The sequence below is a fragment of the Sinosporangium album genome, from assembly GCF_900100605.1.
Classification (GTDB): Bacteria; Actinomycetota; Actinomycetes; order Streptosporangiales; family Streptosporangiaceae; genus Sinosporangium; species Sinosporangium album.
Genome location: NZ_FNCN01000002.1, coordinates 68,909 through 126,579, shown reverse-complemented (window position 1 = coordinate 126,579; position 57,671 = coordinate 68,909). Strand labels below are relative to the sequence as shown.

Sequence of the window (57,671 nt, the reverse complement as noted above, 5' to 3'; positions counted from 1 at the left end):
GGTGTCGGGGTGGTTCTTCAGGAAGTTGCGCGCGTTCTCCTTGCCCTGGCCGAGCTGCTCGCCCTCGTAGGTGTACCAAGCGCCGGACTTGCGCACGAAGCCGTGCTCGACACCCATGTCGATGAGGCCGCCCTCACGGGAGATGCCGAAGCCGTAGAGGATGTCGAAGTCTGCCTGGCGGAAGGGCGGAGCGCACTTGTTCTTCACGACCTTGACCCGTGTGCGGTTGCCGACGGGCTCGGTGCCGTCCTTCAAGGTCTCGATGCGCCGCACGTCGAGGCGGACGGACGCGTAGAACTTGAGCGCCTTGCCACCCGTCGTCGTCTCCGGGCTGCCGAACATGACGCCGACCTTCTCACGGAGCTGGTTGATGAAGATGGCCGTGGTGCGGGTCGAGCTGATGGCACCGGTCAGCTTGCGCAGCGCCTGGGACATCAGGCGGGCCTGAAGGCCGACGTGGCTGTCACCCATGTCGCCCTCGATCTCGGCCTTGGGCACCAGCGCCGCCACCGAGTCGATCACGACGATGTCGATGGCGCCCGAGCGGATCAGCATGTCGGTGATCTCAAGCGCCTGCTCACCGGTGTCGGGCTGCGAGACCAGCAGGGCGTCGGTGTCGACGCCGAGCCTCCTCGCGTATTCGGGGTCGAGCGCGTGCTCGGCGTCGACGAACGCGGCGATGCCGCCGGCCCGCTGAGCGTTGGCCACCGCGTGGAGGGCGACCGTGGTCTTACCGCTCGACTCCGGGCCGTAGATCTCGACGACGCGCCCCCTCGGCAGACCACCGATGCCCAGGGCGACATCGAGCGCGATCGCCCCCGTCGGGATCACCTCGATCGGGGCCCTCGCGTCCTCGCCGAGGCGCATGACGGAGCCCTTGCCGAACTGCCGCTCGATTTGGGCGAGGGCGGTCTCAAGGGCCTTCTCTCGGTCGTTGTTAGCCATGGGAGCCCCCCCAGAGGGTTGTGGATCTGGTCAGTGGAGAGAAAGCTACGGCCTGCCACCGACAGTTTCCGGGACGGCACGCATCGACGGCGACTCATTCATAATAGCCGAACGATTGTTCGATCAACGTGCGAACACGCCGGGCGAGGCGCCCTGGCCGAGGCCCTCGGCGGGCGGGCCGCGAATAGGGCGCAGGCGAGGCACGGGCGAGGCGCAGTGGCTTCGCCGTACAAGATCAGGGGTACATCTGAGCGTGCGGGACATACGCGCATGGCGACGTGGTCGGGCATTCTCCCGCCCCTGTTGCCACGGTGCCGACCTGCGGCGATCCTGAAGGGAGACGAACCCCGAGGTGCCCAACGTGACCAGCACGTACACCCAGCAACGCCGCACCCATCTCGAAACGCTCGCCGCTCAGCTACCGGAGTACGGGCTCGTCGGCCGCCTTCTAGGGGGCGAGGATCCCATGCTCTGGGTCTGGCATCCCACGACAGGCAAACAGACGATCATCTTCGCTACCCCCACCAAGGACGGGTGGCTGTTCCTCTGGTCGCCCAACGGCCAGGCGAAAGCCGACGCGACGACCACGACCGTGGAACTCCTCCGAAAAGCCCTCGCCGACCCGCCGACCTGACGCGTGGTGGCCCGCACCGTACGGCACGGGCCACCACCACGACGCCACTCTCCGCCCCCCCTTCCAGCGCCGTCGGAAGACAGGCGCCGGAAGGCAGGTGCCGGAAGGGGGCGCCGCCTCCTACGACAGAAGCGTGTCGCCGATCCACCCGGACGGTGAACAGCCGGGCGGTATGGCGAAGACCGCCGAACCGATCGGTGTCGTCCACTCATTGAGCAGATCGACCTCGGCGAGTCTCCTCTGGATGGGCACGAACTGCCGGTCTATGTCCGCCTGGTATGACGCGAAGAGCAGGCCGACGTCCGAACGGCCCCCGGCGGTGAGCCCCTCGTCGTAGTTGTACGCACGACGGAAGATCCGCATCCCGGCATCCGCGACATGCGCTCTCCGCACATGGGAGAACTCGGAGATCACCGGAAACCCCAGGGAGTTGAGCCGCGTGAAGTCCGGCGGGTCGAGCTCGGCACGGCCGGTGAGCGGTGCGCCCGTGTCGAGCCTGCGCCCTACGGAGAACTCCTTGGCCACCCGGTCGACGGCGTCCCAGGTTTCGAGTTCCATGCGTATACGCCGGAGCACCAGGGTGGTGCCGCCCCGCAGCCACTCCGGCCCCTCGGACACCCATATCGCTCTTGCGAAGTCAGGTGTGCCGGGTTTGGGATTGACCGTGCCGTCGAGCTGGCCCATGAGGTTGCGTTGTGTCAATCCGGGCGCCTCGACCTGCGGACTGCGCCGGAATCCGCGCTGGGTCCAGCGGACCGAGGCGAACGACCGCACATCCTTCACGATCATGCGCAGGGCGTGGGAGAGCGTGACCCCGTCGTCGCAGCAGATCTGGACGAGCAGGTCGCCGCCGCTCCACCGCTTCTCCAGCTTGTCGATCTTGAAGGGCGGCAGAGCCCGCAGGGACTCCGGACGCTGGTGGTCGAGTTTCGCCGCCGCGAAGAATCCCGGGCCGAAGCCGTACGTGATGGTCAGCTTCGCCGGCAGCACCGCCAGCTCGGGCTCGGTGTCCGCCAGCGCGGGCCGTCCTTCGACCAGCCGCCGTGCGTCGTCGGTGAGTAACCGCATCAGACGGACAAGCGCCTCGCGGTCGGTCCCTTCGCGCAGGTCCAAGCCGAGGAAGACGGCATAGGTCTGGGGTGTTGTGGCGATGCCCGCCTGGTGGGGGCCGTGGAAGGGTTCGACGGCCTTGCCGTACGGCACAGCGCCCGCCTCGGCCTCGGCCCGGCCTCCGGAGGCGGTGGCCACGAGGGAGGCCGCAGCCGCCGTGCCGCCGGCGAGCAGACCTCTACGGCTCACTCCCCGCCGGTACGGCTCAGGCCGGTCGTCGTGTGAATTCTGCATGGGTCTGATTCACCGTCAGCCGTGTCCGCCGGAGTTTCCGGACTCACCGTGGCCGCTATGGTCGCTGTGGTCGCCGGACTTCCCGGGGTCGTAGCTCTCGTTGCCGCCGGCGAAGTCCTTGCCCACGGCCTTGATCTCGACCTTGTTCCCGTTGCTCAGGGTGAGGGTGAAGGCGACCTCGTCGCCGGGCTTGATGGGGTCCTTCACGTCCATGACCATGATGTGGTCGGCGCCGGGTTCGAGAAGATGTGTGCCCTTGGCGGGCACGGCGAAGCCTCCCTCTTTCGGGCGCATGACCGACTTGCCGCCGTCGTCGACCACTTCATGAAGCTCCACCCGTGGCGAGACGGGGGTCGACGCCGAGACCACGGTCACCGCGGCGTCGGTGTTGTTGACAATGGTCCCGAACATGGCGGTCATACCGGACTTCATGGTTTTCACCCAGGGGTCGGTCATGGTGACCGTACCGGCTGCCGCAGGAGAGGCCGCTGCGGGAGAGGCCGCGGCGGGCGTGTTCGAGGAGGACGCGTCGCCGGTCGCGGTGTTGGTGCCCTGGGAACCGCATCCCGCCACCGCGATCACGGCGGCGAAGAGGAGAGCGCATGTCGCATTACGACGAAGGTGCATGTGCATGCCTTTCACTGGCGCGTCACGGCATACCTGCGGGACTCCTTACGTCGAAGGAGTCGCACGCGGTACGGCGGACGCCGGAGTCGTCAACTGGCTCGTTCACCGAGCACCCGTAGGGTGGTCGGCACACCCGCCTCAAGGTGAGGGGCGGGTTGGAAAGCGCGGTGACACCTCGGCTTCGGACGTCGCCGGGTCCGTGGAGAAGACCGGCGGCCGGGCACGGCGACCCGGCACGGCGACCGGACGCACGACCAAGCACGTGACCGACAAATGATCAGGCGCTGATCAGTCGCTGATCGAGCACGTGATCCGGCACGTGCTCGCGCGCGTGTCCCGGACGTGCTCGGGCGCGTGATCCGGCACCTGATCCGGCGCGGCGATCAGGCCGAGGCGGCGGTGAGGCTCCTCGGCGGCCCGCGCTGAGGAGCGGTGTAACGCAGCAGCGCCGACGTGAGGACCCGCGGTTCGTGCGCGTGAGGCCCCGGCAGCCACGGGGAGGTCGGCTGGACCACTTCGATCACGGGCACGCGCAGACGGGCTCCGACCCTCCTCAGCAGCGCCCAGAGAACGGCTTCGCCTCGGGCAAGCCACAAGCCGGTCAGCCCGATCGCCCACCCGTGCATGACGAGCATGCCGACCTCGGGCATCAAACCCGCATGCATGTGGCCGACCGCCATGCCCTCGGCCATGCCGTGCGTCATCGTGAGCATCAAGTGCGACACGATCTGCAGCAGGGTGAGCAATGGAAGGATCACTCGCAGCGTGCGCTCACGCCCGGACAGCGGCAACGCGCTCGCGAAGGCCAGCGCGAGCGCAACGACCACGCCCGACCCGGACAGCGCCCCACCGGCGAACACGTGCGCGGCCACGCTCAGCCCCGCACAGACCACGGCGAAAGCGGCGGCCCTGGTGAGTCGGAACGGCAAAGTCGCGGGCATGATGCCGCCATCATTCCACGCGCGGGGCACGGTCCGGCGACGCGCCGCCCGCGAAGGCGGAGCCTCAGCGCCTCAACTCAGCTTGGGATCGACGTCGGTGACGAGGCACACCGCCCGCCACACGCGCTTGGCCGATTCGCCGTCGGCCAACGCCTGGACCACGGTGCGCCCGCCGAGCTCGGCGATCACGTAGTCACGCGCCCACGACTCGGAATACGCCTCACCGAAATGGGCGTGCATTCGGTTCCAGAACTCCGTCAAGCGCATCCCCTCAGTCTGGCACCGATTCCCTCCGCACGGTTCCGCCGCTACTTGTGCCGCCCGCCCGGTCGGGGGCGCGAGCCGTACGGCAGCGCACGGCGGAACACGGCGGTGGCCGGGCGACGCGTTCGGCCTAAGCACATGGCCGGAGCACATGGCCGGAGCATGGTGACTTTTGGGGTCCATGCGGCATGCGGGGCGACCGGGGTTCGGGGGCGGCCGGTTCTGTCGGTGGGGGAAGGCAGACTGGGCCTGTGAGCTCGCTCGACCACTTCAGCCATCTGGCCAGGCACTGGTTCCAGAGTGCCTTCGCCTCGCCCACCCCCGCGCAGGAAGGGGCGTGGGAGTCGATCGCGCGCGGAGACAACACGCTGGTGGTTGCTCCGACCGGTTCCGGCAAGACGCTGGCGGCCTTTCTCTGGTCGCTCGACCGGCTGGCGTCCAGCCGGTCGGAGGCGGGGGCCGCGGGTGAGGGGAGGACCGGCCCGTCCGCCGACCCCGCCCATGCCGCGCGCTCGGGCAGGTGGGGCGCGAAGGGCGACGCCTCGGCCGCCGCGCGCGTGTGCCGGGTCGTCTACGTGTCGCCTCTCAAAGCGCTCGCGGTCGACGTCGAGCGCAACCTGCGCGCGCCGCTGGCGGGGTTGCGCCAGGCGGCCGGGAGCCTCGGTGTGCCGGCGCCCGACATCTCGGTGGCGATCCGGTCGGGTGACACTCCCGCCGAAGACCGCAGGCGCTTCGCCACGAAGCCTCCCGACATCCTGATCACCACGCCGGAGTCCCTGTTCCTGCTGCTGACCTCGCAGGCCAGAGACGCGCTGCGCGGCGTCGAGACGGTGATCGTCGACGAGGTGCACGCGGTGGCGTCCACCAAGCGCGGCGCGCACCTCGCCCTGAGCCTGGAGCGGCTTGACGCCCTGCTTCCCCGGCCGGCTCAGCGCATCGGCCTGTCGGCGACCGTGCGCCCGGTGGGCGAGGTGGCGGCGTTCCTCGGCGGCCCAAGGCCGGCCACCGTGGTGCAACCCCCCTCGGACAAGCGACTTGAGGTCGACGTCGTCGTGCCGGTGGAGGACATGACCGAGGTGGACCGGCCGCCGCGCCCCGCGTCGCAAGACGGCGATCCGTGGACTCCCGACACGCGGCGTTCCATATGGCCGCACGTCGAGGAGCATCTGCTCGACCTCATCGAGGCCCACAGGTCGACGATCGTGTTCGCCAACTCCAGGCGGCTGGCCGAGCGGCTGTGCACGAGGCTCAACGAGTTGTCCTACGAGCGAGACCTCGGCCGCCGCGCGCCGGATCCGGCCGGCGGTGCCGGGAGCGCGCAGGGGGGTGCCGTCCAGGTCGGTTTCCCCCTGGCGGACGGCGCGGGAGGTGCCCCTGCCGCGGAGCCCGACGGGACGCGCCGTGTCGCGGAGTCCCCCGGCGCCGCGGGGTGGAATGGGCCGGCCGGGGGCATGCCGGCGGAGATGATGGCCCAGGCGGGGGCCTCGCGCGGGGCGCTTCCCGAGGTGGTGCGGGCGCACCACGGCTCTGTGTCCAAGGAGGAGCGGGCCCAGATCGAGGAGGCGCTCAAGTCGGGGCGGCTGCCCGCCGTGGTGGCGACGTCCAGCCTGGAGCTCGGCATCGACATGGGGTCGGTCGATCTGGTGGCGTGTGTGGAGGCGCCCCCGAGCGTGGCCAGCGGTCTGCAGCGCGTGGGCAGGGCGGGCCACCAGGTGGGGGCGGTGTCACGGGGGGTGATCTTCCCGAAATACCGTGGCGACCTCATCCAGACGGCCGTGGTCGCGGAGCGCATGCGGGCGGGGGCGATCGAGGAGCTGCGTTATCCGCGCAATCCGCTCGACGTGCTCGCGCAGCAGATCGTGGCGATGACGGCCCTCGACGAGTGGACCGTCGACGACCTTGAGACGGTGGTGCGCGGAGCCGCTCCTTACGCGACGCTGCCGAGATCGGCCCTGGAGGCGACGCTCGACATGCTCGCCGGGCGCTATCCGAGCGAGGAGTTCGCCGAGCTGCGCCCGCGGCTGGTGTGGGATCGGGTGACCGGCACGCTGCGGGGGCGGCCTGGAGCGCAGCGGCTCGCGGTGACCAGCGGGGGCACGATCCCGGACCGGGGGCTGTTCGGGGTGTTCCTGGTGGGCGAGCGGGGTTCGCGCGTCGGCGAGCTGGACGAGGAGATGGTCTACGAGTCGAGGGTCGGCGACGTCTTCGTGCTCGGTGCGACATCGTGGCGGATCGAGGACATCACCGCGGATCGCGTCCTGGTCTCCCCCGCGCCCGGACAGCCGGGGAAGCTGCCGTTCTGGATCGGTGACACGCCGGGCCGCCCGGCTGAGCTCGGGCGTGCCATCGGCGCGTTCATACGCGAGGTGTCGCAGTCGGCCGCGCCCGAGGAGAGGGTGCGCGCCGCCGGGCTCGACGAGTTCGCCGCGGGCAACCTTCTCGCCTACGTGTCCGAGCAGCGCCAGGCGACCGGGCACGTCCCCGACGATCGCACGCTGGTGGTGGAGCGGTTCCACGACGAGCTCGGGGACTGGCGGGTGGCGGTGCATTCGCCGTACGGCGCGCGGGTGCACGCGCCGTGGGCGCTCGCGATCGACCGGCGGCTGCGCGAACGCTACGGGGTGGACGTGCAGGCGGTCCACTCCGACGACGGGATCATCCTTCGCATTCCGGACACGCTGTCGGATCCGCCGTCCGACGTGGCCGCGTTCGACCCCGAGGAGATCGAACAGATCGTCACGGAGGAGCTGGGCGGGTCGGCGCTGTTCGCCGCGCGGTTCCGGGAATGCGCGGGCCGGTCGCTGCTCCTTCCGCGCCGCGTCCCGGGGAAACGGTCCCCCTTGTGGCAGCAGCGTCAGCGGTCGGCGCACCTGTTGAAGGTGGCGAGCGGTTACGGCTCGTTCCCGGTGGTGCTGGAGACGATGCGCGAATGTCTGCAAGACGTGTTCGACGTGCCCGGCCTGGTGCGGCTCATGCGTGACATCGCGGCGCGCCGGGTCCGGGTGGTGGAGGTCGAGACCGCGCAGGCTTCGCCGTTCGCGGTATCGCTGCTGTTCCACTATGTCGGCGCGTTCATGTATGAGGGGGATGCACCGCTCGCCGAACGCAGGGCGCAGGCGCTCGCTCTGGACACCTCGCTTCTCGCCGAGCTCCTCGGGCAGGCCGACCTTCGCGAGCTGCTCGACCCGGAGGTGATCGCCGACGCCGAGCGTGAGCTGGCCAAGCTGGAGCGCCCGTTGCGCGATGTGGAGGATCTCGCTGATCTGCTCCGGTCGCACGGCCCTCTACTCGACGCGGATGTGAGCGTGCGCGGCGGGGATCCGGCGTGGCTGGGCGAGCTGGAGAGAACGAGGCGGGCCCTGCGGGTGCGCGTCGCCGGCGAGGAGCAGTGGGCGGCGGTCGAGGACGCGTCGCGTCTGCGCGACGCGCTCGGGACGCCGCTGCCCGTCGGGGTGCCCCACGCCTTCCTCGAACCGGTGAACGACCCGCTGGGAGACCTGATCGCCCGCCATGCCCGCACCCGGGGGCCGTTCACCGCGGCCACGGCCGCCGCGCGGTTCGGGCTCGGCGTCGCGATCGTGGCCGACACGCTCACCCGTCTCGCCGGGGCGGGCCGGGTGGTCGGCGGGGAGTTCCGTCCGGGCGGCCGAGGCGAGGAGTGGTGCGATTCGGGTGTGCTGCGCATGCTGCGGCGGCGTTCGCTCGCGCGGTTGCGCCGCGAGGTCGAGCCTGTCCCTCCGGAGACGCTGGCGGTGTTCGCCCCGGTGTGGCAGGGGGTCGCCTCGGGTCTGGGCGACGCGGCAGCGCAGGGGGAGTCCCGGGCGCCGGCGGGGCGCGCCTGGTCGGCGGGTAGGGCGATGGACGCCCTGGTCAACGCCGTCGAGCAGCTTCAGGGCGCCGCGGTGCCCGCGTCCGCCTTGGAGACGCTGGTCCTCCCGAGCCGGGTGCCTGGCTACTCCCCCGCCATGCTCGACGAGTTGACCGCTTCCGGTGAGGTGATCTGGGCCGGGCAGGGCGGGCTTCCGGGCGGTGACGGCTGGGTCGCGCTCTATTTCGCCGACACCGCTCCCCTGCTGCTGCCCGACCCCGTCGAGATCACGTCGACGCCGCTCCACGAGAGGCTGGTCGAGGTGCTCGCGGGCGGAGGGGCGCTCTTCTTCCGCGGTCTGTCCGACCGCCTCGGCTCGCTGGACGACCAGGCGCTGGTCACCGCGCTGTGGGATCTCGTGTGGTCGGGGCGGGTGTCGGGCGACACCCTCGCCCCGCTGCGCTCGGCCCTCGGAGCCGGACGCCCCGCGCACAGGCCGGCGGGCGGGCGCCGCAGACGCGTCGTGCTGCCCACGCGCACCGGTCCGCCGACTGCAGCGGGCCGCTGGTGGCTGCTGCCCGAGCCTTCGCGCAATGCGACGGGCCGGGCTCACGCCCAAGCCGAGGTGCTGCTGGAACGGCACGGCGTGGTGACGCGCGGCGCGGTCGCCGCAGAGCGCCTCTCCGGGGGCTTCGCAGGGGTCTATCCGGTCTTGCGGGCATTCGAAGAGAGCGGGCGGTGCAGGCGAGGCTACTTCGTCGAAGGGCTCGGCGGCGCGCAGTTCGCCCTGTCCGGAGCCGTCGACCGCATGCGCGCGCTGGCCCCCTCGGGGGTTTCCGTCTCGGAAGCCGCCCCCGGCCGGGAGGCCCCGCGCGCCGTGGTCCTGGCCGCCGCCGACCCCGCCAACCCCTACGGCGCGGCGCTCCCCTGGCCCGACCGGCTCACCGACATCACCCACCGGCCGGGCCGCAAGGCGGGCGCGCTCGTGGTGATCGTGGACGGCCGGCTCGCGCTCTACGTGGAACGCGGCGGAAAGACCCTGCTGTCGTTCATCGAAGACGACCGGCTGCAACCGGCCGTGGACGCCTTGGCCCTCGCCGTTCACGGCGGAGCCCTGGGCAAGCTCACCGTCGAACGCGCCGACGGCGTGGCCATCCACGAGTCGCCGCTGGCGGCCGCCCTCGAAGCCGCGGGGTTCCACCCCACCCCCCGCGGGCTGCGCCTCCGCGCCTGAGGTCCGGCCCGAGGAGAAGCGCGCCATAGGTCACGAGACCCGTCGACGACCTCCGGGGGACGGGCCATACACCACACCCGCAGACCCCACACCAAGGGGACAAGGGGGGCGATAGGCGGCAGAGTGCGGATGGCTGGGAGCGTGGGCGGGTATCCACGCGGGGTTGGCCACCCTCAAGTGAAGGATTCCCCCTGTGGTCGTGGAGCATCGTTATGTCGTGCTCGGCGCAGGTCCTGCGGGACTGCAGCTGGCGTATTTCCTGGGCCGGCGCGGAGCCGACTACCTGGTGGTGGAGCGCGAGGAGGCCCCGGGTTCGTTCTTCTCCCGCTACCCCCGCCATCGCAGGCTGATCTCCCTCAACAAAGTGCATGTGGACAGCGAGGATCCGGAGATCCGGCTCCGCTGGGACTGGAATTCGCTGCTCAACGACGACCCCGACCTGCTGTTCCCGGAATACAGCCGGGAATACTTCCCCTCTCCCGACGATCTCCGCCGCTACCTCGCCGATTTCCAGGTGAAGCACGGGCTGAACGTCGCGTTCGGCATGGACGTGGTGAAGGTCCGCCGCGTGGACTCCGGCTACGAGCTGACGACACGCCAAGGCGCCACGGTCCGGTGCGCCGTGCTGGTGGTGGCGGCGGGGTGGGGCGGGCCGCACGTTCCGGACGTGCCCGGGATCGAACACGCCACGGGTTACGAGCACATGGACGTACGGCATGAGCCGTACGCCGGCAAGCGCGTGCTCGTCGTCGGCAAGGGCAACTCGGCGTTCGAGACCGCGGCGGCGCTGCTGGGGCACGCGTCGATGGTGCACTTGGCGAGTCCCCGCCCGATCCGGCTGGCGTGGAACACCAAGCATCCGGGCGACGTGCGCGGGATGTACGGCGCTTTCCTCGACAGCTACCAGTTCAAGACGCTGCATTCGCTGCTCGACTGCGAGATCAGGCGGATCGCGAAGGACGACGACCGCTTCCTTGTGGACATCGTCTACACACACGCCGACGGCGAGACGGCGACGCTGGAATACGACGCGGTGTTGCGCTGCACGGGGTTCACCATGGACACCGGGCTGTTCGAGGAGAAACCGGAGACGGTCCGCGCCGGCCGCCTTCCCGCGGTGACGCCCGCCTGGGAGTCGGCGAATCTCCCCGACCTGTTCTTCGCGGGGACGCTGATGCAGGCGCGTGATTTCAAGCGGGCGTCGTCGGCGTTCATCGACGGGTTCCGCTACAACCTCCGCACGCTGGACAGGCTGCTGGCGGAGCGCTACGACGGTGTGCCTTTGCCGTACACCGTCGTGGAAGCCGATCCCGACGTGCTCACGGGCGCGATCCTGGACCGGGTGAATTGGAGTTCGGCGCTCTGGACGCAGTTCGAGTATCTGTGCGACGCGCTGGTCTTCGAGGGGGACCGGGTGGCCCATTACGAGGATCTGCCGGAGGACTATGCCGTGGAACGTTTCAATCACGCGGACACGCTGGTGACGGTGACGCTGCGCTGGGGGCGGGAGGACTATCCCGACGTGTTCGCCGTGGAGCGCCACCCGGTGCCCGAGCGGGCGGCCGAGAGCGCGTTCATCCACCCGGTGGTGCGCCTCCACCACCGGGGGCGGCAGGTCGGTGAGCTGCACCTGCTGGAGGACCTCCTCGCGCAGTGGCGGCGCGAGGACCGGCATGTGGCCCCGCTCCGGGCGTTCCTGAAGGAGGTCGTGGCGGGCACGCCGCCGAGCTGAACCGGGTGAGGGAGGCGGCTATTCGGCCGTCGCCTGGATGAGGTCGTCGACGACGTCGGCGAGGTGTCCGCGGCGCGCGTGGGCAAGGCGCTGGCGGGTGGCTCCGGTGCCGCGGCGGAGGATGGCGGCGACACCGTCGCGGACGGCGGCGAGGTCGCCGGCGGCCTCAAGGGCGGGGCGGATGCGGTCGAGCAGCCGCTGGGCCAGCGTGCGGGCGGGGAGGAGGGCGCCGCTCAGAGGGTCGAGCGCGTGGCCGGAGAGGCCGTCGCGGGCGGCGCGCCAGTAGGCGGCGCGCAGGATCTCGGCGGCGACAGGTGGGCCGAGGTCGCCGCGGTCGATGTCGTGAAGCGCGGTGACGACCATGGCACGTATGACACCCGCGAGGGTGATGCTGTCGCCGGCGTGGGCGGGCACGTCGGCGACGCGGACCTCGACGGTGGGCAGATGGGGCGAGGGCCGCACATCCCAGAAGACGGTGGCGGGGTCGACGAGCGCGCCCGAGGCGGTGAGGACGTCGAGGGCGCGCTCGTGGTCGGCCATGGAGGCGAAGTACGGCGGGGGCCCGGCGACGGGCCACCTTCCCCAGGTGATGGTGCGCCACGAGGAGTAGCCGGTGTCGCGTCCGGAGAAGAAGGGCGAGTTCGCGCTGAGCGCGAGCAGTGTGGGCAGCCACGGGCGCAGGTGGTTGCCCACGTAGACGCCCTGTTCGGGGGTGTCCACGTCGATGTGGGCGTGGAGCGCGCAGATGCTGATCTCGTCGTGGAGGGCGCCGTAGACGGCCATGCCGTGGGCGTAGCGCTTGCCCTCGCTGATGGGGGGAGGCACGACGTCGCCGAGGACGGGCAGGCCGCTGGCGACCACCGCGAGGCCGAGGGACCGGGCGGCCGTGGTGATCTCCTTGCGAGCGGCGCGCAGCCGGGTGTCGAGTTCGGTGAGGTGCGCGGTGGGCGGGGTGCGGATCTCGACCTGGAGGCGGGTGAACTCCGGGGCGGCCCCAGCGCCGAGGGTGCCGGCGACCGCGGCGAGCAGGTCGGGCGCGTGAGGAACGGCGTGCCTGGTCTCGGGGTGGACGACCAGGTGTTCCTCTTCGATGCCGATCACGGGGCGGGCCGTTCGCATGGTGCCACCCTAGGGGCGGCCCCGCAGGGGGACCGGGGGTTTTCGCCGGGAGAGATCCGGGAGAGATACCGCAAGCCTGTCCCCCGCGACCCCGGAGGGGGCTACGGTGTTAGGCCAAAGATGTGATCTTTGGTGCGCACCTGGACATTTTGGGGACCTTCTGGCACCTGACGCGCGCCCCACGACACGTCTTCGACCACCACGGGGACCCGGGGGCGACCGCAGTGCCTTCGGCGACCGAACATCTGCGACGGGCGGACGTCCTGGGTGCCCGTCCGATTTCCAAGGGGGTACACACATGCGGTGGACGGCAGCCGACATTCCCGATCAGACTGGAAAAACGGCCATTGTCACGGGAGCCAGCAGCGGACTCGGCATGATCACCGCAGGAGAACTCGCGCGGCGGGGTGCGTCGGTCGTGCTGGCCTGCCGGGACGTGGCCAAGGGCAACGAGGCCGCGGCGCGGATGCGGGCGGCGGCGCCGGACTCGCGCATCAAGGTGCTCCGGCTGAACCTCGCCGACCTGCACTCCGTGCGCGAATTCGCCGACACGATGCACGAGCGGTGCACGGGCGGGGTGGACCTGCTCGTGAACAACGCCGGGATCATGGCGGTGCCGTACCGCACGACCAGCGACGGGTTCGAGCTGCAGTTCGGCACCAACCACCTCGGGCACTTCGCCTTGACCGGGCTGGTCATGCCGCTGCTGCTGCAGACTTCCGCGCCCCGGGTGGTGACGGTGAGCAGCGGGACGCACCGCGCGGCACGGATCGACTTCAAGAACCTGAACGCCGAAGGCCGCTACGGCAAATACAGCGCTTACGCGCAGTCCAAGCTGGCCAACCTGCTGTTCGCCCTGGAGCTGGACCGCAGGGCGGAGGGGACGTCGCTGGTGAGCGTGGCGGCGCACCCCGGGTACGCCGCGACCAACCTGCAGGTCGCGGGGCCCCGGATGGACGGCAACAAGGTGCGCGAACTGGCCTCCAAGCTCAGCAACTTCGTCGTGGCGCAGAGCAAGGAGCGCGGCGCGCTCCCGCTGCTGCACGCCGCGACCAAGGAAGGGCTGCGCGGCGGAAGCTACGTCGGCCCCGACGGGATGTTCGAACAGCGCGGCTATCCCACGCTGGTCGAACCGGCTCCCTCCGCGCGCGACGCTAAGACCGCGCGGCGGCTGTGGGAGGTGTCGGAGGATCTGACCGGTGTGCGCTACGAGTTCTGAACGCCGGCGAGGACCTCGGGCGTCTCCAGGGATTCCTTGACGGCGCGCAGGAACTCCGCGGCGTCCCTGCCGTTGATCAAGCGGTGGTCGTAGGCCAGGCCGAGGTTCGCGACCCGCCTGGCCACCACATCCCCGTCGGCGGTGAAGACCGGTTCGCGCGCCGGTGAGGCGAGGGCGAGCGCGCAGGAGGTGCCGGGCAGGATCAGCGGGATCGCGAGGGCGACCTCGGCGTCGTGGTGGAGCGCGAGCGTGAAGTTCGCCCCCGCGAGATCGGAATCGCGGAACTCGCCGTTCAACGCCGAGATGCGGAACTCCATGAGCGTGGTCGCGACGTCCTTGAGCGGGCGGCGCGCGGCGTCGCGGACCACCGGCATGTACATCCCCTCGCCGGCGTCCACGGTCACCCCGATGTGCGGCGCGTCCGGGAGCTCCAGGGTGTCGTTCCCGGCGAGCCTCGCGAACATCAGCGGGAACCGCTCGTGCAGCCGGGCCGCGGCGCGCAGGCAGAGCTCCGGCAGGCCGATCGGCCTGCGGACCTCCCGCGTGAGGCGGGAGGCGAGATCGAGCGCCGCCTCCACATCCGCCCGCACGACGCTGTACGCCGCGGGGATGGTGCTGTGGGAGAGCTGTACGGCACGGCCCACGCCGCGTTGCACCTTCGAAAGGGGTCGCCGCTCCCCCGCGGCGGCGGGGACGGCCTCCGAGGACGCCGCGGAAGCGGGCGCGGGGGACGTCCGGGAGGCGGCGAGGTGCTCCACGTCGGAGCGGCGGATCACGGCCGCAGCGAGGGCGCGGACCTGGTCGAGGCCGATGCCGAGCTCGTCCATGAGCGCCTGGGCGGGCGCGGTGATGAGGGGACCGTCCGTGAGTGGCGTGAGGACGGGGCCGGGCGCGTCCCCCGCTCCCACCCCGGCGATGACCGCGCCGGGCGCGCACGAGGCCCCGGCTTTGACGAGGTGGCGCAGCACGCCGTCGCGGTCGCTCTCGATCTCCTCGGCCGCCTTGGAGGTCTCGATCACGGCGACCGGCTGGCCGGCCCTGACGTCGGCGCCGTCGGGGGCCAGCCACTCGACCAGCAGGTAGACGTCGTCGTTGCTGTTCAGCTTGGGTACCCGCAGTTCAGCCACCGAGCACCTCCAGAACGGCCCGGCAGATCGTGGACTCCTGCACGAGGACTTCTTTCTCCAGGTGGGGGGCGGCGGGGATGACGCTGTTGCGGGCGTGGACGATGGCCACGGGCCGGGTGAGCCTGCCCCAGAGGCGGGTGTGGAGGAGGTGGGCGACCTCGCTGCCCCATCCGGCGCCGCCGGGCCCGTCCTCGCAGACGACGACGGCCTTGGCGCGTTCGGCGTGCGGGAGCACGGGGTCGAGGTCGAGGGGGTAGAGCCGGGAAGGCACGAGGAGCAGGCAGGTGATCTCGCGTTCGAGGAGAAGTGTCCGCATCGCGGCGAGAGCGCGGTGGGCGAGGCCGCCCGGGGCGATGATCACGCAGTCGGCGCTCGTGGGGTCGTCGAGGTAGACGCGGGCGACGTCGCCGTCCATGTCCCAGGTGAAGAGGTCACCGGCGTCATACATCTGTCTGGTGTACAGGATCTTGTCCTCGAACAGGATGCAGGGCTCCTGCCGCGCGAACATCTCGCGGAGCACCGCCCGGTTGTCGTGGAAGGGGGTGACCTCGTAGAGGGACAGGCCGGGGATGCCGAGGAAATGCTTGTGCGGGCTCTGGCTGTGGGTGGGGCCGTAGCCGCGCCCGCCGCCGGAGGGGCAGCGGACGACCATGCGCAGCGGCAGCGGCCTGCCGTACATCGCCACGGACTTGCTGGCGAAGTTGAGGATCTGGTCGAAGGCCAGGGCGACGAAGTCGCCGAACATGATCTCGACGATGGCCTTGTCGCCGGTGAGGGCGAGGCCGGCGGCCACGCCGGCGATACCGCCTTCGCTGATCGGGGTGGTGAGCACCCGGCCGGGGAACTTGCTCGACAGGCCGCGTGTGATCTTGAAGGCTCCGCCGTACGGGTCGGCGACATCCTCGCCGAGGAGGTACACGTCACCCTCGTGTTCGAGCAGGTCGTGCAGGGCCGCGTTGAGATTGTCGGCTACGCGCACGGCGGCTCCCACCGGGACAGGGGCCTCGCGGCCACCTCATGGGCGATCAATGCGATGAGCTCACGCTGGGCCGCGTCCGAGGGCGCGAAGTGCTCGGGGTGCGCGGCGGCGTAGAGGTCGTACCAGTCGTTGGCCTTGACGCCGCGCAGGACGTGCGCGGGCCGGGTGTCGTCGCCCTTGCTGTGGGGTCCGACGCGGTGGGTGTGGAACTCGACGATCTGGGGGCGCTGCCGGCGGCGGACGAGGTCCACCACGGGGGCCAGGCCCGTCCGGAGCTCGTTGACGTCCACCGAGGTGAAGCTGTGGTGGCCCGCGCCGAACGCCTCGGCGCGCCCGCGTATGGTTCCCGCCATCTGCCGTTCCGTGGACGTCGACTGGGCGATGCCGTTGTTCTCGACGACGACGAGCAGCGGCAGCCGCCAGAGCACCGCGAGGTTGAGCGCTTCGTACACCGCGCCTTCGCCGAAGGTGCCGTCGCCGATGTAGACACAGGCGAGCGCTCCCGGTTCGACGCGTTTGAGGTGGAGCGCGACCCCCGCGGCGACCGGCATGCTCTCGCCCTGGACGCCCGTGGACAGGTAGCGGTCGCGGTGGAGATGCTGGCTGCCGCCGACCCCGGCGCAGATCGCCCCCTCACGCCCCATGATCTCGGCCAGCAGCCCGTGGGGGTCGCGGTGCCTGGCGAGGTAGTGGCCGTGCCCGCGGTGGTTGCTGAAGACGTAGTCGGCGGGGTCCAGCAGCGGGGACAGCGCGACCGGCACATACTCCTGCCCGAGGCAGGTGTGGGTGGTGCCGCTCAGTTCCCCCCGGTCGAACAGCTCCAGCAGCTTCAGCTCGAAGTGGCGGATCAGCAGCAGCGCGCTCAGGTCGTCGTCGCCCAGGCGGGTGAGCGCGCCGGGCGGCGCGAGGCCGCCCGGCTCGACCTCGTCGGTGAGAACCTCACCCACGGCCGGACCGCTCGATCTCGGCCACCATGCCCGCGACCGTGGGGTTGTCGAAGAAGACATCGAGCGACACCTCGACTTTGAGGCGCTTGCGCATGCGCGCGATGATCTGCGTCAGCGTGAGCGAATGGCCGCCGAGGTCGAACAGGTCGTCGTCGTCCTCGATCCCCTCGATGCCGAGGACCTCCTGCCAGATCGCCCTGATGTCGTCGGCGAGCACCGTGCCGCCCACGCCGCCCGTGCCGCCCGTGCCGCCCGTGCCGCCCGTGCCGCCGGCGCCGCCTGTGTCTTGGGCGGCTCCTCCCCTGCCGCCCACCGGCGCCCGCTGCTCGGCGGGCGCCTCGGCCGAGCCCGCGACGGGCAGGGCGGCCAGAGCGGAGTCGGGTGCGGCGGCCACGGCGGTGAGGACGGCGTGGATGTCGCCGACGATCCCGATCGCGGCCTGGCGGGTCAGCGTGCCGGCGCCGTACTGCAGGGCCGCGATGAACCCTTCGGGGCCCTCGACGACCTGCACGTGCAGGGTGCTGCGCACGGCATGGTTGAACACCGCCCACTCGACACGCGCCTCAAGGCCGATGAACTCCGGTACGGCCTTGCGCCTGCGGTAGCTGACCGACACCGGCGCCAGGGCGGCGCGCGGCCGGATGCCGGTGATGGCGCGGGCCACGGGGACCTCGCGGAAGAGGTAGGTGTCACGCAGTTCGGCACGCAGGCGCAGCGCCAGGTCGCGGAAGCCCGAGACGCTGCCCGGGGCGCTGGCGACGGGAAGCTCGTTGACGTAGAGGCCGATCTGGTCGCGGGTTTCCGCCGTGCGGGTGGACACGTCCACCCCGGTGACGACCCTCTCGTTGCCGTAGCGGTGGAGTACGGCGTGCAGTGCGGCCACGAACAGTTCGAAATGGGTGACGCCCATCCGGGCCGCCACGTCGAGCATGGACGCGTCGACGGTGAACGGCAGCACCTCGCCCGCCGCCGCGGCCCGGGACGAGCCGGTGAAGCCGGGCAGGGAGACCGGGCCGGGCTCGCGCCAGCGCCGCTCCCAGAAGGCCCGCGCCTCCGACAGCAGTCCGGCGACGCGGACGCGTTCGGCGGCGGCGTGGTCGGCGTAGGTCGAGGGCAGCCGGGGAAGCGGGGTGCCGTTGTAGAAGGCGGCGAGGTCGCGCAGGAAGATGTCCTTGGACTGCCCGTCGAAGACAAGGTGGTGGGCGACGACCACCAGAAGGTGCCGCTTCGGAGCGACCTTGAGCAGGGCGAAGCGGATCAGCGGCCCTCGGGCGAGGTCGAAGGGACGCAGCACCTCCTCCCGCACGAAAGACTCGATGTCGGCCGGGGCCACCGCCACCGCCGCGGGAGTCTCCGCGGCGGCCACCTCGACCAGCACCCCTTCGCGCTCCTCGACGGCGGTGGCGAGGACAGGGTGCCGTCTCACCACGACGCCGCACGCGTCCAGCAGGGCGCGTTCGTCGAGCTCTCCGTCGAAGGCCACCAGCAGCGGCATGTGATAGGCGGAGCCGGCCCCACCCGCTGCCTCGGTGATCCACATCCCGTACTGCGCGAACGAGACCTCGGCTCGCGCCCCCAGAGTCTGTGTCATGGTAGATCCGTTTCCGTGCGGTCGGACGCCATCGCGCACATGGCACGTAGCAGCCGTTTGTCGACCTTCCCCGCACTGTTCCTGGGAAGGGCCCGAATGGTGTGCACCCGGGTGGGAAGTTCGTGCTGTGCGAGCCGGTCGAGCAGGAAGGCCCGCAACGCCTCCGGAGCTATCGGTGTCCGCGAGACGACCGCCGCGGACACCGTGGTGCCGAGCACCGGGTGCGACGTGCCGAAGGCCGCCGCCTCCACGATGCCCGGGTGCTCGTAGAGCGCCTCCTCCACCCGCAGGGTGGAAACCTTGTACGCCCCGGACTTGATGACGTCACTGTCGCGGTCCACGAGGTACAGGTATCCCTCGTCGTCCACGTAGCCGAGATCCCCCATACGGATCCATCCCCCGTCGAACACACTGCGCGTGGCCTCAGGGTCCCCGTAGTAGGCACGCGTGGTGGCGGCTGACCTCAGCCATACCTCCCCAGTGGTGCCGATCGGCACCGAACACCCGTCCTCATCGGCGACGCGCACATTCCCCCCTGCCGAGGGCCTTCCCACCGAGCCGGGACGCTCGGGATCGAAGATCATGATGGTCTGTGCGGGCGCCGCCTCTGTCGAGGTGTAGTAGTTCGCGATGGTCGCCCTCGGCAGCGCGCGGGCCAGCCCGGCCGCGACGGCGGCGGGGAGCGGCGCGGCGGCCGAGCCGAGCAGCAGCAGGCTGGAGGTGTCGTGGCGCTCCAGCGCACCGCTCGCCAGGAGTTCGATCGCCATGGCGGGCACCACGAACACGGTGCCGGCGCGGTGTTCGGCGATGAGCCGGGCGAACCTCTCGGCGGTGAACCTCGGCTGCGCCACCACGGTCGGATGCGCGTCGAGGGCGTTGAACAGCATGACCTGGCCCGCGTTCGTCCCGATCGGGAACGCGTGGAGGAGGTGGCGCGAATGCGTGAACGCCCGCCTCCTGGCCGATGGAGCGCTGCCGTGGGTGAGGTTGGCGTGGGTGGCCACCACCCCTTTGGGCTTGCCCGTGGTGCCGGACGTGTAGAGGATCTGGGCTGGGTCGTCCGGTTCGACGGTCACCGGCAGCGCGCCGCGGTGTCCGGTGTCGAGGTCGGCCAGCGTGAGCGACCCATCGAGTCCGCTGCCGCAGATGGTGGCGGTCGCCCCCGCGTGGCGCACCGTCTCGCGGAGCGTGACCGGGGCGAGGCGGTCGGACAGCGGTACGGCTACCGCCCCGGCCTTGAGCACCGCGCAGTAGGCCACCGCGTAATCGATCCACTCGTGGTTTCCGAACACCAGGGCCACCCGGTCTCCCTGGGCCACCCCGTGTTCGAGGAGCCCGGCGGCGACGCCGGAGGAATACCCGTCCCACTCCTCCGCGCTCAGCGCGCCGACGCCGGGCACCACGAGCGCGATACGGCCGGGCTCGGCGGCGGCTCGCACGCTGAGCAGGTCTGTGACCGTACGCGACATCTTGCTCATCCTGACTCCCGCGCGAATCAGAATTGGAAAGCTTGTTTCCGGAAAGATTCTTAACAGTTGTCCGGCGGCGCCAGTGTGACACGCCGATCGGAGGGGGCGCAAGAGCCTTAGATGCTCATAAAAGACCCGAGTTGTACGGGGTATTGTGCGTCCGCTCGTGATCATGCGAGACTGACGCGCACCCAGGAATAGAAAAGATTCTTTCCAGAAAGAACCCTTCCAGTTGGGGGTGCTTCCCGAGCGTGAACGCTCTTTTCGACACGGCCGCACACACGCGCGGGGTCGCCCCCCGCAGGGCCAGTGACACACCGCTGTCGCCGGGACAGGAACGCCTGTGGTTCCTCAGCCGGCTCGATCCCCAGAGCGCGGCCTACAACATGTTCATCGCGCTGCGGCTGCGCGGGCCGTTCTCGCGGGGTTCGCCCAAGCGGAGGCACTGACCGGGATCGCCCTGCGGCACGAGGTGCTGCGCACCCGCTATACGGACGGATCCGAGTCGCCGCTGCCGCCGCTTCCCGTGCAATACGCCGACTACGCGGCCTGGCGCGCGGAGCGCGGGGAGCCCGATCCCGCCCCGTGGGTGGAGAGGCCGGCCGCCCCTCCCGTACTGGAGCTCCCCACGGACCGCCCTCGGCCGCGGGTGAAAAGCTCGGCGGGCGCGGTGGTGACGCGCCTTATCCCGCGCGAGGTGAGCGGCGGGCTGGCGGTCCGGGAACGTTCCCTGCTCGCGGAGTGGAGCCGCGCCGTGCCCGTGCAGCACGCGCACACTGTCCCGCTTCGACACCACCGTCCCCGACACCACCCCCGACGACCTCGTCGGCATCCGAACCCTGCTTGAGAAGAAAAGACGTGGGAGATCCCATCTCCCCCACACGAACAGGAACGACCTTGAACAGATCACTTCATGAACACGTGGCAGCGCTCGTCGCCCAGACGTCCGACGGCGCGGTCACCCCGGCGGAGGCCATGTCGGCCTCCGTGCCCCTCGCCGCGCTGGGCGTGACGTCGCTGGCGCAGATGCGCCTGATCGACGCCTTGGAACGCGAGTTCGGAGTGGAGGTGGACCTCGGCGGAGACGTGTCGTACCTCGACAGCGTCGCCGCACTCGCCGCGTTCGTGGAATCCCGCCGGTGACCGGGGCGGGCACCCGGGAGCGGACCCGATCGCCTTCCGCGGCGGCACCCCGGACACCGGCCCCCTCACCTGGGGGCAGCGGGCGATTCGGCGTCACGGCGTTCACCGCCCACGCGGGCCACCTGGTGTCGGCGGGGCCGGGCGGGGTGTTCTGGAGTCAGGGGTTCCGCGGTCCGTAGACCGCAGCCGCGGCGCCGGTGGCCATGGCCCAGTAGCGGTCGCCGTACGACCAGTGCCACCACTCGGTGGGGTAGTTGACGAGACCGACCTCCGTGAGGGCCGCCGCCAGCGTGTCGCGGTGGTGGCGGGCCTGCGGGGTGATGTTCGCCGCGGCGGTGTAGCACGCTCCCGCGCTCTGCTCGGGGTTGGCGTTGATCTCGGTGCCCATGTCGAGTTCGACGCCCTCGGCGTCGCAGAGCATGAGGTCGACGGCGGCTCCCGCCGTGTGCGGAGCCACCTCGATGGGCGACACGTAGCGGCTGGCCGCGGCCCAGATCTCATCCGCCGACATGTCGGGAAACGTACGGCGAAGCTCATCGGCGTATTCGTCGAAGTAGCGCCGCTGCAGCGCGGGCGGGCGATAGCCCTCGACGATCAGGAGGTGGTGGCCGGCCGGCAGCAGGCCCTCGGCGGCCTCAAGGCGGGCGAGAAGCCCCTCACGCAGGTGGGCGTATGCGCCTTCGGGGTCGGCGAGGCGCTTGGAGAGGCGCAATCTGCCGCGCGCGTCGCCCAGTGGCTCACCGCTCTCGTCCACGGGGATGGAGGTGACGCGGGGGTCTGAAATCAGGACGACCTCATGCATGAGCAGCAATTGTCCCACGGGCATGCGGCCGGGGAGCCGGTCAGGGGCTCCGGACGGCGCTTCATGCGGGGTCGCGACGGACACAGGTTCCAACACGGGTTCCGACCTGGCTCGGGCATCGGTCGGATATGGCTCGGGCGCGGTCAAGGCCCGACGGTGCGGTCGAAAAGCTCCTCTCTGGCCTGCTCGACGGCGTGCATGACGGCTCCCCGGAGCACCGGATTGCCGGTGACCTCGGTGACGACCACGCGCGGCTGGCTCGGGCACACGCGGGCGACCGCCTCCTCCACGCGCGCGGCCAGGGCCGCGCCTCCCGCCCGGCCGACATCGCCGGAGAGGACGATGAGCCCCGGGTCGAGCACGACGGCGACGGCGGCGACGCCGACCGCGAGGCGGGCGGCGAGGTCGTCCAGGAAGGGCCCCGCTCCCACCGCGACGGCATCGCGCACCTGCGCCTCGACGGGCCCGATCGGCAACCCGTGGGCCTCGGCGAGGCCGGCGACGGCATCGCCGCCGACGAGCCGCTGGAACGAGCCCGACTGCGGCGCGCGGACGTCGACGGGCAGGGGCTCGCCGGGGACCGGCAGCCACCCGATCTCCCCGGCGCCGCCGGTGAGGCCGCGGTGCAGGCGCCCGCCGAGCATAACGCCGAGCCCCTGGCCGACCCCGGCCCACACCAGCACGAAGTCCTCGGCGGCCACGGCGGCGCCGTACGAGCGTTCGGCCAGCGCGGCGAGGTTGACGTCGTTCTCGATGCGGACGGAGGCGTGGAGGCTGGCACGCAGGTCGGCCAGCACGCCCTCGTGCCAGGCGGGAAGGTCGAAGGAGAACCGGACGTCGCCGGTGCGCGGGTCGACCACGCCCCTGGTCCCGATCACGAACGACCTCAACTGGGACATCGTCACGTTGGCGGATTCACATGCTCGTTGCACCGATCGATGCACGATCTTGACGGGGTCATGATGGGATGTGGGGTCCACCATCACTTCTGCCACAATTTTTCCTGTGATGTCCGCCACTGCGGCTGTGACGCTGTCGGGCAGCACTTCCAGCCCGGCGACGTACGCACAGGAGGGAACCACTCCGTAGAGGGCCGCGTTGGGACCACGGCCGCCGGCCTGCTCCCCCACGACCCCCACCAGGCCCTGGTCTTCAAGTCTGGACAACAGTTGACCGGCGGTTACCTTAGAGAGCCCGGTGCGCTCGCCCAGCTCGGCCCTGGTCAGGGGGCCGATCGAGAGGAGAAGCTCAAGCGCCGCACGATCGTTGAGCTGGCGCAGCAGCCGGGGCGTACCCGGTCGTCGGGACAAGTATCTGGCCCCTCTCTCGTCACGATCAGCTAACAAGCGTTTCTTTTAATAAAGTTTCTTGTTAGTTTAACGGTAGTCAACTCGGAGGCGAGCGATCAAGCCTCGGGTCGACACTGCGCCGCCCCCTCAAGGCGGCACCTTCGACCAGGTGAGCGGCATGCCCGACACCCCGTTGAGCGCTACCCCGACGCGTTAGCCGGGAAGGGAGAACCCAACAGTGAGGATTGCGAAGATCGCGGCCACCACGGCCACGACCGCCGCCTTGGCCCTGGGCCTCGCCGCCTGTGGCAGCAGTGAGCCCGAGGCGAAGCCGGACGCCAACGCGTCCGCGGCCTCGTCAGGCCCTAAATTCGCAGGTCAGACCTTGACCGTGTGGCGTCTTGGCGACCCCAATGACGTTGTTAAGAAATATCAGGACGAGCTGGATGCCGAGTTCAAGAAACTGACGGGCGCCGACGTCAAACAGGAGTGGATCCCGTGGCCCCAGGTGAACGACAAGTTCACCGCCGCCGCGGCCGGAGGCGCCGGACCGGACGTCACCGAGATCGGTAACGACCAGGTGCCCATCTGGCAGAGCCAGGACGCCCTGAAGCCCATCACCGATGTCTTCAAGAGCAGCCCCGACCTCAGCCAGATCCCGGAGAACCTCCGCGGTCTGGAGACCATCGACGGCGAGATCTACGCCGCTCCCTGGGGCGGCGGCACCCGCGCGGTCCTCTACCGCAAGGACTGGTTCCAGGAACTGAAGATCGAGGTTCCCAAGACCTGGGACGAGCTGATCGCCGCGGCCAAGAAGATCCAGGAGAAGAAGGGCAAGGACGTCGACGGGTTCGCCTTCAACGGCGGCACCGACGCCAACCACCTGCTCGGCTCGCTCGTCTGGTCCCTCGGCGGCGACTACGCCGCCCGCGAGAACGGCAAGTGGGTCGGCAAGCTGAACGACCCCGCCTTCAAGGAGGGCTTCGACTTCTACACGAACCTCGTCGCCAAGGAAGGCGTGTCGAGCAAGTCGCGCCTCACCCAGAACTCCGCCGAGATCCGGGTGCGCTTCTCCAACAGCAAGGTCGGCATGTACCTGACCGCGCCGTGGGACATCGCCACCATCAAGGAAGAGAGCAAGGGCAAGGTGAAGGAGGACAACCTCTCCTTCTTCTCCCTCCCCTCCAAGGACGGCAGCGGCCCGGCTCCGAGCTTCCTCGGCGGTAACGACATCGCCGTCTGGGGCGACACCAAGAACGCCGAGCTGGCCGGCGAGTACCTGAAGCTCGCCGCCGGCAAGGTGTGGGGCACGAAGTACGCCAAGGAGGGCGGCTTCCTGCCGGTCTACGCCGACGAGCTCTCCAGGCTGGAGAGCGACCCGGTCCAGGGTGTCTTCGCCAGCAGCTTCGCCAAGGCCAAGGCATTCCCCGCCGACTCCAACTGGACCGAGGCCAACGAGACCAAGGCCGTGCTCCAGAACGCCGGACGCTCGGTCATCGAGGGCAAGAAGGACGCCGCCGCGGCCCTAGCGGAAGCCAACAAGGAACTCGAAGAGATCCTCAACCAGTAGTCATGACCCAATCACCGACGATCGCGCGGGGCGGAGGCAACAAGCCCTCCGCCCCTGCGCGGCACCGCACCCCTCAAGGACGTGCCAAGGGCTCCGGCATGCCGCCGTGGCTCATTCCCTACGTCCTCCTGCTGCCCGGTCTCCTGGTGATCGCCGGCCTCCTCATGTGGCCGATGGTCCAGGTCGTGATCATGTCCTTCCAGAAGGTGGGGCTGCCGCAGATCCGCGGCACCCGACCCGCGGAGTACGTCGGCTTCGAGAACTACACCAAGATCTTCGAAAACGACCTCTTCTGGACATCGCTGCGCAACACCGTGGTGTTCGCCGCCGTGACCGTGACCCTCACCCTCGTGCTCGGCACCGCCGTGGGGCTGCTGCTCCACAAGCTGGGCAAGGCCATGTCCAAGGTCCTGATCATCGGCCTGATGTCGGCCTGGGCAGTACCCCCGGTATCCGCCGCGATCATCTGGCGCTGGCTCTTCGACGCCGACGCCGGCATCGCCAACTGGCTGCTGAATCTGCTACCCGACTGGCTGTCCCAAGCGCTGTTCGGACAGGCCGACTGGTCGGGCCACCCATGGCTCAACGACACGGTCACGATCTACCTGATCCTGATCCTGTGCGTGCTCTGGGCCTCGTTCCCCTTCATCTCGGTGTCGGTCCTGGCCGGCCTGAAGAGCATCCCGAGCGAGCTCTACGAGGCGGCCAAGGTGGATGGCTCCACGCCGTGGCGGACCTTCTGGAAGGTCACCTTCCCGCTGCTGCGGCCGGTCTTCGCCGTCTTGACGATCCTGTCGATCATCTGGGACTTCAAGGTGCTCGCCCAGCTCCTCATCCTGGCCGGGCAGACCAACCGCGAAGCCTACAACCTCTCGCTCTACGCCTTCACCGAGGCGTTCAACGCCCCGCCCAAGATGGGATCGGGCGCGGCGATCGCGGTCGTGCTGACGCTGATCCTGCTCGTCATCACGTTCGTTCACGTTCGGCAAATGGTGAAGCAGGGAGACGAGCTCCGATGAAACACACGACTCGGAGGCGCGTCGGCTCCATCGCACTGAACGGCGCCGCCATCGTGGTGCTGCTGTTCGCGGTGTTCCCCGTGTACTGGATGGTCGCGACGGCTTTCAAGCCGAACAACGAGATCTTCACCACCGACTTCATCCTGTTCCCGCGGGACCCCACGCTGGAGCACGTCACCAAGATCTTCACCGATGGTGTGGCGGGCAACTCCATCTGGGTCTACATGGGCAACAGCGTGGTCGTCGCGCTGGGCACCGTGCTCATCGGCGCGGTCTTCTCCCTGCTCGCCGCGACCGCCGTGTCGAGGTTCAAGTTCAAGGGCCGCGCGCCGTTCATGATCGTGCTGCTCATCTTCCAGATGGTGCCGGCCGAAGCGCTGCTGATCTCGCTGTTCCTCATGATCAGGGGGGTCGGGCTCTACGACCAGCTCCTGGGCCTGGTCGTCGTCAACGTCGCCCTCACCCTGCCCTTCGGCATCATGATGCTGCGCAACTTCGTGGCGGCGGTGCCCAAGGAACTGGAGGAGGCCGCCTGGATCGACGGCGCGAGCAGGTTCACCACCTTCTGGAAGGTGCTGTTCCCCCTGGTCGCCCCCGGCCTCGTCGCCACCAGCATCTTCTCCTTCATCACCGCGTGGAACGAGCTGATCTTCGCGCTGATCCTGATGAGGGATTCGACGGGATACACGATGCCCGTGGCTCTGCGGTTCTTCTTCGGACAGAGAGGCACCGACTGGGGAGCCATCATGGCCTCGTCCACCTTGATGACCATTCCCGTCATCGTGTTCTTCCTGCTGGTCCAGCGCCGCATGGTGTCCGGCCTCGTCGCCGGCGCCGTCAAGGGCTGACCCACCCGGATGCCCGCGGTTCGCACCCACGAGGCGTGAGCCGTACCAGACCCTGCCCACCAGCGGGGGTACGGTTCGCACCGTCGGCAAGCCGAGGACGCGAACCGTACCGGTGATCCTTTGACAACCCACTTACCCAAGGCGAGGAGCCATGGCTGAGTTTCACGCGAGTCCCGGCGATCGCAGCCTGCATCGTCTCGTGGCCGGCACCCTGCTCGTGGCCTTCCAAGGCACCACAGCGCCCGACTGGGTCCTGCGGGACCTGGAGGCGGGCCTCGGCGGTGTCACCCTCTTCGGATTCAACGTCGAGGAGCCCGAGCAACTCGCCGCACTGACCGGCCGGTTGCGCGGGGCGGGCGACCTGGTCGTCTCCCTCGACGAGGAGGGCGGCGACGTCACCCGACTCGCCTACCACACCGGCAGCCCCTATCCGGGCAACGCCGCGCTCGGAGCCGTCGACGACGTCGAGCTGACACGCAGTGTCTACCGCTCGATCGGCGACGACCTGGTGCGGTGCGGAGTCAACCTCGACATGGCGCCGAGCGCCGACGTCAACAGTGCCGACGACAACCCGGTGATCGGCACCCGCGCGTTCGGGAACTCCCCCGACCTGGTCTCCCGGCACACCGTCGCCGCAGTGCACGGCCTGCAGGAGGTCGGTGTCGCGGCCTGCGTCAAGCACTTCCCGGGCCACGGCGCCACGCAGCAGGACTCCCACCTGGAGATCCCCGTCGTGGACGTGGACCTCGACACGCTGCACGCCCGCGAGCTGGCGCCGTTCCGCGCGGCGATCGAGGCGGGCACGAAGTCCATCATGACCGCTCACGTCCGGGTGCCCGTCGTAACGGGCGACGTTCCGGCGACGCTCTCCCACGCCGCGTTGACCGAGCTCCTCAGGGGTGAGCTCGGTTACGACGGGGTGGTCATCACCGACGCCCTCGACATGCACGCCATCACCAAGAGCGTGGGTCTCGGAGGCGGCGCGGCGCTGTCCCTGGCGGCGGGGTCCGACCTGCTGTGCCTGGGGCCGCTGCCGACCGAGCAGCAGGTGCGAGAGGTCATCGAGGAGATCTTCGCCGCCGTGCGCGACGGCAGGCTGCCGCTGTCGCGCCTGGAGGAGTCCGCCGAGCGTACGGCCAAGCTGCTCGCCTGGTTCGGCGAGTCCCGGCGCGAGGCCTCCGAGCAGACCGTCATCGGTCTGGACGCGGCCCGCAGGGCCGTGAGCCTCACCGGCGCGGCGAGCCCGCTGGTCGACCCGTTCGTGGTCGAGCTGGACACGCCTCCGACGATCGCGGTCGGCGACGTGCCGTGGGGCTTCGCCCCCTGGCTGCCGCAGGCGGAGATCGTCCGGGTGAAGCCGAGCGAGGTGGACCGGCGGGTGCTCCTGGAGCGGGCCGCCGGCCGTTCGCTGGTGATCGTGGTGAAGGACGCGCACCGCTATCCCGAGAGCCGGGAGCTCGTGAGCGGTCTGCTCGCGGCCAGGTCCGACGCCGTCGTGATCGAGATGGGCCTGCCCATCTGGCGTCCGCAGGCCGCGGCCTACATCGCGACGTACGGCGCCGCCAGGGCCAACGCCCAGGCCGCCGCCGAACTGCTCACCGTCTGACGTCGAGCCGGGCCCCCGTCCGCACCCGCGGTCGGGGGCCCTCCGCGTTCACGGGTACGGCGTTCACGGGGACGGCGAGGCCGTGCCCACCGGGGCCGCCCGACCGCCCCTCGGGCGGCTCATAGCGCGCACACGGCTCGGAACCCTCACATGCCTTCCCGAGCCCTTCATGAGCCCTCGCGTGCCTTCTACGAGGGTCCGGACGTCTCCAGCGGGTTCAGGCGGAGAAGACCTCTTCGCGGGCGTGGTTGAGTGCGGCCAGTACGGCACCGCGCAGCACCGGGTTGCCCTCGACCGCGCTGGTCACGACCTGCGGGCGGATCGGGCAGATGCGCGCCACGGCCTCCTCGACCCGCGTGGCAAGAGCGCTCCCTCCCGCCCGGCTCACCTCACCGCCGAGCACCACGAGGCCCGGGTCCAGCACGACGCAGACCGAGGCGACCCCGAGCGCGAGGCGCGCCGCCACCTCGTCGAGCAGCGGTTCTCCCTCGGCCCCGGCGTCCACCGCCGCGGCCACGCACTCGGCCTTGCTCGACCCGCTGAAGCCGTACGTCTCGGCCAGCTCGGTGACGGCCTCGACGCTGACGAGCGACTGGAGACCGCCGGCGAGTGAGGGCAGGCGGCCGGGCAGTGACCGGATGTCCTCGGCCAGCGGCACACCCGGCACCGGAAGGTAGCCGATCTCGCCCGCGCTGCCCGAACGGCCGCGGTGCAGTCTGCCGCCCAGCATCACGGCGAGGCCGAGGCCGCGTCCCACCCAGACGAGCACGAAGTCGTCGGCGTCATGGGCGATGCCCGCGGAGCGCTCGGCTATCGCCGCGAGGTTGACGTCGTTCTCGATGCGGACCTCGCGGCGGAGATCTCTGGCGAGCGCCTCGTGGATGCCTTCGTGCCATCCCGGCAGGTCGAACGAGAAACGCACGTCGCCGGTGCGGGGGTCGACGACACCCGGCGTGCCGATCACGACACTGCGCAGCCGCGACAGCGCCACCTTGGCCGAACGGCACGCCTTGACCACGGCGCTGTGGACGACGGCCACCGGGTCTTCGTGTCCGCCGGGGGACACGGTCAACTCGGCCACGGTCTCGCCGTTGATGTCGGCGATCGCCGTCGTGACCAGCTCGGGGCCCACGTCGAGCCCCGCGACGTAGGCGGACGAGGACACGATCGCGTAGAGGGCCGCGTTGGGACCGCGCCCACCGCCCTGCTCGCCGACCACCTCGACCAGGCCGCGCTCCTCCAGGCGCGCGAGTGTCTGTGAGGCCGTGACCTTGGACAGGCCCGTCATCTCACCGATCTGACCTCGCGTCAGCGGCCCCGAGGCGAGCAGCAGGTCCAGGGCGGACCTGTCGTTGATCTCCCTCAACAGCCTGGGCACGCCAGGACGTCGCTCCATCTCCATGCTGTTCCCGCTGCTTCCCGCCGCCATTATCCGAGTTTAGATTAACGGGCTATTCATTAATAAAGCTTATTGATAGTTTAGCGCCAGGTGAAAGGCGGCTCCGCGGGGAGCCGCGGGGGCGCTCCCCGCGGCCACCCTCCCCCCGAGGACGGCACGCGGGCCCCGCTGTCTAGGTGTGCCCCACGAAAATACGCGAAGTCCCGGCCGGGCGCGCGACCAACGGCCACGCGGGCCTGTGCCGTACGACACCGTCACGCACCCCCACACCTGTCCCCTCCGTGATCGGCGCAGCCCACCGCCGACCCGCCACCCGCCCGCGATTCCCAGGAAGTCGAGACCTTCCGCGACCGCCCAACGGTAGCTTTGCCGCGCTTACGGCCCTGCGAGAGGGATGTCCCCTTCCGCACCGACTGCCCGTCAGTGGTCACCCTGCGCATAACCAGGGCGCACCAGGCGGGATAATCGACAACATGCGTCTTTCTGCTCGTGTCGACTATGCCCTTCGCGCCGCCGCCGAACTCGCCGCCGCCGGTGAAGGACCGACTACAGTGGGCGAACTCGCCAAAGAGCAGGACATGCCCCCTAAGTACCTAGAGAACATCCTCTTGCAGATGCGCAGGGCCGGCCTGGTGCGCGGACAGCGCGGACCCGAAGGCGGCTATGTGCTGGCCCGCCCCGCCGACGAGATCTCCCTGGCCGACGTCATCCGCGCGGTCGACGGGCCCTTGGCCAACGTGCGCGGGGAGCGTCCCGAACACGTGGGGTATCGCGGGCCTGCCGAGTCGCTGCAAACGGTCTGGATCGCTCTGCGGGCCAGTGAGCGCGCGATCCTGGAAGAGGTCACGCTGGCGTCGGTCGCCACGGGCAGCCTTCCCGCCCGGGTGCGCAAACTGGCGGAGGACCCCGCGGCCTGGGACTGAACGCCCGCGGCAGCGGGCCGCCGGCACACCATGACGGTGTCGTTCAGTGCGCGAGGAGTGCAAGAGGGGCGGAAGAGCGATGGAAGGGCCTGAAAGGGGCCTAGATCAGGCGAGCCGCCCACCCCAGCCTTGAGTCCGCCCAGGGGAACCGCGGAGCGTCAGGGGCCACGTGGGGACTGCGTAGAACTGCATCGAACCCCATGGAAACATGCTTGACGAGACATGCGTGAGACGGGGGGCAACCGCGCCCCGACGGGTCTCACCAGGAGTAGCCGGCACCGAACACGGTCGGCATGTCGGCCCCAAGGGACCGATCGACCTTGAGAGGACCTTGAGCGGCGTCGCGCTCGCTCACGGCACCGCGAGACACCGGGGCATCCCAGGGCCGTAGGACCGCGCCCTGAGGGGTCAGGCGGCCACCATGTCCTTGACTTCGGGGAACTCCGACATCGAATCCGGAACGGTTTCGGGGATCGGCAGGCGCTCACGCTCGGGCACATCCGCCGCGAGCACGGGGGCCGCCTGCAGCTCGGCGAGGGCGAACTGGTCGGACACCTCACGCAGCACCTGCGACAGTGGCACCCCGAGGGCACCACAGATCGACGACAGCAACTCCGAGGACGCCTCCTTCTGCCCGCGTTCAACCTCAGAGAGGTAGCCGAGGGAGACACGAGCCAGTGTCGACACCTCGCGCAGGGTCCGTCCCTGACGCACCCGCAGCCGCCGCAGCACGTCGCCGAGTAGCTGACGAAGCAGAACCATCTGTCGCTCCCTCCCCGGAGCCGGTGCCTTCACCACACCCCGCGCGATCGATCCGTGCCGCCCGATCTTCGAACGCCCTTCCCGCATGCCCTTCGCTGTCATCGTCTCCGGGCGCCGCGCCTGCCGCGACACCGTGGGCTTGCTCGGCCCTTCCGCCGGGCTCGCACCGTTGTCGATCTCTGCCGATGGCTTCCAGACCTGACTCACAGCTCCACCGTACCCGTATCGACCGACACCGCGGCAGACCGTGGTGAGCATGTTCGCTGGGGACGTAACACGGTAATCACCCGGATTGTTCCCCAGCGTTCCCCTGGAGTACACGTGCCAGCAGATCAAATGCAACCTCGACGGTCGCATTTCTGATGTGCTCGCGGGACCCGTTGAAGACGGTGTCCACCCGCGAGATCCCCGAGGGACCGCTGACGGCGATGTGAACGGTGCCCACCGGACGCCCGTCCTGAGGCTCCGGACCGGCGACGCCCGTCACCGCCAGACCGTACTCCGCCCCGCACAGATCGCGCACTCCCGAGGCCATCGCCGAGGCCACCTCCGGATGCACGGCGCCCTCACGGGCCAAGAGCGCGGCGGGCACGCCGAGTAGCCGCTCCTTGAGCCCGGTGGCGTAGGAGATCACACCGCCGACGAACACGGCCGAGGCCCCCGGCACCTCGGTCAGCCGCGCGCCGATCAGCCCGCCCGTCAGCGACTCGGCCACGGCGAGGGTCCCACCCCTCACTCCGAGCAGGGCGATGACGCGCGCGGCCGGGACCTCACTCACCCCGGACCCTCTGGGCGAGGCGGCGCAGCCGTACGGCCCGGACGACGTAGTCGGCGCCGGTGCCCACGGTGACCACGAGAGCGGCCCCCATGGCCGTCCACTTCACGAGGTCCGGCACGCCGGGGAAGATGTAGAACACGATGGCGGCGACCTGGAGAACGGTCTTGACCTTGCCGCCGTAGCTCGCGGGGATCACGCCGTGCCTGATCACCGCGAAGCGCAGCATCGTCACGCCCAGCTCGCGGCCGAGGATGACGGCCGTCACCCACCACGGAAGCTCGTCCAGGATGGACAGGCTGACCAGGGCGGCCCCCGTCAGTGCCTTGTCCGCGATAGGGTCGGCGATCTTGCCGAAGTCGGTGATGAGGCCGTAGCGACGGGCCAGCTCACCGTCCAGGTGGTCGGTGAGGGACGCCAGCGCGAAGACCACGAGCGCCGCCACACGCCAGCCCGTGCCGGGCAGGAAAAGGCAGATGGTGAAGAACGGGACAAGCACCAGACGGCTGACCGTCAGCACATTGGCGATGTTCCACGGGCTGACCCCGTGGCCTCCGTTCGCCGTGGAATGCGTCTCAGTCATCTCATCGGACCGCCCGTCTGGTCTCATGGACCAGCCTTGATGCGGGCGATGAGGTCGGCGCCCTCCGAATCGACGACGACCGCCCTGACGATCTGCCCCGGCACCAGGCCGATGCCCTGTACGGTCACCGACCCGTCGACCTCCGGCCCCTGATGCGCCGCCCGCCCCTCATAGCCTCCGTCACCGAGGTCCTCCTCGATGAGGACGTCGACCTCGGTGCCGATGCGCTCCTCGGCGCGCTGCGCGGTCAGCTCCTCGGCGAGCTCGCTGAGGGCCGCCACACGCTCGTCGATCGTGTCCTGGTCGAGCTTGCCCGGCAGGGAGGCGGCCTCGGTGCCCTCCTCGTCGGAATAGCCGAACACGCCGATCACGTCGAGCCTGGCCTCCTGCAGGAACCCGGCCAGCTCGGCGAACTCCTCCTCGGTCTCGCCGGGGAAACCGACGATGAAGTTGGAACGCACCCCCGCCTCGGGCGCCTTGGCCCGCGCCTGGTCGAGCAGGTCGAGGAACCGCCTCGGGTCTCCGAACCTGCGCATCCGGCGCAGCAGCGTGCCGCTGGCGTGCTGGAAGGACAGATCGAAGTACGGAGCGATGCCCTCGGTAGCCGCGATGACGTCGAGGAGCCCCGGGCGCAGCTCGGCCGGCTGGAGGTAGCTGACGCGCACCCTCTCGATGCCCTCGGTGGCCGCCAGGGCGGGCAGGAGCGATTCAAGCGCGCGCAGGTCGCCGAGGTCCTTGCCGTACGACGTGGAGTTCTCACTGACGAGAACGAGCTCCTTGACGCCCTGCTCGGCGAGCCAGCGGGCCTCCCCGAGCAGTTCTTGCGGCGCGCGCGACACGTAGGCCCCGCGGAAGGCCGGGATCGCGCAGAAGGTGCAGCGGCGGTCGCAGCCGGAGGCGAGCTTCAGCGAGGCCACGGGGCCGTCGCCGAGGCGCTTGCGCAGCGGCCTCGGGCCGCTCGCGGGCGCGAGGCCGTCAGGGAGCTCGCCGTGGCCGGGGATCGCGGCCTTCGGAGCGGCGGCCCGTTCAACGGGGGAGATCGGCAGCAGCGTGCGGCGGTCACGCGGGCTGTGCGGGACGAGCGGACGGCCGTCGAGCACGTCGTCGAGGCGGGCGCCGATCTCGGTGTAGTCGTCGAAGGACAGGACCGCGTCGGCCTCGGGCAGCGCCTTGGCGAGCTCGTCGCCATAGCGCTCGGCCATGCACCCTGTGGCCACGACTCTGGCCCCGGAGTCCGCGGCGGCGAGGAGGGTGTCGATGGAGTCCTTCTTCGCCGAGTCGATGAAACCGCAGGTGTTGACGACGATGACATCGGGTTCGTCGTCGCCCACCTGCCAGCCGGCAGCCTCAAGTCGCGCGGCGAGCTCCTCGGAGTCGACCTCGTTGCGCGCGCAGCCCAGTGTGATCAGCGATGCGGTTCGGCGGGATGACATGGTGAACACTACGGTATCGGGAGTTGGACAGTGCCGTCGCACCTCCCCCGGTTCGGTGCGAGCCCGTGATCAGCCAGGACTGAAGCCGGGCGCGTTGAAGGTGCGCTGCACCGTCTGCCCCAGGGGCCCCGGAGCACCGAGCTCCTTCCCGTTCACCTGCAGGAAAACCGCGCCGGCGTTGCCGATGACGAGCCGGACGCCCTTGCGGATCTTCCATGATGTGGACTGCCCGGCCGACAGCGTGCCGGAGAAGACCGGTCGCCCGTCGGCGTCGCGCACGCTCAGGAAGGACGGCTTGTCGGCGCGCACCTCGAGGTCGACGATCTTGGCCTTGCGGCGCTCCGCCTTCCTCGCGGCCTCCGCCTTGCGCGCCGCCGCGGCGTCGCCGGCGCGTGCCGCGCCGCCCCGGCCCTCGGCAGCGCCGGTGGGCACCGACACCTTGCGCACGTCGGCCGTCGGAACCTCGCGAGAGCCGCCCATGACCCGCACGACGCCGAAAACGACCACGATCGCGAGCGCGACCACCATCGCCATGCTCCAGTTGGGCGAGCGGCGCTCCCGCAGCTTGATCGGCCGGTCGGCCTGGAAGACCGCGGATGCCCGGACCGGGGTCGGCGCCCCGCCCCGCATGTCGTCGTAGCGCTGGACCATCGCGTCGGGATCGAGCCCGACCTCGCGGGCGATGGCCCGGATGTGCCCGCGGGCGTAGAAGTCGCCCCCGCACAGCGAGTAGTCGTCGCGCTCGATCGCGTAGATCAGCGCCTCACGCACGCGGGTGCGCGCACTGACCTGCCCGACCGTGAGCCCCGCGGCGCGCCGCGCCGCCGCCAGCGCCGCCCCGGGCGCGTGCTCGCCGGCCCTCCCGCCGTCACCGGCCTCCGCCGGCCCTCTCGGCTCGCTCATGGGAGCACCCGACGCCTAAATCTATGCCATGCGGTAATTTGCCCGTTTTGTCTATTCATGACAACGCCTCCCCACCCCGACGTTGCGTAGTCAATCACATTCAAACAGTCATCAGGGGGAGGTGGCGAGGTGGGTCACCCCCCGCGTAGGTCGGTCAGCAGTCCGGGAAGGTCGTCGGGCTTCACCAGCACCTCCCTGGCCTTGGACCCCTCGCTCGGCCCCACCACCTCACGGCTCTCCAACAGGTCCATCAGGCGCCCCGCCTTGGCGAATCCGACCCGCAGTTTGCGCTGAAGCATCGAGGTGGACCCGAACTGCGTGGTGACCACGAGCTCGGCCGCCTGGATCAGCAGGTCGAGGTCGTCACCGATGTCGTCGTCGATCTCCCGCTTGGTCCCGGCCTGGACCGTGACGTCATCGCGGTACTCCACCTGCATCTGCGCCTTGCAGTGCGCGACGACATCGGCGATCTCGGTTTCGGACACGAAGGCGTTCTGCAGGCGGATCGGCTTGCTCGCGCCCATCGGCAGGAACAGCGCGTCGCCCTGCCCGACCAGCTTCTCCGCGCCCGGCTGGTCCAGGATGACGCGGGAGTCGGCCAGGCTCGAGGTGGCGAACGCCAGCCGTGAGGGCACGTTCGCCTTGATCAGACCGGTCACCACGTCCACCGAGGGGCGCTGGGTCGCGATGACCAGGTGGATGCCGGCGGCGCGGGCGAGCTGGGTGATGCGCACGATCGAGTCCTCGACGTCGCGCGGGGCCACCATCATGAGGTCGGCGAGCTCGTCCACGATCACCAGCAGGTAGGGGTAGGGCTGGTAGATCCGCTCGCTCCCGGGCGGGGCGGTGAGCTTGCCCGCCCGCACGGCCTTGTTGAAGTCGTCGACGTGCCGGAACCCGCTGGCGGCCAGGTCGTCGTAGCGGCGGTCCATCTCCCCGACCACCCAATCCAGGGCCTCGGCCGCCTTCTTGGGGTTGGTGATGATCGGCGTGATGAGGTGGGGGATGCCTTCGTAGGCGGACAGCTCCACGCGTTTGGGGTCGACCAGCACCATGCGCACCTCGTCCGGCGTGGAGCGCATCAGCACCGAGCTGATCAGACCGTTGATGCAGGTCGACTTGCCCGCACCGGTCGCACCCGCGATGAGGATGTGGGGCATCTTGGCGAGGTTGGCGATGATCGTCCGGCCTTCGACATCCTTCCCCAGGCCGACGATCATCGGATGGTGGTCGGCCTGGGCGACCTGCGACCGCAGCACGTCCCCGAGGGACACCAGGTCCTTGTCCGTGTTCGGGATCTCAACCCCGATCGCCGACTTGCCGGGAATCGGGGAGAGGATCCGCACATCCGCGGACTTCACGGCATAGGCGATGTTCTTGGTGAGCGCCGTCACCTTCTCGACCTTGACCGCGGGTCCGAGCTCGATCTCGTAGCGGGTGACCGTCGGCCCCCGAGTGAAACCCATCACCTGCGCGTCGATGGTGAACTGCTCAAGCACGCTCGTCAGCGCGTTGACCACCAGCGTGTTCGCCTTGGTCTGCGGCCTCGGGGCACTGCCCGAGCGCAGCACCTGCAGGTCGGGCACGGAGTACGGCCCCGCCTGCGGAGACAGCACCAACTGCTCGACCTTGCGCGGAGCCGGGGTCGGCTCGGGCGGTGCGGGCGGTGCGGGCGGTTCAGGCTTGCGCTCGGGCTCGCGCCTCTCCTCCTCATCCGCGAGGCCAGGGACGATCTCCGGAGAGTGATCGGGCCTTTTGGAGTCGCCCTCCTGCGTGACCGGGGTGTCGTAGGGCTTGACCCGGTCCTCACCCGGCTCCTCGGCCGTCTTCGGCTTGCGCGGGCGGCGCTTGGACCCGCTTGGCGCACGCTGCTCGCGCTGGAACAGAATGTGCTGGATGTCGGCCAGCCGCTCCGGAATGCGGTGTACCGGCGTCGCCGTGATGACCAGCACGCCGAAGCCCGCCAGCATCATCAGCAGCGGGATCGTGATGAACGCCGGCAGGATGCTCGCGGGCGGCGCCGACACGATGAACCCGACCATGCCCCCCGCGGCGGACACCTTGTCCATGCCGTCGACCCGCTCGTCACCCGAGGGGTAGGGCGTGCCGTGCGCCACGTGCACGATGCCGAGGATCCCGATCAGCAGCGCCAGCCACCCGATGACCAACCGCCCGGTGTCGGCGTTGCGGTCGGGATGGCGCATGAAGCGCCAGGCCAGCAGCGCCAGCAAGAGAGGGATCGCCCACGACGACGACCCGAACACCCCGCGCGTCACCGCGTCGACCACCGAGGCCACGTCGCCCGTCGGCGTGCGCCACGTCATCGTCGCGAGCACGATCGCCCCCGCCAGCACGCCGAGGCCCAGACCGTCGCGCCGCAGCGCCGGGTCGAGCTCCCTGGCGCCCTGTCCGAGCGCGCGGGCCGCCCCGCCGATGCCGTGCGCGAGCAGCAGCCAGAGCCCGATCACCAGCTTGCCGATCATCGTGAAGACCCACGAGATCGGGTCCTGATGCGTCACTCCCTGACGCCGGGCCGGGGCGGCGCGCTTGGTCCGGGTGGCACGCTGCGCCGGAGCCTGCCGCTTCGGTGAAGCGGCGCGCGGAGCGGACGACCGCTTCACCGGCCCCTTAGATGCGCCTTTGGACGTACGGGTGGCCATGATGCCAAAGGTACGGCGGAGGCCGGAGAGGATTCACGTAGGCACGCCGAGAAGAACCATTCGCCGGATTCGATAGACAATATTGCCTAATCTCCGCTCTATATGATCTTCAATGTATGTGTCCGAGGGCGACGACCAACGTCGAACCCCGCCCCCCGGCACGACACCCGCACACCCATGCCGTGTCGGTCTCCTCCACAAGCCCCCGTGAGACTTTCGAGCTCAAACGCCCGCTCAAACGCCCGCTCAAACGCCCGCTCAAACGCCGCGGCGCATCGACCGGGTGCCCACGGCCAGCCCGATCGCGGCGACCAGGCCGGCGGCGAGCGCGCCGTACAGCACCGAGACATCGCCGAAGACGCCGCTGAACAGCAGCCTCTCCGCATCGACGATGTAGGTCACCGGGTTGATCGCGCCAAGAGCCTGCAGCCAGCCGGGTCCGAAGTCGAGCGGGAGCAGCATGCCCGACAGCAGGATCAGCGGAAACATGATCGTCTGCGTGATCGAGTAGAAGAGCTCGCCTCCAGGGTGCGAGGCGATCGCGAGCGCGAACGACAGCGCCCCCAGGCCCACCCCGAACACGATCAGCACCACGAGACCGGCCAGCACTCCGACGGGGTGGAGCTCGAACCCCATCGGAAGCGCCAGCACGATGATGAGTACGGCCTGGGCCAGCAGAAGCACGAGCTCTTTGAGGGTGCGGCCGATCAGCATGGCCGTGCGGTTGAGGGGCGTGACCAGCATGCGCTCCATCGAACCGCTGTGGAGCTCCACCAGCAGGAAGTACCCCGCCATCATCGGCCCGGTGATGCACATCATGATGAGGATTCCAGGCACGAACCACTGCCAGGGGGATCCCTCACCCACCTGGCCGAATCCCTGGGTTCCGCCGAGCAGCGGCCCGAACAGGAACAGGAACAGCAGCGGCTGCGCCATCGTGAACAGCAGCCCGAAAGGCTCGCGCAGCACGGGGGCGAACTCGCGGACGAACATGATCTTGGTGTCGCGTACGAAGGACACGGCCATGGGGAGACCTCTCTTGTCGGGTTTCCGGGAGGGTTGTCGGGGCGGGTTGTCGTGCCGTGTTCTCGGGCCGGGAGCCGCCGTCAGGCGGGGGCGTCAGCGGTGTCGCTTTCACGCAGGCTGCGACCGGTGAGGGAGAGGAAGACGTCGTCGAGCGAGGGCCTGACGCCCTCCGCCGCCGCCACCTTGACCCCAGCGGTCTCCATCGCCCGCAGCACCTCCGGCATGGCCGTGTCGGCGCGGGGCACGCGCAGCCGTACGGTCATCCCGTCGGAGCCGGTGTCCACGGCGGTGGCGATCCGCTCGGCGACCTCCGCCGCTCTGGCCGCCTCGGGCAGGTCCCTCACGGTGAGGGTGATGTGGTCGCCCGCCAGATCCGACTTCAACTGCTGTGCCGTGCCATCGGCGATCACTCGGCCGTGATCGACGATGATCACCCGTTCGGCCATGTTGTCGGCCTCCTCCAGGTAGTGCGTGGTGAGGAAGAGGGTCATGTCATGCTCCTCGCGCAGACGCAGGATGTGTCCCCAGATGTCGGCGCGGCTCTGCGGGTCGAGACCGGTCGACGGCTCGTCGAGGAACAGCAGCCGGGGCTGATGAATGAGCCCGAGCGCGATGTCGAGGCGGCGGCGCTGTCCGCCCGACAGGGTGCTGGACGTACGCTTGGCGAGCTTTTCCAGGCTCAGCAGTTCGAGGAGCTCTCCCGCGCGGCGCTTGGCGTCGGCGCGGGTCAGGCCGAAGCACTCCCCTTGCGTGACGAGTTCGTCGCGGACGCGGAAGTTCTCACCCGCGCTGTTCTTCTGGCCGATGTAGCCGATCCGCCGCCGCACCCCCGCCGGATCGGCCGCGATGTCGCACCCGGCGACGGTCGCGCTGCCCGAGGTCGCAGGCAGCAATGTGGTGAGCATGCGCAGGGTCGTGGACTTTCCGGCGCCGTTCGGGCCGAGGAAGGCGACCAGCCCGCCGGGTTCCACGTCGAGGTCGATGCCGCGCACGGCCTCGACCGTTTCCTTCTTGACGGTGAATCGCTTGGTCAGATCCCGGGCATGGATCATGAATGCCTCCTTGAAGGCGGTCGTCGGTCGGCGTGGGGAACCTGCGGCGGGCACGGTTCTGATTCCATCCGGCGAAAGGGCCTGCTCCCGTGGGCATGCCGGAGAACCCCGCCGGGGTGGAAAGTGGGAATACTTGATTCTTGCCCATGCGCTCGGGATTTGGCAAACGTGAAACGTACATTCACATTTGCCCTGACCTGCGGAAACGCCATACGGCCGACACGGTCGACACGGGCCGACAGCGCCCGGGAAGCCCTGCCATCTGGGATTTCGGCACCGCGGAAAAACAGCTTTCGATAATTCCCGTATACGAACTCGGCCGTATATGAGAACGGCCCCCGCTCCGATTTCGGAGCGGGGGCCGTGTGGTCCTCGGGCGTCGGGCGCTACGAGAGGACGCCGTCCACCCGGCGGGGAATCCCGAGCGGATTGTCTTCCAGCAACTCCGGCGGCAGCAGCTCCGCCGGCCAGCCCTGATACGCCACCGGCACGACCCAGCGCGCGATGGCCGACGCACCGACCGAAGTGTGGGCGGGGGCCGTGGTCGAAGGCCACGGACCACCGTGGTGGACGGCCCAGCTCACGGCCACCCCGGTGGGCCAGCCGTTCCAGATCAGCCGTCCCGCGAGGGCCTTGAGCACGGGCAGCACGTCGGCGGCCTCCGCCGGATCCGCGGCGTGGACCGTCGCGGTCAGCGAGCCCGCGAGCCTCCCGAGCACCTCGGGCAAGTCCGCGGCGTCACGATAGGTGATCACGATGGCGGCAGGTCCGAAGCACTCCTCCGCGATCTCGGGCAGCCCCTCGGCGAACTCCTCCAGCCCCGCGGTGAACACCTTCGGCGAGACGGCGAGCTCCCCGTCCCCCGCGCTGCCCTCGGCAAGCACCGAAAGACCGCTCAGCCGGTCGACCCCCGAGAGGAAACCCTCCTTGATCCGCGGCGTCAGCATCGGGCCGCCGGACGACGCCGACACCGACTCCCCGACCGCCTTCAGCAGCCCCTCATCGTCGGGCACGAACAGCAGACCCGGGTTCGTGCAGAACTGCCCCACCCCCTGAGTCAGCGAGGCCGCGAACCCCTGGGCGAGAGCCGTGACGTCGCCCCGCAGCGCCGACGGCAGCACCACCACGGGGTTGGCGCTGCCGAGCTCCCCGAAGAACGGAATGGGATCGGGCCGCTCCGCGATCAGGGCCTGTACGGCACGGCCCCCCGGAATCGACCCCGTGAACCCGACGGCGGCCACCCGCGGGTGTTTGACCAGCGTGCCGCCCGCCTCGAAACCGTGGACGAGCCCGAGCAGGGCGGCGTCGGGCAGTGCCGTACGCACTGCGGCGGCGACCGCTTCGGACGTGCGCGGGTGTCCGGGATGGGCCTTCACCACGACGGGGCATCCGGCGGCGAGCGCGGACGCCGTGTCACCCCCGGCCACCGAGAAGGCGAAGGGGAAGTTGCTCGCCGCGAACACGGCGACCACGCCCGCCAACGGCTGGTTGAGACGCCGCAGATCGGGACGCGGCGGTACGGCGGACGCGTCCGCGTGGTCGATCACGGCGTCGAGGTGACCTCCGTCCACGACGACCTGGGCGAAGAGCCGGAACTGCGCCGCCGTACGGACGATCTCCCCCCGAAGCCGGGTCTCGCCGAGCGACGTCTCGGAGTCGGCGATGCGCCACAGGGTCTCCGCATTCGCCGTCAGCGCGTCGGCCACGGCCGTCAGCACGGCGGCCCGGTCGGCGGCGGACGCGGCGCGCCATGCCGTACCGGCCCTCACCGCCGCCTCGACCGCGGCGGCGACCTCGCCGTCCGTCGAGTCCGCGGGCAGGGCAAAGTGATCGGTCACTGTCTCGTCCTTCCTTCCGGCTCGCCCACCGGGCGGGCACGGTGCCGGAAGACCTGAACCGTCTCCAGGGCCTCGCCTCACCGTCCGAAACGGTCGGGCTCGGCGAGGCCCTGCGCCGGGTCAGATCTCGACGACCACCGGAATGATCATCGGTCTGCGGCGGTAGGTGTCGCTCACCCAGCGTCCGACCGCGCGGCGGACCAGACGGCGCATCTGCTGCACGTCCGCGATGCCGTCGGCCGCGGCCTCCTGCAGCGCCTTCTCGATCTGAGGGATCACGTCGTCGAAGACGTCGGGGTCGATGCCGGAGCCCCTGGCGTGGATCTCCGGACCGCCGGTCAGCCTGCCGGTGGTCGAGTCGATCACGACGACGACCGAGATGAACCCCTCGTCTCCGAGGATGCGGCGGTCCTTCAGCGCCACGTCGGTCACATCGCCGACCGAGGTGCCGTCCACGAAGACGTAGCCGCACGGCACCGCGCCCACGATCGAGGTCCGGCCGTCGACCAGGTCGACCACGACCCCGTCCTCGGCGATGACGATGTGCTCGTCAGGCACCCCAGTGAGCGCGGCGAGCTTCGCGTGTGCCCGCATGTGCCGCCACTCCCCGTGCACCGGGAGGAAGTTCGACGGACGGGTCAGGTTGAGCACGTACAGCAGCTCGCCCGCCGCAGCGTGGCCTGAGACGTGGACACGCGCGTTGCCCTTGTGGATCACGCGGGCGCCCCAGCGGGTGAGCCCGTTGATGACCTTGTTGACGGCCGTCTCGTTGCCGGGCACCAGCGACGAGGCCAGCAGCACCGTGTCGCCTTCGGCGATGCGGACCGGGTGGTCGCGGTTGGCCATGCGTGACAGCGCGGCCATCGGCTCCCCTTGCGACCCCGTGCAGATCAGCACGACGTCCTCCGGTGGCCACGACTCGATGTCGCGGGAGTCCACCATGAGGCCGGCGGGCACCCGCAGGTAGCCGAGGTCGCGGGCGACGCCCATGTTGCGCACCATCGAACGGCCCATGAGCGCGACCTTGCGCCCGTGCTGCTCCGCCGCGTCGAGCACCTGCTGGACGCGGTGCACGTGCGAGGCGAAGCACGCGACGATGATGCGCTGGTCTGAACTGTGGAAGATGTCGTCGATGACCGGGGCGATGTCCCGCTCGCTGGTGACGAACCCCGGAACCTCCGCGTTGGTGGAGTCCGACATCAGCAGGTCGACGCCCTCGGCTCCGAGCCTCGCGAAGCCTCCAAGGTCGGTCAGCCTCCCGTCCATGGGGAGCTGGTCCATCTTGAAGTCGCCCGTGTGCAGCACCAGGCCCGCGTCCGTGCGGATGGCGACGGCCAGCGCGTCGGGAATCGAGTGGTTGACCGCCAGGAACTCGCACTCGAACGGCCCGAACCTGTGACGCTGCCCCTCGACCACCTCCACGGTGGTGGGTTGGATGCGGTGCTCGACGAGCTTGCTCTCGATCAGTGCGAGGGTCAGCCGCGAGCCGACGATCGGGATGTCCTTGCGCTCACGCAGAAGGTAAGGGACGGCCCCGATGTGGTCCTCATGGGCATGGGTCAGCACCAGGGCTTCGACGTCGTCGAGGCGGTCCCTGATGTAGTCGAAGTCCGGCAGGATCAGGTCGACTCCGGGTTGATCGGGCTCGGGGAACAACACCCCGCAGTCCACGATCAACAGGCGTCCGTCGATCTCGAACACCGTCATGTTGCGGCCGATCTCCCCGAGACCGCCGAGTGCGACGATGCGCAGGGCCCCCGGCGCGAGTGCCGGAGGGAGCCCGAGGTCGGGATGCGGATGGCTCATCCCTCACCCCCCGGGTGATGTGGTGTGGACGTGCTCAAACCTTTCGTTTCCTCCCCGTCATGCGTCCGCGAGCTTTACGCCGCCCGCGATCAGGTCATCTCGCAATTCTGCGATCTGGGCCTCCGTCGCATCCACGAGCGGAGACCTCACAAATCCACCCGACTGCCCCACCAGGCCGAGAGCGGCCTTGGCCATGATGGCGCCCTGCGTGCGCGTCATGATGCCCGTGACCACGGGCAGCAGCCTGCGATGTACGGCAAGGGCCCCCGCCACGTCGCCCTCCCGATAGCGCTCGATCATCGTCGCGAGGTCCGCGCCGACCACATGCCCGACCACGCTGGCGAACCCGGCCGCGCCCACGGACAGCCAGGGCAGGTTGAGCGTGTCGTCACCTGAGTAGAAGACGAGGTCGGTCGCGGCCATCACCCGGGACCCCTCGAACAGATCGGCCTTGGCGTCCTTGACCGCGACGATCCGCGGGTGCTCGGCGAGCCGCAGGAGCGTGTCGGTGTTGATCGGCACTCCGGAGCGGCCGGGGATGTCATAGAGCATCGAGGGAAGCCCGGTCGCGTCGGCGATCGTGGTGAAATGCCGGTGGACCCCCTCTTGTGGGGGCTTGTTGTAGTAAGGCGTCACGAGCAGCAGGGCATCGGCCCCGGCGCGCTCGGCGGCTCGGGCCAACTCGACGCTGTGGCGGGTGTCGTTGGTGCCGGCGCCCGCGACGATGGTGGCGCGGTCGCCGACCGCCTCGATCACAGCGCGGAGGAGACGGCTTTTCTCCTCGTCGCCGGTCGTCGGGGACTCGCCCGTCGTGCCACTGACGATCAGGCCGTCGTTGCGCTGGTCGTCCACCAGATAGACGGCCAGGCGCTGGACTCCCTCGTAGTCGACCTCACCGCTCTTGGTGAACGGGGTCACCATGGCGGTCAACATGCGGCCGAAGGGGGCGTCGGAGGTTCGAGTCGGCGATGCCATAGTCGAACGGTACCTGTGTTCGCGGGCGCCGTGGACCCCGCCACCCCGGCTGCGGCCATCGGGGCCGTGCCGTACTCCCCCTCCTGACAGGCGCAGAGGCCGCTGATATGTGCTCGGGGGTACACAGATCAACGGCCTCTCCTTGACAATCGCCAGGGCTTACGTCGGCGTTACAGGTGGCTTACGGGTTTTTGAAGCCGGGTTTCGCCTGGGGCTTTCCATGCAAAGTTGGAACACCAAATGACCCTGACTACAGTGCGTTGTCCCCCGAATACGACAGGATTGGGCAACGTCCACAGGAAAACCCAGGGGATGACTACGTGGCCAGTTCCGACCCGATCTACCTGCGTATCGTCGAGGACATTCGACGGCAGATCAACGATGGCACCCTCCCACCCGGGGCACCGATACCGTCCCGCGCACAACTCACCCGCAAATACGGCATCGGCGAGACGGCGGCGCGGCACGCGCTCCGCGTGCTCGCCGGAGAAGGACTGATATTCGGCCTGGTCGGATCGGGCCACTACGTCAGCGAGAAGCCGGAGCGAACCGCACTCCACCGCCTGCGCTTCCACGACAGCCACCCGCCGTTCGCCGCGGACCTGCCACCCCAGGGCCGCCGCGCCACCTGCGACTGGCGCAGCGAGAACGCCCAGGCCGGCCCTGACATCGCCATGCGGCTGCGCATCGACGACCAGGCCCGCGTCACACGCACCCGTTACATTTTCCGCACCGATGGGTCCCCGGCCCAGCTCGCCGTCTCCTACGAACCAACCGAATTCACCGACGGGCATCAGATTCCGTCAGAGGGCACCGATAATCGCAAAAGCCTCATGGCCCGCCTTTCAGCACTCGGGCTCAAGGTCACCGACATTGTGGAAAGCGTCTACACACGTGTCCCAAAGCCCGCCGAGCGCGACGCCCTCGAACTTCCCTCGGGAGTGCACGTCCTTCACATCGAACGCACCCACTGGGCCGCGGACCGCCCCGTCGAGACAAGCGACATCGTGGTGCCCGGTGACCGTTTCCGCCTTGTATATGCGAGCAGCACCCCGCCCACCGCATAACCAGGGCCCCCGCGAAGGGCCGGCGACGCGAAGGCCGCACCGTCACCCACCGCAACCATGCGCACACTCACTGTCGGTGGCACCTGGTAGAACCATGACCAGCTTTCCGACCCGGAGGTCACGATGCGCGTCAAGGACATGCCTGCGTGCGACAGGCCACGAGAGCGTCTGTTCGCCGGAGGGGCGGGGGCCCTCGCCGACCGCGAGCTGCTCGCCCTTCTCCTCGGCTCGGGGTGCCGCGGCCTGAGCGCCCTCGAGCTCGCCTCCCAGCTCATCGCGCACTGCGGCGACCTGAGCGAGCTGGCCAGAGCCGATGCCCACCGGCTCCGCACCATGCCCGGCATGGGTCCGGCCAAGGCCGCCCGTCTGGCCGCCGCCTTCCAGCTTCTGCGGCGCGTCCAGGCCGCTCCCGAGCCTCACCGGGTGACGAGCTCCGCCGACCTCGCCGCTGTGGCCGCCCCTCTCCTCCGCGGCCACCGCAGGGAAAGGCTCGTCGTCGTGGTCTGCGACCCGGCCGGAGCGGTGATCCGCAAGACCGTGCTGACCGAGGGAGGCAGCGACCACACCTCCAGCCCGATCCGCGAGATCATCGCCCTGGCCCTCACCTCCGGAGGAGCCCTGTTCGGCATCGCCCACAACCACCCCAGCGGTTCACTGGCCCCCAGCGACGCCGACCTCAAGGTCACCGCCCGCCTACGCGAAGCCGCCGAAACGGTCGGTCTCCGCTTCCTGGACCACCTGATCATCACCGACCGCGCCTGGCGCCGCATCCCCTCCGGCGACTCCGATATCGACCTCCCGCCCACTCCCGCCGCCTCCGAGCGCGCCCGCGACCGCGATCGCCCCCCACGAGCGGGTGCCCCCACCACGAGGGCGACCGGCAACGAAAGGCCCGGCCGTAAGAGGAAGGCCCGTGGGACCGAGACCGGACCACCTGGAGGCATGGCGAAAGCCGGAGGCGGCGGCACGGACGGGCCCCGCCCGCCGTGAAGCCGAAACGCGACCCCCGGCGAACGACCCGGACCACCGGACCAGCAGGCCGAGGGACCGCCCGGGCGGCCCGGCAGGCGCGGGACTTGGGCCACACCACATGGAAGGAGGGGAATGGCCGAGCACGCCGGGGCAAGACGTGCCCGCGGTGAGGTCACGGCAGCCCGCACGGCCCAATGGGCGGTCCCCGGGCCTGCCGGGACCGCCCGCACCCCGGAAACGGGCGGCCCGGAGCGCGAACGGCCCGCACCGCCGCGGTGCGGCGGCAGACGGAGGCGGTGCGGGCCCGGCGGCGGTGCCGCACCTCCCGGCCGGCGCGGAACCACCCCGAAACCGGCAGGCGGATGTCTCCTGCCGGGGCATTGCGATGCCCGGTGGACCCGAGGGCCTCGTGCGGGCGACGGGACAGGTCCGCCGGGCAGGTATCGCGGCGTGCTTGGACATGGGTGCGCTCCGACCGACCGTCCGTCTCGCCGCAGCCGGTCGGTCGGAGCACAGCGTCTGGCGGCCTCGACTCCAGCCCTCCACTTCCAGGGACGAGGCCGCCACCCGGCCACCGTTCGACTCACTTCGAATGGGCCGGGAAGCCAGGGGAATCGGCTTGATTTCCACTGGTTTCCTTCCACGCACCCCCGACTATATCGACACACGTACAGGCAGGTCTAGCACTCGTACTGGTACGTTCATAGGATGTAGCGCTTTGTGAGGGTATGTCCGCTCTCATCTAGCGTGCGAGTGTGGCAGACCTAGACGGACTCAAAGAGGAAGACCTCGTACGGGACGGACCCGTCCCCGTCTACAAGCAGATCTCAGACTGGCTCGCCGACAAGATCTCCAGCGGCGACCTCCAGCCCGGAGACCCTGTACCCAGCGAGGCGCAGCTCGCCCGGCACTACAAGATCGCCCGTTCCACGGCGCGCCGGGTGGCCGAAGACCTTCGCGACCAAGACCTCGTCTACACGCGTCAGGGCCAGGGCACCTTCGTCGGCCCACCCGACACCATCCACAAGCGCCGCAAACTCACCAAGTACCAGCAAATCGCAGAGGCGATCATCGAGCGCATCGTGACCGGCAAGATCCAGCCGGGTCGGCCGATCCCGAGCGAGAAGATGCTCATCCAGGAGTTCGGCGTGGCGAAGGCCACCGCCCGCCAGGCCGTGGAGCAGCTCGCAGCCGAGGGCTGGACGAACACCGTGCCTCAGCGGGGCACCTTCGTGCTCGGTCCCGACGGCTGGCCGCGCCCTCCGGCGCCAGGAGCGATCATCCAGCCGGACTCCGGCAAAAGATCCGCCGCAGACGACACCGACCCCACAGACGCAGACCCTGCGGACACCGCCCCTGCGAATCCCGCGGACGCGGATCCCATCACCGGGGAGCCCGCGGAAGCGACGTCCGCAGCCTCGAACGCCGAAGAGGTGGATCCCGGGAAGAACAACAAGGAGGGGTAACCTTCAACTTCCATACAACGGTGTTGGGAGGTGACGATGATCCGCCAGGCGGAGCTGCTGCGCGACTTCGTGAACACCTACGACGTGGAGAGCGACGCCGACGAGATCACCTCACCTGCGGAGCTGGCGGTGTGGCTGAGAGAGCGCGACCTCGTCGGCGAGGCCGACCGCGCTCTCGACGACGACCTGCATGTGGCCACCATGCTCCGCTCCGGGCTTCGCGCGGCCATGAGCCGCGACGGCGGACCGCACACGACACTGGAGCAGGCGCTGGCGGCACTCCCCCTACGTGTCGCCTTTGACGGTGAGATCCCGTCCCTCACTCCGGTCGCGGCCGGGGTGAGGGGAGGGCTCGCACGACTGGCGGCGGCGATGGCGGCGACACAGGCCGATGGCACCTGGCGGCGGCTCAAAGTATGTGCCGAACCCACATGCCGGTGGGCTTTTCTGGACCTGTCTAAGAACCGGTCACGTTCATGGTGTTCAATGTCAATTTGCGGCAACCGCATGAAGACACGCGCTTATCGGATGAGACGCCGGGCAGCGACTGGATCGCGTCGTCCGTGACTCTGAATCACCGATACGGTGTACAGGTGCCCCCGGGATCCCCCCAACGACCCCAAGCGACCGCGCGGGCACACCGCAGGCGAAGGAGCGGGCCGAAATGGCAAACGTAGGCGTGCGGGCCGCCCGGCGTGAAGACGCCGTGCTGGTCACGCGCACCCAGATCCGTGCGTGGCGCTACGGCTACCGCGAGTTCCTGCCCGAGGGGCCGCTGGATCAGATGACCGGCCCCGCGGCGGAGGACCTGTGGTTGCGGCAGTGGGAGGAGGCCATCGAGTCCCCTCCGAGTCCCCGGCACAGAGTGCTGGTGGCAGTCGAACGCATCATGGACACCGACGCCTTCCCCGCGCTCGGCCCGGGCGGCGTCGCCGCACCCAATCCGAACCGCGGTGTGGAGCGGGTCGTCGGGATCGCCTCACACGCTCCGGCCGAAGATCCCGATCTCGACCCGGGCATCACCGCCGAAATGCTGAACCTTCTCGTCGACCCCGACTTCGTCCGCAGGGGCCACGGCAGCCGCCTTCTCAACGCGACCGTCGACCACCTGCGCGAAGACAACTACGCGGCGGTCGTCACCTGGGTCTTCGCCGACAACTACGCGATGCTCGGGTTCCTGGAGTCGGCCGGCTGGGGCAACGACGGCGCCGAACGCGTGCTAGATATGGGGCGAGTTGTCACGATGGTCCGCATGACCACGGACATTCGCTAGATCTTTCGAAACAACGGGACTTTTCGTGGCATCACCTGGACAGTGGCTCGCGGGCGCGCGCGCTCGCACCCTACCGGCGGCTGTCGTACCCGTCGCGATCGGCACGGCCGTCGCCGTCGACGCAGGACAGGCGATCTGGTGGCGGGCTCTGCTCGCACTCGTGGTCTCACTACTGCTCCAGGTGGGCGTGAACTACGCCAACGACTACAGCGACGGCGTCCGCGGCACCGACGATGCCCGAGTAGGCCCCATGCGGCTGGTGGGCTCCGGTGCCGCGTCCCCGCGCGCGGTCCTCACGGCCGCCCTCGGCTGCTTCCTCATCGCCGCCGTCGCGGGCCTGGTGCTCGTGATCGCCACCGGCTCCTGGTGGCTGCTCGCGGTGGGGGCGGCCAGCATCGCCGCCGCATGGTTCTACACGGGCGGCAACAGACCGTACGGCTACCGCGCACTAGGCGAAGTGTCGGCCTTCGTGTTCTTCGGCCTGGTCGCCACCATCGGCACGACCTACGTGCAGACCGAGAACCTGCCCTGGTTGGCCGTGGTCGCAGCGCTACCGCCTGGCCTGCTGTCCTGCGCCCTGCTGGTCGTGAACAACCTCCGCGACCGCCCGTCCGATGCTCAGGTCGGCAAGCGGACAATGGCCGTGGTGCTGGGCGACAGCCGTACCAGAACGCTCTACCTCTGGTCAGTTTTGTCACCGTTCGTCATCACCCTCGCGCTTGTGCCGTTCCACCTCGGGGCCGCGCTGGCGCTGCCGGCGGCCCTCCTCGCCGTCGGCCCGGTGAAAACCGTATGGGCCGGCACCGTCGGGCCGCCCCTCATCCCCGTCCTCCAGCAGACCGGACGACTCCAGCTCGTCTACGGCCTGCTCTTCGCCCTGGGCCTGGCCCTGTAAGGCCCCCTCGCCCTCACCAGCCCTGCCGGCGGCAGCTCGCCCTCACGGGAGATCCCGGAGGTCGGCCCAGCGAATCCAGCGCATCGGCTCGGGCACGTCGGAGCACGCGCGGAAAGCGCAGCGGACGCGACACCGGTATCAGGCCGAGGAACCGCGGAGCCGATGGGCCCGGCTTCAGGAGTCGCCGCAGGCCCGGCTGAACACCCGGAAAGAGGAAATGGTGCTCACGCGCACCTTCTCTGCCGCGGCCACCGCTGAGGCCTTGTCGGTGGCCACAGTGCTCTTGTAGGTGGAGGCCAGGCCGCTCAGAACCCCGTTGAGCGCGGGATCACCGGACTTGGCACCGGCTTCTTCCAAGCGTGCTCCCGCCTCGTGCAATTGCTTCTTCAACTGACCCGGATCGCTCGCCAGCTGGGAAATTCGCGTCAGAACGCCTTGAGCGGTCTCGGTCGCCTCGGCACATGCCTCCGCTCTGTCGAGAAACCTGCCGGCCTCCTGGATGCCGCAGCCCGAAGCGAGCAAGATCACGCACAAGGCGACCACCAGCCCAGATCCACTCCGGAGGAATCTCATTCGAGCGACCTTATACGACCCCATGCCGCGATAGCGGCCCTTCCCTCGACAGCCCCTAACCCCCCGCAAACCCACAAACCCGGGACTCCAGCCCCGCCCCATAGACGCGTGGCTCGCAGAGGCGAGCCCACGCGATCTCGCTGCCCCGCGGGCCCGACTTCCCTGGCCCCAGGCCCGCGGCATGCGATGGCCCGGCGGCCTATCCCAGGCCGAGGAGGTGCTCCAGACCCACCGTGAGGCCCGGGGTTTCGCGCACCTTGCGAACGCCGAGCAGGACTCCTGGCGTGAACGACGCGCGGTTCATGGTGTCGTGCCGGATCGTCAGGATCTCGCCTTCACCGCCGAGCAGGACCTCCTGGTGGGCGATGAGCGACGACAACCGCACCGCGTGCACGTGCACGCCGTCGACCTCGGCGCCGCGCGCGCCCGCAAGCCCGGTGCTGGTGGCGTCGGGCATCGCGCCGAGAGCCGCCTCACGGCGGGCCCGGGCGATGAGCTCAGCCGTGCGCCGTGCTGTGCCGGACGGCGCGTCGGCCTTGTTCGGATGATGCAGCTCGACGATCTCCGCCGACTCGAAGTAGGGCGCCGCGATCGAGGCGAAGTGCATCATGAGCACGGCCGCGATCCCGAAGTTGGGCGCGATCAACGCGTTGACGCCGGGGTTGTCGGCCAGCCATCCGCGGAGCTTCGCCAAGCGGGCCTCGTCGAAGCCCGTCGTGCCGACGACGGGGTGAACGCCGTGGGTGATGCACCAGTGCAGGTTGTCCATCACCACATCGGGATGCGTGAAGTCGACGACGACCTCGGCGCCTTCAAGCGCCTCGATCGGATCGTCCTTGTCGACCTCCGCCACCAGCTCCAGATCCTCGGCCGCCTCGACGGCCCGGCACACCTCGACCCCGACACGCCCGCGGGCGCCGAGCACTCCTACCCTGATCACGGCTCCCAAGGGTATACCAGCCGGCACGCGCCGCCGCCGCGCCTCATCCCCGCGAGCACCGCCGTACGGCCCCCCGGCACCGAGAAGCACCACGCCCGCTCATAAACCGCGACCGCTGGAGGGGCGCGGCCACCATGCGGTACGGCACCGCGGGCGTGGCCGACGGCCCGGCTCGGCGGCCGCCCTATCGCGGTGCGACTCGAACAGGCCGCCCAAGCCGGGCCTTCGACTCAGACCCCGACCTTGACCCCTGCGCCGTCCTTGGCCTCGACCTCGGCCTCGATCTCGGCGTCGGCGTCGGCGTCGGCGTCGATCTCGGCGTCGGCCTTGACCTCGTCAGGCGAGTCGCTGGGGGCCGCGTCGGGGTGGGCCGCGATGAACTGCTCAACGACCTCGTCGGCGATCTTGCCTCGTGCGGGGACCTCCAGCCCCTGCTCACGTGCCCATTCGCGCACGTCGGTGGTGGTGTAGCCGCGCAATCTCGGGGCGGAGTCGGCGGCCTTCTTCGACCGTGACGCCTGCTTCACCTCGCGGGCGTTCTCCAGGACTTCCTCGATGAACGCGATAGCGTCCTTCAGCCGCTTGTGGTTGGCGTCGGACAGGTCGATGGCGAAGGTCCGGTTCAGGAGTGGGAACTCCCGCCTCTCCACATCATCGCCCTCCGAGTGGTCGAGGTCGTCAACCAGTATTACCTTCTGCGCCACGTGCAGCCCTTTCCGGGTGGATCTCCGTCTGTCTGAACCGTGGCATCTTACTGGTGTTCAAGCAGAACGATCATGTTGTTGGTCCGTGTTCGGCCAAATGCGGCGTCACAGGCACCGCCCATACCACACCGCGCCGCTCGCCCGGCTCGGTCGTTCCGAGCCGGGCGAGCGGGCGGTCACGCGATGAAGGAGCTGAAATCCTTGTCGCCGTAAGGGCCGATGACGGCCAGTGTGAACGGCCTCTGCAGGACGTCGCGAGCGACCTCGAGGATCTCGTCCGGGGTCACCGCGTCGATGCGGTCCAGGACCTCGTCCACCGTCAGGAGCCGGTCGTAGACGAGCTCGCCCTTGCCGATCCTCGACATACGGGAGCCGGTGTCTTCCAGCCCGAGCACAAGACCTCCACGCATCTGGCCCTTGCCCCGCTGGATCTCGTCCTCGCTGATGCCGTGGGCGACGATTCTGGCGACCTCGTCACGGCAGATCTTGAGCACGTCGTCGATCTTCGAGGGAAGGCATCCCACGTAGATCCCGAACTGCCCGGTGTCGGAGTACTGCGAGGCGTAGCTGTACGTCGAGTACGCCAGTCCGCGCTTCTCCCGGATCTCCTGGAACAGACGCGACGACATGCCGCCTCCGAGCGCCGCGTTCATGACCCCGAGGGCGAACCTGCGGTCGTCGGTGCGGGAGATGGCGGTGGTGCCGAGCACCACGTTGGCCTGCTCGGTCGGACGGTCGAGCACACGGACGCCGGACTTCTCCGCGATCCCCGGGCCCGAGATCCTCGGCGGCACCGGCGCGGTCTCGCCCCCGAGCCTGCCGGCCCGCTCGTAGGCGGCGGCGACCAGCTCGACGACCCGCTCGTGGACGATGTTGCCCGCCACCGAGACGACCGTGCGGGTCGGCAGGTAGAACCGCCGGTAGTACTCCACGATGCGGTCGCGGCTCAGCGCGTTGATGGTGTCAACGGTGCCGAGGATCGGTCGACCGATGGGCGTGTCGCCGTACAGCTCGGCGGCGAACTGCTCGTGCACGACGTCCGACGGGTCGTCGTCGTGCATGGCGATCTCTTCGAGGATGACGCCGCGCTCGGCGTCGACGTCCTCGGGGGTGATCAGCGACGACGTCACGACGTCGGCCAGCACGTCGATGGCGAGCGGCAGGTCATCGTCGAGCACCCGCGCGTAGTAGCAGGTGTATTCCTTGGCGGTGAACGCGTTGATCTCGCCGCCGATGCCCTCGATGGCCGAGGAGATCGCCAGCGAGTCGCGGGTCGGAGTGCCCTTGAACAGCAGGTGCTCAAGGAAATGGGTGGCCCCGGTGTGCTCCGGGGCCTCGTCGCGCGAGCCGATGCCGACCCACATGCCGATCGCCACGGAACGCACGGTCGGCATGGTCTCGGTGACCACCCGCAGACCGCCGGGAAGGATCGAGCGCTGGACGGTGCCCACGCCGTCCTTCCCGGGGAACAGGATCTCTGACACTAACGCCGTCACGAGTTCCGGTCGTCCCGTCCGCTGCCGCCCCGCGTGCGGGTGCGGGTGCGCCGGGGGCGCTCCTCGGTCTCCTCGGTCTCCTCGCTCTCCTCCACGGGCGGTGCGGCCGCCTCGCCCTCGGGCGCGTCGGCCTTGGCCGCGGCCTCCTTCTCGATGACCTCGACGGGAACCAGGGACAGCTTGCCGCGCGAGTCGATCTCGGCGATCTCGACCTGGATCTTCTCGCCGACGCTCATGACGTCCTCAACGTTCTCGATGCGCTTGCCGCCGTGCAGCTTGCGGATCTGGGAGACGTGCAGGAGGCCGTCCTTGCCGGGCAGCAGCGAGACGAACGCGCCGAAGGCGGCGATCTTCACGACCGTGCCGAGGTAGCGCTCGCCGACCTCGGGCATGTGCGGGTTGGCGATGGCGTTGATCGCCGACCGGGCGGCCTCGGCGGAGGGGCCGTCGGTGGCGCCGATGTAGATCGTGCCGTCGTCCTCGATGGTGATCTCGGCGCCCGTGTCGTCCTGGATCTGGTTGATCATCTTGCCCTTGGGACCGATGACCTCGCCGATCTTGTCGACCGGGACCTTGATGGTGATGATGCGCGGCGCCGTCGGGTTCATCTCCGCCGGGGAGTCGATGGCCTCCTGCATCACGTCGAGGATCGCCAGACGCGCGCCCTTGGCCTGCTTGAGGGCCGCGGCGAGCACCGAGGCGGGAATGCCGTCCAGCTTGGTGTCGAGCTGGAGGGCCGTGATGACCTCACGGGTGCCGGCGACCTTGAAGTCCATGTCGCCGAAGGCGTCCTCGGCGCCGAGGATGTCGGTGAGGGTGACGTAGTCGCCGCCCTCGTGGATCAGACCCATGGCGATGCCCGCGACCATCTCCTTGAGCGGGACGCCCGCGTCCAGCAGGGACATGGTCGAGGCGCACACCGACCCCATCGAGGTGGAGCCGTTGGACCCGAGGGCCTCCGAAACCTGCCTGATCGCGTACGGGAACTCCTCGCGCGTCGGAAGCACCGGGATGAGGGCCCGCTCGGCGAGCGCGCCGTGGCCGATCTCGCGGCGCTTCGGCGACCCCACCCGGCCGGTCTCACCGGTGGAGTAGGGCGGGAAGTTGTAGTTGTGCATGTAGCGCTTGGTGCGCTCGGGGTTGAGCGTGTCGATCATCTGCTCCATGCGGAGCATGTTGAGCGTCGTGATGCCGAGGATCTGCGTCTCGCCCCGCTCGAACAGCGCCGAGCCGTGCACGCGCGGGATCATGTGGACCTCCGCGGCGAGCTGGCGGATGTCCTTGGCCCCGCGCCCGTCGATGCGCACGCCCTCGCCGATGACGCGCTCGCGGATGAGCTTCTTGGTCAGCGCCCGGTAGGCGGCCGCCAGCTCCTTCTCACGCCCTTCGAAGTCGACGGCGAGCTTCTCGGCGGCGAGCGCCTTCACCCGGTCGAGCTCGGCCTCGCGCTCCTGCTTGCCGGCGATCGTCAGCGCCGACGACAGCTCGCTCTTGATCGCGCCGACGACGGCCTCGTAGGCGTCGTCCTGGTAGTCCAGGAAGACGGGGTATTCCGCGGTCTCCTTGCCGGCGGCCTTGGCCACCTTCGACTGGGCCTCGCAGAGCACCTTGATGAACGGCTTGGCGGCGTCGAGCCCCTCGGCCACGCTCTCCTCGGTCGGCGCGACGGCGCCTTCGCCCACGAGGCGCAGCGTGTCCCTGGTGGACTCGGCCTCGACCATCATGATCGCGACGTCGCCGTCCTCAAGGACGCGGCCCGCGACGACCATGTCGAAGGTGGCCCGCTCAAGCTCGGGATGGGTCGGGAAGGCCACCCACTGCCCGTCGATCAGCGCGACGCGCACGCCGCCGATCGGCCCGGAGAAGGGCAGGCTGGCGAGCTGGGTGGACAGGGACGCGGCGTTGATGGCGACCACGTCGTAGAGGTGGTCCGGGTGGAGCGCCATGATGGTCGCCACCACCTGGATCTCGTTGCGCAGGCCCTTCACGAAGGACGGGCGCAGCGGCCGGTCGATCAGTCGGCAGGTGAGGATCGCGTCCTCGGACGGCCGGCCCTCGCGCCGGAAGAACGAGCCGGGGATGCGTCCCGCGGCGTACATGCGCTCTTCGACGTCGACGGTCAGCGGGAAGAAGTCGAGGCTCTCCCTCGGCTGCTTCGAGGCGGTCGTCGCCGACAGCACCATCGTCTCGTCGTCGAGGTGGACGACGGCGGAACCCGCCGCCTGACGCGCGAGACGACCGGTCTCGAACCGGATCGTGCGCGTGCCGAAGGAGCCGTTGTCGATAACGGCCTCGGCGCTGTGGACACCCTCCACGGGGGACCTCCTTAGGGTCGGTCGCCCGCATCCGGACCAGCGGTCACTGCCGTACTCCTGCTCCCCGTCAGGTGCAGCGCCGGTCTTCGATCGAAGCGCCCGGTGCGCGGAGGGCCGTTGCCCTGCCACCGGAGGCCACTACCGAGGACCGGCCCGCAGGCGTCGCGGGTCGCGTGGTGCTGAGCGGACGCGGGGCACTTTCTCGGCTATTCAGTTTGCTCATTGGGGCCGCCCCCGATCGCGCGACGCGCCGAAGGGCCCCATATGAGAAGGGAGCGGCGCGGGCGCCGCTCCCTTTCCCCGCTATCGGCGGAGACCGAGCCGCTCGATGAGCGACCGGTAACGCTGGATGTCGTTGTTCTGAAGGTACTTCAGCAGACGACGGCGGCGGCCGACCAGCAGAAGGAGCCCACGACGGCTGTGGTGGTCGTGCTTGTGCGTCTTCAGGTGCTCGGTCAGCTCGCTGATGCGCTTGGTGAGCAGCGCCACCTGGACCTCGGGCGACCCGGTGTCGCCCTCGACGGTGGCATATTCAACGATGATCTGCTTCTTGGCGGCAGTGTCAAGCGACACGCGGCTCTCCTCTTTTTACGATGTGGCACGCGAGTCTCTGGAAACCCCCGAACGACCGTGCGTGCCAACAGTCGCCGTGGCGAGCCGACGTGAGCCTTCGAAGACTCCGCTACTGGGCCGACATGCAAGGTTACCACCGGAGCACAGCGCATCGCACAACGCGAAAACCCGCCCTCAACGCACTCCCACCAGACGCTAAAGCGCGGTCAAAAGCCGAACCTGGTCGACATCGGCGCGGATCTGAGCCACCAGCGCCTCGACGGAGTCGAACCTGAGATTATCGCGCAGCCGCGCCCCGAACTCGACCGCGACCCGGACCCCGTAGAGGTCGAGGTCGTCGTGGTCGAGGGCGTATGCCTCGACCGTACGGGGCACCCCGTCGAACGTCGGGTTGGTGCCGACGGAGATGGCGGCCGGCCAGCGGGCTCCGCCGTACGGCGCGGGGATGTTGCCCGTGGGCAGGCATTGGAGCCAGCCCGCATAGACGCCGTCGGCGGGGATCGCGGTCTGCGGTGGGGACTCGACGTTGGCGGTCGGGAAGCCGAGCGCCCGCCCGCGCTGGTAACCCCTCACCACCAGGCCCTCCACGCGGTGCGGACGGCCGAGCGCCCGCGCCGCCGCCTCGACGTCGCCCTCGACCAGGTGCCGGCGCACCAGGCTGGAGGAGACGGTCTCCGTGCCCGCCACCAGCGGCACCCCCTCAACAGTGAAATCGTATTTGTCGCCCAGCGCTCGCAGGGTCTCGAGATCGCCCGACGCCATGTGCCCGAAGCGGAAGTCGGCCCCGACCACCACGGCGGCCGCGTGCAGCCCCTCCGACAGCACCGTCTGCGTGAACTCGTCGGGGCTCAGCCTCGCGAACTCGACGGTGAACGGCAGGACGCACAGAACGTCGACCCCGAGGCCCGCCAGCAGTTCCGCGCGGCGCGTGGCCGTGAGCAGGCGCGTGGGACGCGAGCCGGGCCGTGCGATCTCATCCGGGTGCGGGTCGAACGTGACCACCAC

49 protein-coding genes (2 of these 49 running past the window's edge) are annotated in these 57,671 nt (G+C 69.7%); 17 read left to right on the top strand and 32 right to left on the bottom strand.

Features of this window, described 5'->3' with window-relative positions; translation table 11 throughout:
* Window positions 1-945 carry the 5' portion of a recombinase RecA gene (recA, locus tag BLQ73_RS02295; protein ID WP_093167739.1) on the bottom strand. It extends 201 nt beyond the left edge of the window, so the window shows 945 of its 1,146 coding nt (coding positions 1-945); its start codon is at window positions 943-945; its stop codon lies beyond the left edge, outside the window.
* Between the two features lie 361 nt (window positions 946-1,306).
* On the opposite strand from recA, the gene BLQ73_RS02290 reads away from it, so the two are divergent.
* On the top strand, window positions 1,307-1,579 hold the full coding sequence (locus tag BLQ73_RS02290) for a hypothetical protein (protein WP_093168143.1): 273 nt from the start codon (window positions 1,307-1,309) through the stop codon (window positions 1,577-1,579).
* A gap of 120 nt (window positions 1,580-1,699) precedes the next feature.
* Here the strand turns inward: BLQ73_RS02290 and BLQ73_RS02285 are convergent, their stop codons facing one another.
* From BLQ73_RS02285 to BLQ73_RS02270, 4 genes are all read right to left on the bottom strand, one after another.
* Entirely contained in the window at window positions 1,700-2,923 is a 1,224-nt protein-coding gene (locus BLQ73_RS02285; protein WP_093167737.1) for a Dyp-type peroxidase, read from the bottom strand.
* A gap of 15 nt (window positions 2,924-2,938) precedes the next feature.
* Complete coding sequence (locus tag BLQ73_RS02280; RefSeq protein WP_093168141.1) at window positions 2,939-3,550, bottom strand: copper chaperone PCu(A)C; 612 nt, start codon at window positions 3,548-3,550, stop codon at window positions 2,939-2,941.
* A gap of 383 nt (window positions 3,551-3,933) precedes the next feature.
* A complete protein-coding gene (locus BLQ73_RS02275; protein ID WP_093167735.1) occupies window positions 3,934-4,491 on the bottom strand; it encodes a hypothetical protein in 558 nt (185 codons plus the stop codon).
* 72 nt (window positions 4,492-4,563) lie between these two features.
* Window positions 4,564-4,758 (bottom strand): DUF3046 domain-containing protein, encoded by a 195-nt coding sequence (locus BLQ73_RS02270; RefSeq protein ID WP_093167733.1) that lies wholly within the window; start codon window positions 4,756-4,758, stop codon window positions 4,564-4,566.
* Window positions 4,759-5,006: 248 nt separating this feature from the next.
* On the opposite strand from BLQ73_RS02270, the gene BLQ73_RS02265 reads away from it, so the two are divergent.
* Both BLQ73_RS02265 and BLQ73_RS02260 read left to right on the top strand, forming a co-directional pair.
* Window positions 5,007-9,797 carry an Lhr family helicase gene (locus BLQ73_RS02265; RefSeq protein ID WP_245690725.1) on the top strand — a complete coding sequence of 1,597 codons (4,791 nt, stop codon included), beginning with the start codon at window positions 5,007-5,009 and terminating at the stop codon, window positions 9,795-9,797.
* Window positions 9,798-9,990: 193 nt separating this feature from the next.
* On the top strand, window positions 9,991-11,529 hold the full coding sequence (locus BLQ73_RS02260) for an NAD(P)-binding domain-containing protein (RefSeq protein ID WP_093167729.1): 1,539 nt from the start codon (window positions 9,991-9,993) through the stop codon (window positions 11,527-11,529).
* An 18-nt stretch (window positions 11,530-11,547) separates the two neighbouring features.
* Here BLQ73_RS02260 and BLQ73_RS02255 read toward each other — a convergent pair whose 3' ends face one another.
* Window positions 11,548-12,648 carry a carboxylate-amine ligase gene (locus BLQ73_RS02255; protein ID WP_093167727.1) on the bottom strand — a complete coding sequence of 367 codons (1,101 nt, stop codon included), beginning with the start codon at window positions 12,646-12,648 and terminating at the stop codon, window positions 11,548-11,550.
* Between the two features lie 298 nt (window positions 12,649-12,946).
* Here BLQ73_RS02255 and BLQ73_RS02250 point away from each other — a divergent pair, with 298 nt between their 5' ends.
* On the top strand, window positions 12,947-13,867 hold the full coding sequence (locus BLQ73_RS02250; RefSeq protein ID WP_093167725.1) for an oxidoreductase: 921 nt from the start codon (window positions 12,947-12,949) through the stop codon (window positions 13,865-13,867).
* On the opposite strand, the gene BLQ73_RS02245 is transcribed toward BLQ73_RS02250, so the two are convergent.
* From BLQ73_RS02245 to BLQ73_RS02225, 5 genes are read right to left on the bottom strand one after another with little or no spacing between them, the layout of a single operon-like run.
* Window positions 13,855-14,994, bottom strand: a complete 1,140-nt coding sequence (locus BLQ73_RS02245) for a 2-oxo acid dehydrogenase subunit E2 (protein ID WP_093167723.1) — start codon at window positions 14,992-14,994, stop codon at window positions 13,855-13,857. The two genes, BLQ73_RS02250 and BLQ73_RS02245, sit on opposite strands and share 13 nt — an antisense overlap.
* Window positions 14,987-15,973 carry an alpha-ketoacid dehydrogenase subunit beta gene (locus BLQ73_RS02240; RefSeq protein ID WP_093168139.1) on the bottom strand — a complete coding sequence of 329 codons (987 nt, stop codon included), beginning with the start codon at window positions 15,971-15,973 and terminating at the stop codon, window positions 14,987-14,989. The genes BLQ73_RS02245 and BLQ73_RS02240 overlap by 8 nt, the downstream gene beginning before the upstream one ends.
* Entirely contained in the window at window positions 15,964-16,920 is a 957-nt protein-coding gene (locus tag BLQ73_RS02235) for a thiamine pyrophosphate-dependent dehydrogenase E1 component subunit alpha (protein ID WP_245690723.1), read from the bottom strand. The genes BLQ73_RS02240 and BLQ73_RS02235 overlap by 10 nt, the downstream gene beginning before the upstream one ends.
* Window positions 16,913-18,511, bottom strand: a complete 1,599-nt coding sequence (locus BLQ73_RS02230) for a condensation domain-containing protein (RefSeq protein ID WP_093167719.1) — start codon at window positions 18,509-18,511, stop codon at window positions 16,913-16,915. The genes BLQ73_RS02235 and BLQ73_RS02230 overlap by 8 nt, the downstream gene beginning before the upstream one ends.
* Entirely contained in the window at window positions 18,508-19,989 is a 1,482-nt protein-coding gene (locus BLQ73_RS02225) for a class I adenylate-forming enzyme family protein (RefSeq protein ID WP_093167717.1), read from the bottom strand. Before BLQ73_RS02225 ends, BLQ73_RS02230 begins: the two co-directional genes overlap by 4 nt.
* Before the next feature lie 242 nt (window positions 19,990-20,231).
* On the opposite strand from BLQ73_RS02225, the gene BLQ73_RS02220 reads away from it, so the two are divergent.
* Both BLQ73_RS02220 and BLQ73_RS02215 read left to right on the top strand, forming a co-directional pair.
* A complete protein-coding gene (locus tag BLQ73_RS02220) occupies window positions 20,232-20,429 on the top strand; it encodes a hypothetical protein (protein WP_093167715.1) in 198 nt (65 codons plus the stop codon).
* Window positions 20,430-20,877: 448 nt separating this feature from the next.
* Complete coding sequence (locus BLQ73_RS02215) at window positions 20,878-21,123, top strand: acyl carrier protein (protein ID WP_245690721.1); 246 nt, start codon at window positions 20,878-20,880, stop codon at window positions 21,121-21,123.
* A gap of 157 nt (window positions 21,124-21,280) precedes the next feature.
* Here BLQ73_RS02215 and BLQ73_RS02210 read toward each other — a convergent pair whose 3' ends face one another.
* On the bottom strand, window positions 21,281-21,925 hold the full coding sequence (locus tag BLQ73_RS02210) for a M15 family metallopeptidase (RefSeq protein WP_093168135.1): 645 nt from the start codon (window positions 21,923-21,925) through the stop codon (window positions 21,281-21,283).
* A gap of 143 nt (window positions 21,926-22,068) precedes the next feature.
* Window positions 22,069-23,235, bottom strand: coding sequence for an ROK family transcriptional regulator (locus BLQ73_RS02205; protein ID WP_093167713.1), 1,167 nt, complete (start codon window positions 23,233-23,235; stop codon window positions 22,069-22,071).
* A gap of 217 nt (window positions 23,236-23,452) precedes the next feature.
* On the opposite strand from BLQ73_RS02205, the gene BLQ73_RS02200 reads away from it, so the two are divergent.
* The 4 genes from BLQ73_RS02200 to BLQ73_RS02185 all read left to right on the top strand — a co-directional run bounded on the left by BLQ73_RS02200 (window position 23,453) and on the right by BLQ73_RS02185 (window position 28,257).
* Window positions 23,453-24,784, top strand: coding sequence for an extracellular solute-binding protein (locus BLQ73_RS02200; RefSeq protein ID WP_093167711.1), 1,332 nt, complete (start codon window positions 23,453-23,455; stop codon window positions 24,782-24,784).
* A gap of 2 nt (window positions 24,785-24,786) precedes the next feature.
* Entirely contained in the window at window positions 24,787-25,803 is a 1,017-nt protein-coding gene (locus BLQ73_RS02195) for a carbohydrate ABC transporter permease (protein WP_093167709.1), read from the top strand.
* Window positions 25,800-26,651: a carbohydrate ABC transporter permease gene (locus tag BLQ73_RS02190; protein ID WP_093167707.1), complete on the top strand. Its 852-nt coding sequence runs from the start codon at window positions 25,800-25,802 to the stop codon at window positions 26,649-26,651. The genes BLQ73_RS02195 and BLQ73_RS02190 overlap by 4 nt, the downstream gene beginning before the upstream one ends.
* Window positions 26,652-26,802: 151 nt before the next feature.
* Window positions 26,803-28,257 carry a glycoside hydrolase family 3 protein gene (locus BLQ73_RS02185; protein WP_093167704.1) on the top strand — a complete coding sequence of 485 codons (1,455 nt, stop codon included), beginning with the start codon at window positions 26,803-26,805 and terminating at the stop codon, window positions 28,255-28,257.
* A gap of 217 nt (window positions 28,258-28,474) precedes the next feature.
* On the opposite strand, the gene BLQ73_RS02180 is transcribed toward BLQ73_RS02185, so the two are convergent.
* Window positions 28,475-29,653 (bottom strand): ROK family transcriptional regulator, encoded by a 1,179-nt coding sequence (locus BLQ73_RS02180; RefSeq protein WP_093168133.1) that lies wholly within the window; start codon window positions 29,651-29,653, stop codon window positions 28,475-28,477.
* A 476-nt stretch (window positions 29,654-30,129) separates the two neighbouring features.
* Between BLQ73_RS02180 and BLQ73_RS02175 the strand changes: the two genes are divergently transcribed.
* Window positions 30,130-30,579 (top strand): RrF2 family transcriptional regulator, encoded by a 450-nt coding sequence (locus BLQ73_RS02175; protein WP_093167701.1) that lies wholly within the window; start codon window positions 30,130-30,132, stop codon window positions 30,577-30,579.
* A gap of 408 nt (window positions 30,580-30,987) precedes the next feature.
* Here BLQ73_RS02175 and BLQ73_RS02170 read toward each other — a convergent pair whose 3' ends face one another.
* From BLQ73_RS02170 to dapA, 11 genes are all read right to left on the bottom strand, one after another.
* On the bottom strand, window positions 30,988-31,341 hold the full coding sequence (locus BLQ73_RS02170) for a helix-turn-helix domain-containing protein (RefSeq protein WP_093167699.1): 354 nt from the start codon (window positions 31,339-31,341) through the stop codon (window positions 30,988-30,990).
* A gap of 283 nt (window positions 31,342-31,624) precedes the next feature.
* Entirely contained in the window at window positions 31,625-32,119 is a 495-nt protein-coding gene (locus tag BLQ73_RS02165) for a CinA family protein (protein WP_093167697.1), read from the bottom strand.
* Window positions 32,112-32,699: a CDP-diacylglycerol--glycerol-3-phosphate 3-phosphatidyltransferase gene (pgsA, locus tag BLQ73_RS02160; protein ID WP_093167695.1), complete on the bottom strand. Its 588-nt coding sequence runs from the start codon at window positions 32,697-32,699 to the stop codon at window positions 32,112-32,114. The genes BLQ73_RS02165 and pgsA overlap by 8 nt, the downstream gene beginning before the upstream one ends.
* Window positions 32,700-32,722: 23 nt before the next feature.
* Window positions 32,723-34,132 carry a 30S ribosomal protein S12 methylthiotransferase RimO gene (gene rimO, locus BLQ73_RS02155; RefSeq protein WP_093168131.1) on the bottom strand — a complete coding sequence of 470 codons (1,410 nt, stop codon included), beginning with the start codon at window positions 34,130-34,132 and terminating at the stop codon, window positions 32,723-32,725.
* A 69-nt stretch (window positions 34,133-34,201) separates the two neighbouring features.
* The gene (locus BLQ73_RS02150) at window positions 34,202-35,035 is read right to left on the bottom strand and encodes a helix-turn-helix domain-containing protein (RefSeq protein WP_093167693.1); all 834 of its coding nucleotides are present in this window, start codon (window positions 35,033-35,035) and stop codon (window positions 34,202-34,204) included.
* Between the two features lie 134 nt (window positions 35,036-35,169).
* On the bottom strand, window positions 35,170-37,695 hold the full coding sequence (locus tag BLQ73_RS02145; RefSeq protein WP_093167691.1) for an FtsK/SpoIIIE family DNA translocase: 2,526 nt from the start codon (window positions 37,693-37,695) through the stop codon (window positions 35,170-35,172).
* Between the two features lie 258 nt (window positions 37,696-37,953).
* Window positions 37,954-38,721, bottom strand: coding sequence for an ABC transporter permease (locus tag BLQ73_RS02140; RefSeq protein ID WP_093167689.1), 768 nt, complete (start codon window positions 38,719-38,721; stop codon window positions 37,954-37,956).
* Between the two features lie 80 nt (window positions 38,722-38,801).
* Window positions 38,802-39,773 carry an ATP-binding cassette domain-containing protein gene (locus BLQ73_RS02135; RefSeq protein ID WP_093167687.1) on the bottom strand — a complete coding sequence of 324 codons (972 nt, stop codon included), beginning with the start codon at window positions 39,771-39,773 and terminating at the stop codon, window positions 38,802-38,804.
* 386 nt (window positions 39,774-40,159) lie between these two features.
* Window positions 40,160-41,611, bottom strand: a complete 1,452-nt coding sequence (locus BLQ73_RS02130) for an aldehyde dehydrogenase (NADP(+)) (RefSeq protein WP_093167685.1) — start codon at window positions 41,609-41,611, stop codon at window positions 40,160-40,162.
* A 120-nt stretch (window positions 41,612-41,731) separates the two neighbouring features.
* On the bottom strand, window positions 41,732-43,417 hold the full coding sequence (locus BLQ73_RS02125) for a ribonuclease J (protein ID WP_093167683.1): 1,686 nt from the start codon (window positions 43,415-43,417) through the stop codon (window positions 41,732-41,734).
* Between the two features lie 57 nt (window positions 43,418-43,474).
* Window positions 43,475-44,392 (bottom strand): 4-hydroxy-tetrahydrodipicolinate synthase, encoded by a 918-nt coding sequence (dapA, locus tag BLQ73_RS02120; RefSeq protein WP_093167681.1) that lies wholly within the window; start codon window positions 44,390-44,392, stop codon window positions 43,475-43,477.
* 320 nt (window positions 44,393-44,712) lie between these two features.
* Between dapA and BLQ73_RS02115 the strand changes: the two genes are divergently transcribed.
* The 6 genes from BLQ73_RS02115 (at window position 44,713) to BLQ73_RS02090 (ending at window position 50,065) form a co-directional block, all read left to right on the top strand.
* The gene (locus BLQ73_RS02115; protein WP_093167679.1) at window positions 44,713-45,459 is read left to right on the top strand and encodes a GntR family transcriptional regulator; all 747 of its coding nucleotides are present in this window, start codon (window positions 44,713-44,715) and stop codon (window positions 45,457-45,459) included.
* A gap of 123 nt (window positions 45,460-45,582) precedes the next feature.
* Window positions 45,583-46,449, top strand: coding sequence for a JAB domain-containing protein (locus BLQ73_RS02110; RefSeq protein WP_093167677.1), 867 nt, complete (start codon window positions 45,583-45,585; stop codon window positions 46,447-46,449).
* A 737-nt stretch (window positions 46,450-47,186) separates the two neighbouring features.
* A complete protein-coding gene (locus tag BLQ73_RS02105) occupies window positions 47,187-47,897 on the top strand; it encodes a GntR family transcriptional regulator (RefSeq protein ID WP_093167675.1) in 711 nt (236 codons plus the stop codon).
* Window positions 47,898-47,933: 36 nt separating this feature from the next.
* Window positions 47,934-48,464 carry a CGNR zinc finger domain-containing protein gene (locus BLQ73_RS02100; protein WP_093167673.1) on the top strand — a complete coding sequence of 177 codons (531 nt, stop codon included), beginning with the start codon at window positions 47,934-47,936 and terminating at the stop codon, window positions 48,462-48,464.
* 97 nt (window positions 48,465-48,561) lie between these two features.
* The gene (locus BLQ73_RS02095; RefSeq protein ID WP_093167671.1) at window positions 48,562-49,170 is read left to right on the top strand and encodes a GNAT family N-acetyltransferase; all 609 of its coding nucleotides are present in this window, start codon (window positions 48,562-48,564) and stop codon (window positions 49,168-49,170) included.
* A gap of 25 nt (window positions 49,171-49,195) precedes the next feature.
* Window positions 49,196-50,065: a 1,4-dihydroxy-2-naphthoate polyprenyltransferase gene (locus BLQ73_RS02090; RefSeq protein WP_093167669.1), complete on the top strand. Its 870-nt coding sequence runs from the start codon at window positions 49,196-49,198 to the stop codon at window positions 50,063-50,065.
* A 174-nt stretch (window positions 50,066-50,239) separates the two neighbouring features.
* On the opposite strand, the gene BLQ73_RS02085 is transcribed toward BLQ73_RS02090, so the two are convergent.
* The 7 genes from BLQ73_RS02085 to BLQ73_RS02055 all read right to left on the bottom strand — a co-directional run.
* Window positions 50,240-50,638: a hypothetical protein gene (locus BLQ73_RS02085; protein WP_143020082.1), complete on the bottom strand. Its 399-nt coding sequence runs from the start codon at window positions 50,636-50,638 to the stop codon at window positions 50,240-50,242.
* A gap of 199 nt (window positions 50,639-50,837) precedes the next feature.
* On the bottom strand, window positions 50,838-51,578 hold the full coding sequence (gene dapB / locus BLQ73_RS02080; RefSeq protein WP_093168129.1) for a 4-hydroxy-tetrahydrodipicolinate reductase: 741 nt from the start codon (window positions 51,576-51,578) through the stop codon (window positions 50,838-50,840).
* A gap of 230 nt (window positions 51,579-51,808) precedes the next feature.
* Window positions 51,809-52,282, bottom strand: a complete 474-nt coding sequence (locus BLQ73_RS02075; RefSeq protein WP_093167665.1) for a histone-like nucleoid-structuring protein Lsr2 — start codon at window positions 52,280-52,282, stop codon at window positions 51,809-51,811.
* A gap of 176 nt (window positions 52,283-52,458) precedes the next feature.
* A complete protein-coding gene (locus BLQ73_RS02070) occupies window positions 52,459-53,778 on the bottom strand; it encodes a M16 family metallopeptidase (protein ID WP_245690720.1) in 1,320 nt (439 codons plus the stop codon).
* The gene (locus BLQ73_RS02065; RefSeq protein ID WP_093167661.1) at window positions 53,775-56,093 is read right to left on the bottom strand and encodes a polyribonucleotide nucleotidyltransferase; all 2,319 of its coding nucleotides are present in this window, start codon (window positions 56,091-56,093) and stop codon (window positions 53,775-53,777) included. The genes BLQ73_RS02070 and BLQ73_RS02065 overlap by 4 nt, the downstream gene beginning before the upstream one ends.
* A gap of 303 nt (window positions 56,094-56,396) precedes the next feature.
* On the bottom strand, window positions 56,397-56,666 hold the full coding sequence (rpsO, locus tag BLQ73_RS02060; protein WP_093167659.1) for a 30S ribosomal protein S15: 270 nt from the start codon (window positions 56,664-56,666) through the stop codon (window positions 56,397-56,399).
* A gap of 195 nt (window positions 56,667-56,861) precedes the next feature.
* Window positions 56,862-57,671: the 3' portion of a bifunctional riboflavin kinase/FAD synthetase gene (locus BLQ73_RS02055; protein WP_176955251.1), read on the bottom strand. Its footprint extends 147 nt past the window's final position; only the last 810 of its 957 coding nucleotides appear in the window; its start codon lies beyond the right edge, outside the window; it ends in the stop codon at window positions 56,862-56,864.

Coding starts and splice junctions, on each gene's coding strand:
- BLQ73_RS02180 (WP_093168133.1), bottom strand. CDS start 29,653: ATGGAGCGACGTCCTGGCGTGCCCAGGCTGTTGAGGGAGATCAACGAC.
- BLQ73_RS02195 (WP_093167709.1), top strand. CDS start 24,787: ATGACCCAATCACCGACGATCGCGCGGGGCGGAGGCAACAAGCCCTCC.
- BLQ73_RS02150 (WP_093167693.1), bottom strand. CDS start 35,035: ATGAGCGAGCCGAGAGGGCCGGCGGAGGCCGGTGACGGCGGGAGGGCC.
- BLQ73_RS02230 (WP_093167719.1), bottom strand. CDS start 18,511: ATGACACAGACTCTGGGGGCGCGAGCCGAGGTCTCGTTCGCGCAGTAC.
- BLQ73_RS02255 (WP_093167727.1), bottom strand. CDS start 12,648: ATGCGAACGGCCCGCCCCGTGATCGGCATCGAAGAGGAACACCTGGTC.
- BLQ73_RS02145 (WP_093167691.1), bottom strand. CDS start 37,695: ATGGCCACCCGTACGTCCAAAGGCGCATCTAAGGGGCCGGTGAAGCGG.
- BLQ73_RS02250 (WP_093167725.1), top strand. CDS start 12,947: ATGCGGTGGACGGCAGCCGACATTCCCGATCAGACTGGAAAAACGGCC.
- BLQ73_RS02190 (WP_093167707.1), top strand. CDS start 25,800: ATGAAACACACGACTCGGAGGCGCGTCGGCTCCATCGCACTGAACGGC.
- BLQ73_RS02185 (WP_093167704.1), top strand. CDS start 26,803: ATGGCTGAGTTTCACGCGAGTCCCGGCGATCGCAGCCTGCATCGTCTC.
- BLQ73_RS02175 (WP_093167701.1), top strand. CDS start 30,130: ATGCGTCTTTCTGCTCGTGTCGACTATGCCCTTCGCGCCGCCGCCGAA.
- pgsA (WP_093167695.1), bottom strand. CDS start 32,699: ATGACTGAGACGCATTCCACGGCGAACGGAGGCCACGGGGTCAGCCCG.
- BLQ73_RS02095 (WP_093167671.1), top strand. CDS start 48,562: ATGGCAAACGTAGGCGTGCGGGCCGCCCGGCGTGAAGACGCCGTGCTG.
- BLQ73_RS02140 (WP_093167689.1), bottom strand. CDS start 38,721: ATGGCCGTGTCCTTCGTACGCGACACCAAGATCATGTTCGTCCGCGAG.
- BLQ73_RS02270 (WP_093167733.1), bottom strand. CDS start 4,758: ATGCGCTTGACGGAGTTCTGGAACCGAATGCACGCCCATTTCGGTGAG.
- BLQ73_RS02210 (WP_093168135.1), bottom strand. CDS start 21,925: ATGCATGAGGTCGTCCTGATTTCAGACCCCCGCGTCACCTCCATCCCC.
- BLQ73_RS02100 (WP_093167673.1), top strand. CDS start 47,934: ATGATCCGCCAGGCGGAGCTGCTGCGCGACTTCGTGAACACCTACGAC.
- BLQ73_RS02110 (WP_093167677.1), top strand. CDS start 45,583: ATGCGCGTCAAGGACATGCCTGCGTGCGACAGGCCACGAGAGCGTCTG.
- BLQ73_RS02085 (WP_143020082.1), bottom strand. CDS start 50,638: ATGAGATTCCTCCGGAGTGGATCTGGGCTGGTGGTCGCCTTGTGCGTG.
- BLQ73_RS02225 (WP_093167717.1), bottom strand. CDS start 19,989: ATGAGCAAGATGTCGCGTACGGTCACAGACCTGCTCAGCGTGCGAGCC.
- BLQ73_RS02275 (WP_093167735.1), bottom strand. CDS start 4,491: ATGCCCGCGACTTTGCCGTTCCGACTCACCAGGGCCGCCGCTTTCGCC.
- BLQ73_RS02135 (WP_093167687.1), bottom strand. CDS start 39,773: ATGATCCATGCCCGGGATCTGACCAAGCGATTCACCGTCAAGAAGGAA.
- BLQ73_RS02280 (WP_093168141.1), bottom strand. CDS start 3,550: ATGCACCTTCGTCGTAATGCGACATGCGCTCTCCTCTTCGCCGCCGTG.
- BLQ73_RS02170 (WP_093167699.1), bottom strand. CDS start 31,341: ATGGTTCTGCTTCGTCAGCTACTCGGCGACGTGCTGCGGCGGCTGCGG.
- dapA (WP_093167681.1), bottom strand. CDS start 44,392: ATGGCATCGCCGACTCGAACCTCCGACGCCCCCTTCGGCCGCATGTTG.
- BLQ73_RS02125 (WP_093167683.1), bottom strand. CDS start 43,417: ATGAGCCATCCGCATCCCGACCTCGGGCTCCCTCCGGCACTCGCGCCG.
- rimO (WP_093168131.1), bottom strand. CDS start 34,132: ATGTCATCCCGCCGAACCGCATCGCTGATCACACTGGGCTGCGCGCGC.
- BLQ73_RS02285 (WP_093167737.1), bottom strand. CDS start 2,923: ATGCAGAATTCACACGACGACCGGCCTGAGCCGTACCGGCGGGGAGTG.